Source organism: Shimazuella soli, from assembly GCF_022511585.1.
Taxonomy (GTDB): domain Bacteria; phylum Bacillota; class Bacilli; order Thermoactinomycetales; family Thermoactinomycetaceae; genus Shimazuella; species Shimazuella soli.
Genome location: NZ_JAKWBN010000009.1, coordinates 1 through 57,671 on the forward strand (window position 1 = coordinate 1; position 57,671 = coordinate 57,671).

The following is a 57,671-nucleotide window of genomic DNA, read 5'->3' on the forward strand; positions in this document are numbered from 1 at the left end:
ACCCGTGGCTCCCACACCTGTAGCACCCGTAGATCCAGTGGCACCCGTAGCACCTGTAGCTCCAGCTGGTCCCTGTGGACCCGTGGCTCCCACACCTGTAGCACCCGTAGATCCAGTGGCACCCGTAGCACCTGTAGCTCCAGCTGGTCCCTGTGGACCCGTGGCTCCCACACCTGTAGCACCCGTAGATCCAGTGGCACCTGTAGTTCCAGTGGCGCCCGTAGCACCTGTAGTTCCAGCTGGTCCCTGTGGACCCGTGGCTCCCACACCTGTAGCACCCGTAGATCCAGTGGCGCCCGTAGTTCCAGTTGTCCCTGCTGGCCCCGGAGGTCCACCTGAGGGTCCAGTAGGTCCCGTGGCTCCAGTTGCTCCAGTAGTGCCTGTTGGTCCCGTTGGACATGTACATCCTTGTGGTGGTTGTGGTCGTGGAGGGAATATACCTGGGCATTGAGCCGGAGGGAATATACTGGAATTGCACCATAATTCTAAGGTTTTAAGCCATTCATCACGATAGTTAATATCCTCTCCCTCCTTTCTTTTATAAAAGGGATAAGTGTCGGAATTGCTGAGCTTGCCGTCATACTTTGTGTAATTGTTTCTTTCGGGGAAGTGGGTTCAAAACGGACTCCAACAATTGCTCACTCCTAATTTCAGAGTATGCTGAGGAATACTTTTGTGCTCATTAGTGTTAGTACTTTTGGACTGATTAGGATGGTTATAAATTCACGTTATAGAAGTCAAAAGGTACTTTGTCCTTTTGGGAATTTTTATAATGAGGAATTAAAACTTGATAAGTTACTCGAAGATTACATGAACAGAGATTATTGAAGAAACATCAGAGATTAAAAAGGGAAGTACACTAAGTTAAACTAACTAGATTCTATTTAATATCTAAAGGCACTATTTTGGCAGTTTTCAGTCACCAATTCTCTCAAATAAACAATTATCATAGTAAATATAGAGAACTCATGATGGTACCTAAATTCTAGCGGGCTTAAGCCCGTTTTTATTTTTGTTAGGAGAGAGTATAGGTGAATATCCTGAACATACAATTAGTATCAATAGAACAAATCAATCCAGCACTATACAATCCACGATTAGATCTCAAGTCAAGCAATCCTGAATATGCGAGGCTCAAACGTTCCATTGAGGAGTTTGGCTTTGTTGAGCCCTTGGTCTGGAATGAGCGAACGGGAAATCTCGTAGGTGGTCACCAACGGTTTAAAATCTTACTTGATCAAGGTAGAACAGAAGTAGAATGCTCCGTTGTGGATTTGGATGAGCAGAAAGAAAAAGCTCTCAACATTGCACTCAACAAAATTAGTGGTGATTGGGATCTATTGAGATTAAAAGATTTACTGGAAGAATTAGATGTAGGTGACTTTGATGTAGAGTTGACTGGATTTGACCATGAAGAGATTGAGGATTTGATGACGCAATTCTTTGTAGAAGCTGATCCAGAAGAAGATGACTTCGACGTAAATGTAGAGTTGGAAGGTATAGAAGAAGCAATCACTCAAAAGGGAGATATCTGGCTACTAGGAAAGCATCGTCTAATCTGTGGGGATGCGACTTCTGCTGAAATATTCCAGCGATTAGTGAAGGATAAGTTGGTAGATATGGTTTTTACTGATCCACCCTATAACGTAGATTACACTGGAAAAACCAAGGAAGCTCTCAAAATCCAAAATGATAAAATGAACAACAGTCAATTCTATCAATTCTTATATGATGCTTTTACTAACATGATTGTCGTCACCAAATCGGGTGGCGGCATTTATATTTGTCATGCAGATAGTGAAGGGATCAACTTTCGGACTGCGATGATAGATGCAGGTTGGGAACTAAAGCAGTGCATCATCTGGGCAAAAAATGCGATGGTACTTGGCAGGCAGGATTACCATTGGCAACATGAGCCTATCCTCTATGGATGGAAGCCGGGTGCTAGTCACCAATGGCATGGAGATCGAAAGCAAACCACGCTTTGGAATATCGATAGACCATCTCGGAACAAAGATCATCCGACGATGAAACCTATTGGTATTCCTGCAAAAGCAATACAAAACTCCTCCAAACAAGGAGCCATTATACTTGATCCTTTTCTTGGTTCCGGTTCTACTTTGATGGCAGCAGAACAAACAAACCGAGTCTGTTATGGGATTGAACTAGATCCTATTTACTGTGATGTAATCGTGAAAAGGTGGGAGGAGTATACGAATCAGAAAGCGGTGAAAGAAGGTGGCGAGACCTGAGAAATTAACACCAGAAGTACAACAAAAGATAGTAGATTCCCTTCGGATGGGCAACTACATCGAAACAGCATCAGCTTATGCAGGAATCAATAAAACGACCCTGTATGATTGGCTAAAACGTGGTGCAAGAGAAAATAGGGGGAAGTATAGGGCGTTTTCCAACGCAGTAGAAAAAGCAATGGCAGAAGCAGAAATGCGGGACGTGGCTCTTATTGCACAAGCGGCAAAGGAGAACTGGCAGGCGGCTGCGTGGCGACTAGAGCGTAAGTATCCGGCTCGTTGGGGTAGGAAGACACAGCATGAGGTTACTGGCAAAGAAGGTGGTCCAGTAGAGATTACTGATCCGAAACGACAACTGATAGAGAAGCTGAATGCTCTGGTAAAACGGAAGGAAACGGACCACGAGGAAAACCCGATCTAGTCGGGCTCCCTTGTTAGGTAGAAGGGATGGTATATTTATTCTACTTCTACATAGTTGGCGATGGTTGCTAGTGCTTCGTGGTAGTTTCCGCAAGCCATCACCTCTTTTGCCATTTTATTGGCTTGTTCCGGTTGTCCTCCTCTTCTTAGTGCTTGGCTGGCAAGTCCGATGAGGTTAAAAATATTTCCGTTTGCTCCGATTAATTTTGCTACAGGCTTGGTTGTCATGGTTGTATTCCTCCTAGTTGTCGTGTGCCTTTTGGCATTGTCATCATAGCTCTGTTTTTGGTAGTAATCAACTAATTTATCAAATAATTCCTTAATGAATTTTAAACAAAATGTTGATGGAAATGAGATAGAGGAATACCATGATTGTCCATGTACGCTCACAAGGAAAACCCGATCTAGTCGGGTTCCCTTGGTAGGGAAGGTTTATTGTGCTACATCCTCGTCATCGTAGTATTTCTCTAGTTCAGGAGAGTGGTCTCCTATTTGGAATTTCTTTTTTAGTGCTCGTAAGGCATAAATCGTATCCTCAAATGTTTCATAGTAGGGGTGGCGGAATTGTTCCACTTCGTTGTCGTCTGCATAGGATTCTAGTGCGTCTAGTAAAAGGTCTACCTCTTCTTCTACGATTCGCCAAGGAATGAATGTGGTATAACGGTTGATTTTTGCCATATGAAGTACCTCCATGCTGTTGGGTATTGGGTTGTTTGTCTTTTAGCACTGTCATCATAGCTCTGTATTTGGTAATGATCAACTTATTTATAATATATTTCCTTTTGAATCGAAAAGAATTTTAATGGAGATAAAACAAAGAGATGGACTTGTTTTCCATGTATGCTCACGAGGAAAACCCGATCTATATCGGGCTCCCTTCCCTTACGGATTAAAGGGAAAAGTTAGGCTTGGTTAGGGCTTGTACGAGTAGGTTAAGGTGTAAGGAGTTGTTCGTCCACGTTACGCCCCAGCGGTAGTCGTCGTTCCAACTGAGGGCGGCGGTGATGGTATACCCGATACCAAGCCCCGTTGCTGGTTGTACGGTTACCTTGATATCCGGTCCGGCTATTACCCTTCCTTCGGCTAGGTATCGTTCAATCGTTGGGCTGATTCGCTTTTTCGCTTCTTCTTCTTTATCGATTGCGTATTGGTAAAGGATACCGTCTAGTTCTTCTACTATTGTTTTTAGCTTGGAGCCGATGGCGTGGATATGCTTGGGTTCAGCCCTCTTTTGTTCAGCGTAGCTCCATTCTTGAAAAGTGTTTCGCAAGTTTTTTACTAATTTCATTTTGTGTATTCCTCCTAGATGTAGGCGTTCTTTGCTTGCATGAACACATTAGCTCTGATTTTGGGATTAATCAACTATTTTATCAAATATTTCCTTAATTAATTTTGAGTGAAAGTAGGATGGAGACAGGTGGAGAAATACACAGGTTTATCCATTGACGATCACGAGGAAAACCCGATTCAAATCGGGTCTTCTTTAGGGGGAAGGTTATAGCTGGAAGTTGTTATCGACTAAGGCTTGTATCATTAGGTTTAAGGCTTTCGGACTTTCTTCGTAGGTGAAGAAGAATCCCTTGAATGTTTGGTCGTTCGGTAGCAGATATATATTGTATCCCGTTTCGTATTCCTTTTCATTTTCATACCTTTCTATTCGTATGGTGAAGTTTTTCCCTGCTAGATAAACATTATCTTTTTGTGTATCGGTTACTTGGAAATCTACGATGGGATTGGATCTTGTTTCAAATGCTTCAGGATGCTCGATTCGGTAAGCGAATAGTTGCTGGTTTAATCCTGAACCTATTTCGTGAATTTGTTTCTTGGTCGTGTTGTAATTTTGAAAAGTTGCTTGATTCAAAAGGTCTCTTACTTGGTGCGCGATATTCATAGTGTAATCCCCCTAGGTGTACAAGTTCTTTGCTTGCATGAACACATTAGCTCTGATGACAGGACAAAGCAACCAAATTTATAAAAATATTCCTTAATAAAGTGTGGACGTAGAACGACAAACAGCCCGGTTTTTGACCGGACATTTCCTTTATAAATAGTTCGGTATATCGTAGCCCATTTCAAATAGTTTTTTGCTATCTGCAGGGAGCAGGAGCCAATAGTGGTCATCATCTCCTACGAGAATATGGGTAGGAAGGTGATCAAGGTTTTGAGCGTTTACGGCATGCTTCAAATGGCGGAATCGGTGAAGGGGTCCAAGCAAATTCAAATCTTCTCGAGTGATTTTCTCCCCTTCCGATTCGATATCGATCAGGTAGTCTTCCTCTGCAATCAGCCTTCTCGCGTGTCTTGGCTCGGTTACGCAGTATTGTAGATCCTCATTTACGATTACAACGAACTGCTCCTTGTTGTAGTACATGTAATGGTAGGCTTCTGCTTTACTTGGAAATATTTTTACTTTTGGTTTCATGGTGTTCCTCCTAGGTGTTTGCTTGCTTATCGCTTAGGCACACACAGATTACCTCTGTGTTTCGGCTTAATCAACCAATTATGAGAAAATATTCCTTAATAAAATTTGTCTGCAAAGTGTGATGAATGTGGAGCTATCAAGAACGGAAAACGAATCCATCGCGATGCAAGTGAGCCAGCTTCTGGAGGAAGAACGAAAGCAACTGTTGGATGCATTATCCAACGAAGAAGCAAATGCCCTTTTGTACCAATGGGAGTTTTGGGCTCGACCCAATCAACTCCCACCAAAGGGAAATTGGCGGACATGGCTTCTCCTTGCCGGACGTGGCTTTGGAAAAACCAGAACAGGGGCAGAGTATATTATCGAGCAGGTCAAGACAGGGAAAGCCACACGGGTAGCACTTGTCGCCCCTACACCAGCGGATGCAAGGGATGTCATGATCCAAGGGGAAAGCGGCATCTTAACCATCAGCCCACCTTGGTTTATGCCAAAGTATGAGCCTTCGAAGCGCAGGATTACATGGCCAAATGGGGCGATTGCTACCATTTATTCTGGGGCACATCCGGATCAACTACGTGGACCACAACATGAATTAGCGTGGGCGGATGAACTTGCAGCTTGGAAATATCCGCAAGAGACATGGGATATGCTGATGTTTGGACTTCGGTTAGGTACAAATCCAAGGGTAGTCGTTACCACCACACCTAAACCAATCCCTGTCGTGCAGTCGCTTGTAAAAGCACAGACCACAGCGGTAACCAAGGGTTCTACGTTTGATAATGCAGTAAACCTAGCTCCTGCTTTCTTGGAACAAATCGTTTCCAAATATGAAGGAACACGTTTGGGAAGGCAGGAGTTATATGCAGAGATTTTAGATGATGTACCGGGTGCTTTATGGAAGCGTCAAATGTTGGAAGATACCCGTGTCCCCACACACCCTGATTTGATTCGGGTTGTGATTGGGATCGATCCAGCTGCAACGGAAAACGAGGAATCGGATGAAACAGGCATTGTGGTAGTTGGCAAAGGGGTGGATGGACATGCCTATGTCCTAGATGATCTTTCCCTTCATGCTTCTCCCGATGGTTGGGCTCGAACGGCTGTCTCTGCTTACTATGATTTTGAAGCAGATCGGATAGTAGCAGAGACCAACAACGGTGGAGATATGGTCGAACACACCATCCGAACCGTAGACAAGACGGTTTCTTACAAGAAGGTACACGCCAGCAGAGGGAAACTGACACGAGCAGAACCGATTGCTGCTTTATATGAACAAGGGAAGGTACACCATGTGGGAAGCTTTGGAACGTTAGAAGATCAGATGTGTACATGGGCTCCCAGTCAGATGCAGTCTCCAGATCGGATGGATGCACTGGTGTGGGCATTAACGGAATTGATGTTAAAGAAAGACAAACCAACCGTGAAAGCAAGAGTGGTCTAGGAGGTGAACAAATGGACAAGCCAGCAGTCAAAGCCTATGTCTTAAAGAATGGAGATGTACTATCCACCAACTATCTGCAACAATATGCAGTGAAGCAATCCAAGCAAATACCAGAGGATGTATTTGGCTCAGAGTATGGTGAAGCAGGGATCATTGCTCCTCTCTACCATCCAGAAGCTCTTGCGAAACTGATGGAAATGAACACCTATCATTATCGAGCTGTCAAGACGAAAGCACGAGATACTGTAGGGCTTGGGTGGAATTTGGTTCCCACATCAGAGAAACCAAATGAAACACAAAAAGAAAAAGTGTTATCCTTTCTTCAATCTCCTCATCCAGAAGAAACCTTGGAAGAAATCTTAACCAAGTGGATGGAAGATTACGAAGCGACAGGGAATGGATACTTAGAACTCATTCGAGGAAAAGATACACTCGAAGGGTTGGAACATATTCCTGCTCATACGATGCGAAGGCATCGGGATGATGCTTTATTTGTGCAGATACGAGGAGCAAAAAGACGCTGGTTTAAACGAGCAGGTGCTCCTTGGGATGTGGATTATGAAACGGGCGAGAAAGTTCCATTGGGTAGTCTTTCGTTAGATCGAAGAGCAACGGAGGTTCTTCATATTCTCAATTACTCCGCTCGTTCGGATTATTATGGCTCACCAGATGTCCTTCCTGCTTTGGGTGCGATTTTGGGAGACCAAGAAAGAGCAGAGTTTAATATCGATTTCTTTGAGAACCATGCGATTCCAGCTTATGCGGTAACCGTAAGTGGAGCAGATTTGGATGAACAAACAGAGAATATGATCAAACAGTATTTTCAACGAGACTTAAAAGATAACCGCCACGCCACATTGGTGCTCACTGCATCGGGTGGAGATGGAGAAAAAGTAGAATTTAAATTTGAGGCTCTTTCCGTAGATGTGAAAGAAGCCTCTTTTCGTTTGTATCGAAAAGATAACCGAGATGAAGTTTTATCGGCTCATGGTGTCCCGCCTTATCGGGCAGGCATTGCAGAGGAAGGGTCATTGGGAGGTTCTACTGCAGTAGAATCCACTGAGATTTATAAACAATCCATCCTGTGGCCGAGACAAAACATGGTGGAAGCAAGATTGAATAAACACATCCTGTGTGATGCTTTTGGGGTAACGGATTGGAAATTGGAATTTCATGAAATCGATACTCGTGATGAAGCAAGAGAAGCAGATGTATATACCAAGCTCTTTGCGATGGGAGCGATTACTTCCAATAAAATTCGAGAGAACATGGGCGAGGAACGTATCGATCATCCAATCATGGATACCCCTTTTATCGGTGGAGTGCCTATTAACCAGTTGGGAAGTCCATCTGGATCTACACAGAACCCAGACTTGATCGCAGAAATCAAGAGCCTTCATCGTAAGCTGTTGGAAGTGGTGATCAAATGAAACGAAAAGCAGAACGCATGCTGGAGGAGGTCACCACTTTTTTATGCAATTGCGGAGAGCTTCCAGCATTCAAGGGAGTAGATGAAGCAGCACTGGTTGCAGAACAAAAACTAGAGAAAGAACTATTGCGCTTGTTTGTAGGAGTAGAGAATCGACTTCTTTCTCGTCTGGTTTATCTGGGCTATATCCCACAGGACAAGGAACGAAGAAAAGTGTTTGTGGAAGAATTTTTGAAGCAACTGTATGACGAAGTGCCAGCAGTCATCGTGAACAATGCCATGAGCAGTGCGAAAAGAGGTCGCTTTCTTGCATTTGATGATTTAGAAGAAAATGGAGTGAATCTTTCTTATCAGGAATTTGATAGCTGGACTTATGACCGACTGCGAAAAAAATTTTATACCTTTAGCCAAGACACAACCAAACGAATCATTGGGGATATCGAGGAAAACTTAGCCGATTCTTATCAACAAGGACTAGGGATTGATCAGGCAGCCGAACGACTAAAACAGGAATTTGATGAGATTCGAGATTACCGCCTGCGCTTGATTGCTCGAACAGAGATCAACTCTGCACAAAACGAAGGTATACAAGTGACGCTGGAAGACTTGGGTGTCCGGTACAAGCAATGGCTTACTGCCAAAGATATACGAGTGCGTGGTTACAAACCAGCAGATAAAGCTGATCATGTGAAGATGCATGGGGAGGTGGTAAGGCTAAACGAGCGTTTCTCCAATGGTCTTTTAATACCTGGAGACCGAACAGGTAATATTGCAGAATGGATCAATTGTCGATGTCGAATTCGCCCTTATCTCCCCCAAAAAAGTATGATTATTACTCATACTCCTTTTCACGCTTAGTTAACTATCCCCTCCTTAATACCAGAATAGTTTATAATTTAAGTTTAAATATCTGATAGGAGGTAAATGAAAGATGGACTATTGGAGTGCGGTATCAGCTATAGGACAGTGGGTTGCAATTCCACTTTCAACTTGGATTGGAGTTAGAGCAATAAAAGCACAATTAGATGCTTCAAATCAATCGAACGAGACGGCAATAGAATTATCAAAACAGAAATTAGAAACAAGGTGGACTCTTTCAATAGAGGCAAACGACATAGACTCTAAACGGGAGGTAACGACTTTTTGGAAAGTAGTTGCAACTAATATACGATCAATTCCAATTACTATTCAGTCTATCAGTCCTATTCTTAAGGTATCAGACAAGAGTTACTTGGGATTTGAGTTGTTAGAATCTCCCCAACCGCTACAAGGGGGGGAATCATTCAATCTCAAATATTCAGTTAATGACATAAAAACAATGTTTCCGGTAGATTTTAAAGCAAATCCTAATGGTGAATATTATGTAGAGTTAATTTTTAGAGACTCTCTTCAAAATGAATACTCTTGTTCGTTTCGTTTTTTTCCCTTTGCTAATTATACGGAAGATAAGGGTAATCAAAATGAGGTACTGAGTATAGATATGTAGCTTACTAACAAAGGAGGTGTTGACTTGTCTGAATTAACTGCTCCTGTAGTTAAACGAAATGATGAAAAGAGATTGGTCTATGGTCCTGTATTAATACCGAATGAACCCGATCATGATGGTGATGTGGTAACGAAAGCCAAAATAGAAGATGTAGCTCATACCTTTAACGAAAGATATGGAAACATTGATTTACTACATACCCTAAATAACGTGGGTCGTGTAATCGAATCATATATTGCCCCTGTCGATCTGGAATTTGGTGATGTAACCATTCCAGAAGGTTCATGGATAATGGGTGTACGAGTTACAGATGAAGCATCATGGAATGCAGTAAAATCTGGAAAGCTCACTGGATTTTCTATCATGGGAATCCGATCCACTGCAACCAAAAGCAAAGAAGAAAGCGATATGGTATTCAAGCGAACCACTCTCGCAGATTTAGGCGAGGAGTGGATTGTGAATGCTGTTTCCCTAGTGGATGAACCAGCAGTACCAAAAGCAAAGTTTCTTGTCATTAAATCCAAAGAACCAGAGCTGCCCAAAGATACTGGATTTTTTGCTAGATTAAAGCAAGCCTTGAGCCGTAACGAAGAATCTGCTGAATCGGAAGGAGGAGAAGAAATGACAAGAGAAGAGATTCAAGTGTTTATCCAGTCCTCTATCAAAGCAGCAATGCAAGAGGCACTGGAGGAATGGAATCCACCGCTGGAGTCCGATGATCCAGTAACAGCACAACAACAAGAACACACGTTGGAGGAACAATCCAACCCTGAGGAAACCGAAGTCGAGCAAGAATCAAAGGAACATATAATCCTTAGTAAACAAGAATATGAAACCCTTCTTGATAGAGTTCAAGACATGGAGAAGGTAGTTGAAAAGGCCAGAGGTTTTGGGCTTTTTTTTCGTTCCAATAAATTAAAAGGGCAAGATGTTGATTCATCAGGGCAATCCAAACCAATCGAACAAGACCGAGATATCTTTGGTCGTCGTGTCCAGAAATAGGGAGGATGAGGTTATATGAACACACAAGAATTGTTAACCAAGTTAGATGGTGCAGTGAAAGCTATTACTCGTGGAGATATGGGACAAGGGTTACTTACTCCTGAAAAAGCAAATCAATTTATTCGAGTGGTACAAGACTCTACCCCACTTCTATCGATGGCTCGTCGATTGACCATGAATGCTCCCACCCGTGATATTGACCGTATCCTTTTTAATGGTCGTATCTTAGCTGGAACGGGCGGGGATCAAAATCCAGTTACCAATGAAAAGAAAACAGTCCCTTACTTAAACAAATTGGATGCCCAAGAGCTGGGTGGATTTGTAGGGGTGACCGACACCACTTTGGAGGACAACATCGAACGTGCCAATTTTGAAGACACCATCATTCAATTATTGGGAGATGCAACCGGGCGGGATTTAGAGTACTTGTTTCTAGCAGGAGATAAATCGCTTTCTGCTGATCCCCTGCTCAAAGTAACGGATGGCTGGTTAAAGAAAACGGCCAATAAGGTAACAGGTGGAACAGCAGGATCTTTAACAGCTAGCCAATTTGATAAAACCAAGGTCGATGATTTGCTGAATAAATTGTTGTCGGTTGTTCCCAAGAAGTATATGACAGACTTATCGCAATGGAGATATTTTGTGACATGGGATATCTTAGATGATTATCGGGATGCCCTTCGAGAAAGACAAACAGCTCTTGGGGATTTTGCCCAAACGGGAGCAAATCAACTGGCGTTCAAGGGAATTATTCTGGAGTATGTTCCTCAGATGCCATTGGGAACCGCTCTGCTTGCACCTCCCAACAACTTGGTTTATGGACTGTATCGAGATGTAAAAATTGAACCAGATCGAGTACCAAAAGAGAGAAAAACCGATTTTGTGGTGACGGTACGTGCAGATGCTCACTTTGAAGATGAGAACGCTTCTGCTGTTGCGACCGGATATGTAGGAGTGTGAGGAAATGAAAGTAAAAGTACAGAATACATCGGAGCGAGTGGTAGAACGATTGGGTTACTTCTTCCAACCAAAACAGGAACAGGAGATAGAAATTTCTCATCCCCGTCACCATTCTCTATTGGAGGCGTGTCAGTATCTACAAGTGGAAGAAATCAAGGAGAAGAAAAAAGCAGTAAGACAGGGTGATTAACATGTATGGAACGCCCAAGCAAATTCGAGAACTAACTGGAATCCAAGCATCCAGCTTTTCCAAATTCATGACGGAGGAAGAGTTGGATGCTGTTTTATTGCAGTGGATCAATCACATTAGTATTGAAATCGATACCCGATTAAAAGAAAGCGTCTCAAACAGTGATTCAAGATATGTTGGAGTAGAAGCAGTGGCACTCCGTACTCTATCGAAGCTAGTTGGATATGCGGTTCAGAACAGGATCAACAAAGTTGTGCAGATTGGCGAATTCGCCATTCAAGTCCTCAACGCTTCGGATGTCATAAAAGATTTGAGTTGGGAACTCAAACCTTACGCAAAAAAGAAGATCGCTGTTTTTCTTTCTTCCGAAGAGGTGATGCCAGATGCCAGTACGAGTGGATGAGAGTGAGCTTCGGGAGATTGCTAGAAAATCAGCCGAAGCAGTAAAACAAGCCGTTCGACTCACAGCAGTAGAACTAACAGGGAATATCCGAGAGAACAGCCCAGTGGATCATGGAAGATTAGCTGGATCATGGAATATGAAGCCAACAGGAGCTTTGAGTTACAAAGTTTTTACAGCTGTCCAATATGCTCGTTTTGTGAATGATGGAACAGGGGTATATGGCCCTTCGGGAAAACCGATCCAATCGAAGAAACAAGGAAAAATCATTACTCCGAAAAGCCCCAATGGTGTTCTGGTCTTTGAAATCAATGGAAAAATGGTATTTGCAAAATCGGTGAAGCAGCCAAGATCGCCTTTGGTATTTCAGATGGGTGGTAAAACGGTACATGCCATGAGTGTAAGAGGGATGAGAGGAAGAAAATACGTGGAGAAATCCATTTCCCAAACGGAGAGAAGAAAAGCAGAGTTTGTAGAAATAGCATTAGCGAAAGTGGGGCTGACATGAGTTACGCCATTGATAATCGTAACTTAGCAGAGATACGAAAAGAAATAAAAGAAGCTATTCTGCAAAAATTACAAGATGCGAGATCGGACATCCTATCCCCTGTTACTTCGATTGTCTATGGGGATCAAATGGAAGTAGGATCAATAGAGGAAATGCCCGTCCTATGGATACTGCCTGTTTCCCATCAACCCGAATTAAAAGGAGGACACACCGCACTCCATGATTTCATTTTTGATTTTGTGGTGATGGTGCATGATTTGGATTCCACCACCGGAAAAGAGTTAGCAGAAGAGTTAACTGCAAAGGTATATGATGTGATCGTTTCGGATCGAACGTTAGGGAAGACAGTGTTTGATGTACGACCGTTAAACTTTGATCCAAGCTATGAAGCAGTAGCCAATTCCAATGTCTATTGGGCAAGTTGTGAATTTGCTTTTCGGATTCAAAGGAGGGAATAAGAAAAAGTTTTGGCTGGACTGTCTTTGTCAAATGGTATGTGACAAGGATGTCCAGCCTTTTGCATGACGCCTTTTCGGTTGATAGGCAATCATACAAACCGGTGTCACACGGGAATCAGGAATCCGTTTCCCCGTCAGGGTTCAGAAAGCGACGCGAGTTCTCCCCAGAAGGAAGAGCAAGGAAGCTCCAGCTCAGGCTGTCAAGTGTGCCTGCCAAGCTCTCATCCACTCCGTAGAGAGGATCACCAGCCGGAAGAGGAACCAGATTCTCAGGAAGATTGTTCATCCCTACTCCTCGTAACGATGCCGATTTTCTTCTATTATAAATTACTATTTTTTTAATGTATATAAGGGGGGATATAAATTGGGTATCACTAGGTACTTTAGTTATGGCGAAGAAGCCACTTTTGGAACACCTGCATTAGCAGTAGAAACCATCGATCCAGAATCAGCCGAGCTTGATCCCAGTGGAGATCAGGCTCTTATTTATGAAGGAGTATCGAGGTTAGATCGAACGGTAGCACCAGCCTTTTATCGGAGTGAAGGCTCGTTGTCTACTCCTGTTGATCTCACTGCTTTTGCTTGGTTTTTGAAATGGGCATTGGGAGGGTATACCGTAACCGGAACAGCCCCTTCCTTTACCCATCATTTTTTCCCAGAGCAGTCTGCTCTAATGAAATCCTTTACTGCAAGAGTAGGCAAGGATGTATTCGAGCATATTTTTACCGGATGCGTGGTTGATTCTCTATCTCTAGAGCTGGATGACGGATTTTTTGTAGGCAGTGTAGATATTGCAGGAGGAGCAGATCAAAAAGGAACATTACAGGCAAATCCAACGTTTACGCAAGGAGAAATTTATGCTCCCCATCAGGTAACGGCGGAGATAAACGGGGTAGATGAATCGGCAACCATCGAAAAATTATCGATCAAGATCGAGACAGGAGCAGATAACGAGGCTGGCCGTACCATTGGTTCCCGTTTTCCAAGGAGAGCGTATCGAGGGGCTTTTTCGGTCGAGATTGAATTGGGATTATCTTTTTTCTCTACTATGCAATTGGAGCGGTTTTGGGGAACGGCAACAGGTCCAAGTACCAATAAACTAACCGAGATCGATACCGTCATACATGTTGGAGATAACATGGATATCTTGATTCCACGAGCAGTCTATACCGCTATGTCTCAACCGCTCAGTGGTCGAGATCGAATCGAACAAACTGCAACTATCCGAGCATTGGTAAAAGCCGATGGAACAGGACCGATTGAGTTTTCGATTACCAATAACAAGGCAAGTTATACCCCAGTCTAGGAAAAACTGTGAGCAATCATTGCCGACAATCTTTTCTACACTCTTTCCTACATCAAAAGAGAAAGAAGGAAACCAAATGACAACCAAATTAACTCCTGCCATTCTTGCAGGTACATCGTATGTCGAAAAGGTTCCTCTGAAAATAGAGGACCAAACATTTGAGGTGGAGATTCGACCTCTCACCCATACCGAGAAAAAACAAGTAGAAGCATGTGAGCAAGCATCGGTGAAAGTGAATACCAAAAGTGCAGGAACAACCGGAAAACTGAACACGCAGACGTTTGAAGTAAACGCTGGTGAGTTGGTACGAGATCAAGGGACTGCTCAATTAAAGGCAGTTGCACTGGGAACCGTAGATGCAGAATGGAACGAAGAAACGATCAATCAGTTATGGAAATCCGAATGGGTGGAACAAGTCTACCAGCGAATTGCTGAAATATCTGGGTTGAACCGAACCAAGCAAAACTCCTTTCGTGGCTAGTCCCGAAGCAAAGGAGTTTTATTTTTTTGTTCGACATCTCCATATGTCTCCAGAATCGTACGCTCAGTTAACCGAGTTACAAAAACAAGCCTTGATTTATCACTGGAACGAAGAACAGAAAGCAGAAGAACGAAGGAATAAGAAATTAACAAGACGGAGGGGGTGAGGCAATGGCAAATAATATCGTTGAAATTGTGGTAAAAGGAATCGACCAAGCCTCCAAAGTCTTTGAGCGAGTTTCCCTGCAAGCAGAACACTCCTTTGCTAACGTGGGAGATGCGGTAGATCGAATAGAAGAAAAGCTCCGTACCCTCCCTGAACCTAACTTGGCCATTCGTGTTCAAGAAGAACGAGCAAAAGCAGAACTAAAACAATTGCAGAGAGAAACGGATGTCGCTACCAAGGATCGGCATATGACGATTACGGCGAAGGCAGGACAAGCACTTGCTTTACTTCGCAAAGTTAGCGAACGAATGAATGAAGTGGGACAGCGGGGACGAGAAGTTGGGGAAGGAATGATCGATTTCTCGGAAAACGTAGCCCAAGGGTTAACCGTTCCTATTGCTTTAATTGGGGGATTGGCTTATAAAGCATCCGCAGATGTGGATCATGCGATGGCTATCATCGCTGCTCGTGTTGGTGGAGTGAAACAGAGCATTCAGCAAGTAACCCCTATTGTGAAGAACGTATTTGATCAAGGTTTGGGAGAAAGTTTAGCGAGCGTAGCAAATGCGGCAGGTTATGCACAAACCAAATTGAGTAGTCTGTCTGCAATTCAATTGGAACAACTGATTACACAAGCTACTTCGTTAGAACAAGCCTTTGGAATGGATGCGGTGAGTAGCATTGATGAAGTCATTGCGATCATGGGGAAATACAAAGTTTCTGCTATGCAAGCAATGGATTTAGTAGCAGCCGGATATCAAGAAGCGGATTTGTCGGCAAAGAATCTCAATCAACGATTACTCGAAACCAAAGGACGAGCAGAGCAAGTGGCAAAAGCGATGCAGACTTCCCCCTATGTGAAATTGATTTCTCAATGGCGACAACTGCAAGAGGCCTTAACGCCCATTGGCGAACAGTTACTGGCTTTATCTCAGCAATATCTCCCAATGGTCATCCAGAAGATACAGGAGTTTGGGCAATGGTTTGCATCTCTTTCGAAATCTTCTCAGGTAGCGATCATTGGATTCACGGCACTACTAGCGGTACTTCCCCTTATTACGATGTTTCTTGGAGCTTTGGTCATGACGGCATCGGCTTTGATTCCGCTATTTGCTGAAATTGGAGGAACAGCAGGATTGGTGGTGGCAGGGGTCGTTGCAATAGTAGGAGTGTTTATGCTCCTGATGAACTATGTCAAGGGATTCCGAGAAACCGTAACGGCTTTGTGGGATGGCTTTGTTTCGTCCGTCTCGAATAGTGCCAGCCAGTTTGGAACCTATATTCAGCCGATTCAAGAATCCTTTTCTCGATTGTGGCAAGGACTACAACCATTACTCGGTAGTATAGGAGCATTGGTGGTATCAGCGATTGCCATTATCCTTCCTCTAGTGAATGGATTATTTCGAGTATTAGGTCCACTTGCCACTTTAATCGTCAATGTCATTTCGTTAGCTATTAACACACTGAGTATGCTGGTCGCCTTTTTAGTCGGGGACTGGCAAGCAGTACTACAGTATTTAAACAATGCCTCAACGGAATTTGCAAATATTTTCATGAATTTATGGAATGTACTAGCGGAGTTTGTGATGGGAATCGTCGATACCGTAGTGTCGATGCTCACTGCAATGGGTGTCAATGTAAACGCCATTCTTTCCTCCACCGCTAGTTTTTTTATGAGCATTTTTCAATCGATTTATAGCTTTACCATCGGAATCATGAGTGGGATCGCTAGTAGCATAACTTCTGGGATACGAATGGCAGGTTCCTTTTCCTCTGCTGGTCTACGATCCATGCAAGCAATCGCTTCGAGTATATGGAGTGGAATTCTTTCTTTAGCAAGAGGTTTTCTCTCAGGGGTATCCAGTACTTTTCGCAGTTTGCAAAGTATACTTTCTGGAATTTGGTCTGGCATTCGTTCTACGGCATCTAGTAGCTGGAATGCAGTGAAAAATGCCATTATCAAACCCATTCAGTCTGCGAAATCGATCCTACTCGGTATTATTTCAAGTATCAAGGGTGCTTTTGCGAGTATGAGAATCACCATCCCCAAACCAAGATTGCCGAGGATTCATATTGGAAGTAGCTCTACTTCTATCGGTGGAATTAGTATTCCGTATCCCACTTTTAGCGTCTCTTGGTATGCAAAAGGTGGGATTTTTAATCAGCCGAGCGTAGTTGGATTAGCAGAACGGGGTCCAGAAGCGATTGTTCCTTTGTCTTCTTCTCGGATGCGTCCCTTTGCTCAAGCCATTGCCAAAGAATTACCGAGCGGTGGAAGTACAGAGAATACGATTACCAATCAGTTTTATATTCAAGCAACCATTCGAGAAGAAGCAGACATTCAAAAGTTAGCGCAAAAACTCAATCGATTGCAGAACATCCGAGCTAGAGCAGGAGGTGTACGCTAGATGGCAATTCGATTTAATGGGTTGGATCTTCCTTCCTTTGTATTGGTCAATGATATTCACATATCCTTAGTTCCACCGATCAAACAAACAACGATTACCATATCGGGACGGGCAGGTTCCTATGATTTTGGCAACGAGCTAGGAGAGAGGAAAATAACCATCGACATCACCATTGAAGCGAGTACACCAACTGAGTTGCGTGCGAACCTTCGACAGCTCGCTACATGGCTGTATTATGAAGATGCCAAGCAACTGATTCTCTTAGATGAACCAGATAAGTATTATCTTGCTAAAGTAACAGATGAAATTGAACTCAAACAAAATATTAGTATGGCGCAAGGATCGATTACCTTTTGGTGTAGCGATCCTTTTTCTTATGCTATTCAGGAAAAAGTAATTGCTTTGAACCCAATCGATGAGACACCCATTCCAATTACGAATAATGGAAACCAATCTTCTTCTCCACGTTTTCATGTGGAATTTACCCAGCCGACAACGGAGTTTGCTTTGGTATCAGGGGAAGAATTTCTCTACTTTGGACAACCTTTGCAACAGGATACCCAAACAGCAACCCAGACAAGAGTTACGATGCTCAACGATGATATGTCCTCTTTGACAGGTTGGACAAGCGGTGTTGGAGTAGATGGTGGAGTGATTGCAGGGTCTTTTGCTACTGATGGATTTCGTTTCTCCCAATCAGGAGGAAATTATGGAACCGGTTCTGCTTGGCATGGAGCAGCCGCTGTGAAAACCATCGCAACACTCATCCAAGATTTCACGATGGAGGCTTCTGTCTCCTTAAATCCTACTGCCAATAACCAAATGGGACGTGTAGAGGTCTATTTATTGGATGTGAACAATGCAATCATCGGAAAAATTGCCATCAAAGATATGTCCATCAATCTAGAATCTCCCCAACTCGAAGCACGAGCAGGGAATCTGGCATCGGGAACCTTATTTGTCGCTTATCGAGGGAAGAAGGAAGGATATTGGAAAGATTTTAGTGGAATCTTGCGTTTCTCTCGGATCGGAAATAAGTGGACCTGCCTTGCCGCTATTATCGATAGCAATGGTAGATGGATCAAGCAGTTTACGTATTCGTTTGTGGACACCAAAAATCTCTACACTGCCAAGCTCGCAGGGGTCCAGATTCATGTAGGAGCTTATGCGAATTATGCGGTCATTCCAATCAATCGACTGTATGTTACCAATGTGAAGATTATCCAAGAAAATGTTCCAACGTCTACCCAAGTTCCTTATATTTTTTCGACAGGAGATGTACTCGAAATGGACTGTGCTACGGGTTCCATCTGGAAAAATGGGGAACCATTCTTCGCAGATTTGAATCCATCGAGTACCTTTATCCAACTTCCAACCGGAACGAGTGGGATTTCTGTCCTGCCAGCTAGTATCACCAATAGCACGATCACCTTTCGGGAGAGGTGGTTGTAGTGGCCAATCTATATGTGTTGAATGCAGATGGAGTGGCACAAGGAATACTCAGTAACGATATTCCCAGTGCTTGTCCATTCTGGGATGATACGCACACTGAGCGATTGGAACATGGACTATTGACGTTGGAATTTACGATTCCTGCCAATCATCCATCTGCTTCTCTCTTTACAACAGAGGGCTATATCATGTATCCAACCGAAGATGGAGAATGGCAGTTACTTCAAATCAAGGAAATTACAGATCAGAACCAAGATCGCACCTATACCAAGCAGATCTTTTGTGAAAATGCGGCAGTATCGGATTTACTTGGTCAGATTGTTCGTCCTGCTTCGTTAAACAGCCAAACAATCGAGCAGATATTTACCTATGTCCTGCAAGGAACAGGCTGGTCACTCAGAAGGACGGATTATGCAGGAGTAAACGACTTTGTGTTTGATGACTATATCACCTCCCTCGAAGCTGTTCATAAAATCCTTGATGTGTTTGGAGCAGAGATTGTTTTTCGGGTAGATTTCAATGGGTTACGGATAAGTCAAAAGTGGATCGATGTGGTGCAACGAAGAGGACAGGATACCAAGAAAATGTTTGTGTATGGACTTGATTTGGTAGATGTGGAACGAGTGGAGGATACCAAAGACTTGGTAACCGCTTTGATTGCAGTAGGGCAAGCGGATGCCAATGGAAATCCTTTAACGTTTGCAGGTTACACTCCACCTGTTAATACGAATTATGAGAAGGTAAATGACTGGGTAGGAAGTACGGTTGCCCTTCAACAGTTCGGGAAAAATGGGAAGCATATCTTTGGCGTGTACAAAGATGACCAAGCAACGAATGCGGTTGAGCTTTACAACAACACGATCAAAAAGTTGGATGAGCTATCGAAACCACGCATCACATACACCGTAAATGTCGTGCTGTTGGAACAACTGACTGGATATGAAGCACATCGGGTTCGTTTGGGAGATACGATTCGGGTGCAAGATACCACGTTTCAGCCCGATTTATTACTCGAAGCTCGCATCATCGAGAAGAAACGAAGTTTATCTGATCCCACCCAAAACAGCGTGACGCTTGGAGAGTTTATTCCTATCGCACCTTCTTCGATGGAGGGAATCAAACGAATCCAAAGTATCATCCAACAAAACCAGAGTAAATGGGATACGGTTTCTTCTTGGGCAACGACAGATACCAATGGGCAAGTGGTTTTGGATGGGCAAAAAGTAAAGACCAATAGTTTGCCATTGGATCGAACCGCAGGTGGTACGATGAAACTCACTGCCAATGACAGCATTGTGATGCTCGCAGATGATGAGACCCCTGTTGGACAACTCAGCGGAACATCGGGTGGATTTAGTTTTTTAGCAGCAGGGCAAATTCAATCTGATTCGGTTGTTTCTCGAAATGAAGAGGATTATTCCATTTTCGTTGATCCGGTAAATGGAGATGACAATTATAGTGGCACAGAAGGGGATTGGGCAAAAGCGAAGAAAACGCTCCAGTCTGCCTTTGATTCTTTGCCTCGTTTTAATGAAGGAACCATTACCATTTGGATCAAATCAGGGACAACCGCTTGGACAGAGGCAACCGAACTCTATTTAGTTGGAGTAAGTGGGCCTGGCACGATTATCATTAATTTTCAAGCAAGGACAGCCATATTAAATGGCCGTCTGAACATTATCAACTGTACCAATCATATCAACTTGCAAAACGGATCGATTAAGAATCAGGAAGTGTTCGCCTCCACTTTTTATAGAGGTTGTTTGTATACCGAATGTGCGACAAGAGTGACCTTAAACAACATGTATTTTGATGCCAGAGCAGGAGCGAAGCTAGCATATTGCATTGCTGGCTTCTTTAATTCCTATATCCAAATTTATAGCAGTGAAGCCTACAATGCACTTACAGCACAGGTTGTTTCAGCGTATGGAAGTAGAATCGATTTTCAAGGTACAGGAGTGAAAGGAAGTGGAGGACAATATGGGTTGTATGTGGTAGGTTCGTCCATGTTAGGAGGAGTTGGATCACAACCTACTGGAACAACAGGGAACATTTTAAAAGCCCAAAGTGGCTTTTGTGATACTACTTTCACCACTGATGCCGGTACTCCACCAAATGCAGGGACAACTTCTACCACTACTACGACATGGACTGCTACTTCTACCCAATCTTGGCGAGATGCCTATGGAGGTTGGAGGAGCGACAACAATTATGTATATCAAGGAGAGTACAGTGGTTACGGAAACCACCGAGGCTGTGCCTTTTTTAATTACAGCGATATTCAGTCCAAACTGTCTGGAAAGACAGTCAAGAATGTGCAACTTTATCTGTCTCGACGTGCAGGGGGAACGAATGCGGCTCAATCTGTCAATGTGTATACCCATAATCTGACGAGTGCTTCTGGTACTCCGGTTCTCACGCTCCACAAATCGGCGGCAGGAAGTTACAGTGTGGGACAGGCAAAGTGGATCACGCTTCCCAATTCCATTGGAGATAGCTTAAAGAATGGGACTGCGAAAGGGATAGCTCTCTACTCTTCTACTGGTTCTCCTTATATGACTTTTAATGGAGGTTCTAGTGTACAACTCAAAATTACTTATGAAGGGTGATGGTGTATGGCTTTTCAAGTGGTTTTATATGACGAAGAGGGTGTCATCTTAGATGTTTTCTCTGCACTCGAAAAAATAATAGTAGAAGAAAATAATATCTCATGGGCAGGTGGAGGATTGGTAGATGTGCAGTCCTCTTTTTTGATTTTGGATGAGTCGATTTCCGTTGGGGGAACAGGAAGTGTACTAGAATCTAGCTTGAAGAATTTGGACCAAAAAAAGAATCTCAAAAGCGATATTTCGAGATTGCAAACAGATATTCAAGCGAATCAAGATGCAATTAATTTTCTACTGGGATTGTAAAGGAGGAAGATCATGTCCAGTCGATTATATGCCTATTTTTATACCTGTTGGAAAAACGGAACGATCTCGCAGGAGCAATTACAAACGGCAGTTACTAAAGGATATATTACCCAAGAGGAATACGACAGAATGATAACGAGCTAAGGAAGCTCTTTTTTGTTTGGGGGTGATATCATGAGGAGGAGATGACATGCAAGAGCCACAAGGTGCGTCGATCTCAATTAACCAGATGTACGAATTGATGATTCAATTGGATAAGCGATTGGATCGCATTGAAACTGATCTTGCTCTCATTCGAGAAAAACAAAGTAACGAAGTTCAACATTTAAAAGTAGAGTTGGATAAGTTGGAGAAGGAATTAAACGAAGTAAGGCGGGAAGTAAAGCAAGCACATGAAAAAATCGCAAACCGAGACCGGACATGGGTAGGAATTTTTCTTACTGGGGTTTTTTTATTTGGTTGATTCAACAGAATCTTATCCACTAGGAGGAATTAGGTGTGACATTTACTACATTAGCAACAGTGATCTTTGCGATTTGTCAGGCAGTCAATATTGCGTTACCAGATAGGTTTAAAAAGTTTATTCCATTGGTGGCAGTGGTGTTAGGTTCTGCAACTGCCTTTTTGGGAGATGGAGATTATATCACCTCGATTTCGGCTGCTTTAACAGCAATCGGGTTTCATAGCGGTGTGAAGAACACAACTGAAATTAAGCTGTTTGCTAACAAGGAGGGAGAATAAAATGGAAATTAAACAACGTCTGATCCCTACTAAATACACCAATATTCGACCTCGGATAAAACTGGTCCCCAAATATATAACCGTCCATGAGACGGCGAATGTGAGTCGTGGCGCAGATGCCGCGGCTCATGCTTCTTTATTGGAGAGGGGAAATTCCCGAACGGCAAGCTGGCACTTTACCTGTGATGATCACCAGATCATTCAACATATACCAGAGAATGAGGTAAGCTGGCACGCGGGTGATGGGCGTAACGGAACAGGAAATAGGCAAAGTTTGAGCCTAGAAATTTGTGTGAATCAAGATGGGAATTATGAAAAAGCCAAGGAAAATGCGATTTGGCTTATTCAGTATTTAATGAGGAAACATAACGTTCCGATTGAACGAGTAGTGCCCCATAAGATATGGAGTGGAAAGGATTGTCCCCATAAACTATTGCCGTATTGGAGTGAGTTTGTAAGCAGACTAAAAGGAACCAATAAGCCTAGTATTCCTAGTTACCCCGGTACTCTTTTGAAACGTGGTTCTAAAGGAGAAAATGTAAAGTTGGTCCAGCGGAAACTTGGAGGTTTAATAGTGGATGGAATTTTTGGAATAAAAACTGAAACGGCAGTGAAGAAGTTTCAAAAAGCGAAAAGATTAGTTGTAGATGGGATTGTAGGCCCTACTACATGGAGTAATTTATTCAGATAAGATATTTTTGAGATAAACAAAACTCAGCTATCTAGCATGATAACTGAGTTTTGTAAAAGGTAAGTTGTATTATACATGGCCTGGTGGGTCGGTTTCTAAACGAATCATTGAGATTTCCACCTCCTTATCCAAAACTTAGCCTAGTTTTCTTTCTTGTTTTAGAATAAGTAGGTTTAATAAGAATTCCTCTGCCTTTTTAATAGAAGAAAAATGATGTAAAATGCAGAATCCATCCTCATAAATATGAGTAAGTTGTCGTTCATTTCGAAGTATCAAGCAACTAGGTAGCATCATAATTCGGTAACCCAAAGCTATAGAGTGATCTTTTAGATCAGTTAGATCTACATTTTCGCTTAAGGTTGCCACTAAAGTATAGGTATCATCTTCATGACAATATTTTTCTACCTTTAGTTCCTTAATGAACATGTTTGGAAACCTCTTTTTGGAATCGGATAGCTGCTGCTCTAGGATGTTTGTCTTCATAAATGGCTCGTCCGATGATTCCAAATGTAGCTCCAGCATCTATTGCATCTGCTAATTGACCACCTTGTGCACCTATCCCGCAAGAAACTATTACTTTTTCAGATCCAACTATTCCTCTTAAGGCTTTTATTTGATCAGGACGTGTACCTGGTGCTTGAATACCATAGCAATCGAGAAAATTACATAATTCTGCAAACTGAGTTGCATGTTGTCTGGTAAATTCTAATCCCCCAGGAGAAGTTAATTCAGTTACAATGATGATTCCCATCTCATTACCAGCAACTTCTTTTAGTTCTAAAATACTATCAGAACCAATAAACCCATGTACCATAATTGCATCAGCACCAGCATCTTTCACTAGGTTTGCAATTCGGTTGTTGGTAACTGGAACATCTGCTACTTTGAAATCCGCAATAATAGGAAGGTTATACTTTCGTTTTACTTCCGTTAGTAGAGATAAACCTTCTTTTAAAATAAGAGGATAATTAAACTTAATGGCATCTACAACATCGTAACACTGGTCCAAAACATGAAGTGTTGATGTTCTATCAGGAGTATCGATAGCCAGAATGATATGGCTATTGGGTGTATTCAGAAACATATCATTAAACCTCCAGCCTATTTAAGTAGTTCTTCACATAGGACAAGATGTTTGCTGTGATCATTTCTAATTGTTGAGTACCATCAATGATATAATAATTTTCTTTACTCCAAGGTTGTGCTAGAAATATTTCTCTAATTTGGTTCATTCGATCTTTGTTTAATTCTTCTTTATTTGCGGATTCCACATCGCGAGAGATAATCCGATCAATGGCTATCTCTACAGGGATATCAAGAAATATTGTCATATCAGGCAACGGAACATATTTATTGATATCAATTAACCATTCCATGTCAGAGATTCCTCTTGCATGAAAGTAAGCATAAGCCGAAAATACATATCGATCTGTCAGAACAATTGAACCTCTTTTTAATATCGGTTGGATTTCTGTTTGATAATGTCGTAGCCGATCAGCTGCAGAAAAAAGAGCTAACTCTCGTAATAGAAGTTCATCAAGATCATTCTCACTGTTCATCAGTTGTTTTACTCTTGAATCACTGCGATACCAATTGGAGGGTTGTTTTGTTGTGTAAACATCAAATTGCATCGACTCTAGCTCTGACTGAACCCGTTTTAATTGAGTAGTTTTACCGGAACCGTCGATGCCACAAAAAGCAATCAACATTAAGAGATTTCCTCCATCATAATGATTGTTTGAATAGACTCTAGCAGATAATTAATATCACTTTTGGTGTGAAAAGCACCAAAACTGACTCGTACAGTTCCAGAAGGATAAGTTCCAATGTATCGATGTGCCCAAGGGGAACAATGAAGACCTGCTCTTGTTACAATATGAAATGAATTATCTAGTAGAGTAGCAACTTCTGTTACTGGTGACATATTTTTGATGTTGAAAGAGACTATTGGCAGTCTCTTTGTCGTTTCATTACCATAAACCGTAATACTGGTGTTATTTTGAATTTGAGCAAGGAAATAATCGGCTAAGTCGAGTTTATGTTGAATGATAGATTGCAATCCTTTTTCTTGAATGAATTCTAGAGAAGCAAGCAATCCAACAATACCGACAACATTCTGTGTACCCGTTTCATAATCATTAGCGGTTTCAGGAAAACTCCAGTCAGAGGATGAATGATAGCCTGTCCCGCCATAACGAAACACAGGCAGTAAAGTCCCCTCTTTCATATACAGACAACCTACTCCTGTAGGTCCTAGCAAACTTTTGTGACCTGAAAAAGCCATAAATTGCGGTTGTAGTTTAGCAACATCAATATGACAAGAACCTATGCTCTGAGAGGCATCTAGAAAATAAGCAATACCACATGTTTTAGCAAATGCTCCTATATCGTCAGCTACAATAATATTCCCTGTGACATTCGAAGCGTGGCAAAAAGCTATCAACTTAGTATTGGGTTGTATATATCTTTCGACTTCTGTGGTAGTAATAACTCCAAATTCATTAGGTTGAACGACGGTATATTCAATTTTCCGAGTCTTTGAGAGAGCGACCAGTGTTCGACTTACAGCAGAGTGTTCATAGGGGCTTGTAATAACATGATCCCCTTCTTGGAGATAACCTTGCAATGCCATATTGATTGCCTCAGTTGCATTGAGTGTAAAGATAAGACGATCTTGTGAGGAACCATTGATGAAAGAAAGAAGTAATGATCTTGCTTTTTCTACAATATTGTCTGCTGTTTTCCTAGATGTATAGCCACGTCTCCTAATTGTTCCTATTTGAGATGATAGAAAATGGTTAACCTCTTCTATACAAGTGTCAGGCTTTGGAAAACTAGTAGCAGCTTGATCAAAATAAAATATCCTTTTTTCAACCACACAGTTTCCCCCCACATATGTTAACGGACTTGATTAATCTCGTCTTTCGACTTTTTAGCGGCTAATTCAATAATTTCTTTCATAGCGTCTTTATCTATTTGTTTCCAGTCATTTGGTCTTTCTTTGGTGTAAGGGTACGTGATACCTCTAGAGGAAGAAATGAGAGATCCAAAACCATTCTTATCAAAATAAGATGCTAATTCTTCAGCTGATCCACCTTGAGCTCCAAAACCAGGAACAAGAAATAGAGATTGTGGTAGTAGCTCTCTAATTACCTTTGCATCATTTGGATAAGTTGCTCCCACAACAACTCCAATATGGGAATATCCTTTTTGTCCAATTGTATTTTCGCTTAATTCTTGTACCAGTTTAGAGGTATGCATGTATATTCGCTCACCAGTTTTGGTCTCTAAATCTTGTAACTCGTTAGAAGAAGGATTTGATGTTTTGACAAGTACAAATAGTCCTCTTCCATTTGCTAAGCCTTTATCAATAAAGGGGACTAAACCATCACGACCAAGATATGGATTTACCGTAACTGCATCAGCAGTAAAAGGGCCTTTGCCTAGGAATGCTTCCGCATAAGCAGTTGCTGTGGAGCCAATGTCATTGCGTTTTGCGTCATTAACTACAATTAATCCTTTTGACTTGGCATATTCGATTGTTTTTTCGAGAGCAGTTAGTCCATAGGTTCCATATACCTCGTAATAGGCTAACTGGGGTTTTACAACAGCAACATGAGAGTGAACAGCATCAATCACTTGTTTATTAAATTGATAAATGGCTTCTCCGATTTGCTCCAAAGTAGCATCTTCTTTTGAAGGCAGGATAAAGTCAGGAAATAAATTGATATTTGGATCTAAACCTACTACAAGAACACTATTCTTTTCTTCGGATTTTGTAATGATTTGGTCTGCAAAATGAGTCATCTTATCACCATCGCAATCTACTTATTATAAAAGTCCATAATGAGTGTGATTTGATTACATTAACTTGGAAGTATTATGGATAGCAATATTGTAACGGTTTGGTTAATTTAATTCAAAATCGTTAAATATTTCCGCTTTCATAGGGGGGATTATTTAAATTTTTCTCGTTTGAGCAAGGTTGGGATAGGATATTCCAATAATTAAATGGATTAGGTTAATTTTTCGGTGATTGTAGTTGTTTAATGGGGAATTGTAAAAAAATTTTTTAAAGAAAAATAACCTCAGCTTTTGCCAAGGTTGAGTGGGAAATTAAAAATCAGGTGGATCTGCCACTTGTTTGATGGGATCTACTATTACTTCTCTTTGATATTTCATGCTGTCACCTCCGATCAATTCATCCAATTGATACAGTCTTTGTAAATTTTCCTTATGTTTGATCATATTGATACTCTCATAATGTTGTGTGAGTTTCAATGTAATTTTATATTCCTGTATTCGAAGAACATGTTTTGTCGCTAATTCACGAGCATTTTCCCAACATTCGATAGCTTTTCTGACATCCTCTTTTTGTAAAAAACAGTGACCTAACGTTTGTAGTGTGTCGCATAGGCTTACCACATCTGTTGTTTTTGTTGCTAAAGCCTTTTCTAACACTTCTTGTGCTAAATCTGTCTTGTCTTCTAATAAATACAATGATCCTAGTTCCGTGTAGTTGTGAGCAACTAAATACGATTTTTGAACTTTATCTTTAAAATTCAATGCTGTTTGTAAGCAGATTTTCGCTAGTTCAAATCCCTTTAGTTCTTTGTATATTGACCCTAAAGTTGTCCAGAGTTCAAAACATCTATCATATCTTGCTTCCTTTTTAGCTAATTCTGTTCCTAGTGAGGCTATTTCAATGGCTTTTTCATATGACTTTTGCTTTTTATAGATCTCTGCCTGGAGTTGACACATGTTTAAAAAAACTTCTGTTCTAATTCTTTCAAGTCCATGTTCCCACATGATTTTTAATACTTCGTTTGCTTCAGTATCTCGGTCTAATTTTTCTAGGTAAATTGCTTTACAAATTAAAAGATGGTAGATAATTTTATTCCCGTTTTCCTTCGTACATTCTTTCAGGGCTTCCAATCCTTCATTAATGAGCCAAAGTGCTTCTTCTAAATTGTTTTCGACATGAGAAATTCTACTGAGATGATAGTAACTGGCTGCTTTGAAGTATGTATGTTGAATTGATTTATGTTGATTAAAAATTCGTATTGCTTGTTGGAAATGTTTTTTTGCTTTTGGCAAGGTAGTTTCCTTGCGGTTGTAACATCGTCCACGTAAATATTCTATATGTGCTAAATGACCTGGATGTTGTTCCTTTACTTCTTTTTCCATATTCTTTAATCGTTTTAATGCTTGCTTTGTGGAAACGCAAACGATGTCATTGTCAATTGAGCGAAGTTCCAATTCAATTTTAACAAGGTTCGTTTTTTGTTGGTGTGCAATATCAGTTAATTTTTTAGGTATTTGTTCAGGGTTGATTTTCAGTTTCTTGCAATAATAGTCTATTTTTTCTTTGCTTACATACTTTGCTCCAGTTTCGATATTACTGATGGAAGCTATGGAAAGAAAGTTATCAACCAACTCTTTTTGTCCTAGTCCGAGATCTTTTCTTCTTTTCTTAAGAAATGCTCCTAAATGTATATAATCTTCACTCATAGGAACTTCATCTCCTAAGTCAAAAATTTTTTTTAATGGTTTCCTCCAAAAAATGAGTCAGAGGGACGTTTGTTTATTTAACTATAACACAATTTACTTAATTCGGAATAATTAATTCATTATAACTGCTGTTTTTGATTAAATTTAACTGCCGTGATTAATTGGATTATGAAATTTTTCGTATTTGTCAAATAAAAACAATTAATAATATAATTTCCGCGAAGTTAGCAATACGAGGTGATTTGTTGAGATTCTTGCCAGAAGAAGAACTAAAACGATTATACTTAGAAGAATTTTACACAATAGCCGATCTCATTTTTTATTATGGTTGTTCACAGAAAACAATTAAACAAAATTTCCAATTATATCAGATTCCTGTAAATAAACGCGGTAATTTTCTTTATCGAAAACTCCAAATGAGTGAAAAAAAGTTCGCAAGCCTATTAAAAGAATTGTATTGGATAAGGAGAATGTCTACCTATGAAATTGCCGAGTATTTGGAAGTGTCTCAACAAGCTATTTGGATGAATATGGTTCGTTTTAATTTGATTCGTAGAAAGTGCTAAAGCGCTATGAGCTTTTTACCTTTTAAGAAAACGATAAGCTTAGATTGGGTGATTGAGAACAAGACAGTCCCTTATGAGGTTACAAATGCACTAAAGGAAATATCGGATAAGTACCAGTATTCAGTCGATAAAATGGATCAACAGAAGAAAAAAGTGATACATGAACTTCAACGTATAAATAAGGGATATATTGTGAAGTTTTTATTCCCTAATGGGAGATTAGATGACAACGAGAGATGGATTCATGCACTAATAAGAATGGAGATCAGAAAATTACAAGATTAGGAAGGGTTGAGTGTAAATGGATGTCAAATTAACCGTTGAAGGTGATAGAGAGAAGGTTTGTGAGTTTGTGGATTCTATTTTGCATATTCCTCAATGGCGGTACAAGCAAGCATCTAAAATTGCCATCGGAGGGGATCTAATTAGAGTAGACTATTTTTTTAACGAAAAGCCAGTAAAACCATCCATAAGAGCAAGAAAAATAAGTAAGCTCTCAATTAAAAGTGCAAAGGGGAATTTTGATATCGATTTACTAGATGCTGAAGTAGTACAGCTGGGGAATGGAAATACCTTTATACACGGAAAAAGTTACGACATTTTTTCACCTGGAACAGTGTATGAACAAAACTTAACAGAGAAGGAGAATGTAAAATGAAAAAAACGTATTCTATTCAAAGTTATTATGTAGATTTAGCCAAGGAATATTATACTGACCGACCTTTCTGGGGAAAACTGACCAAACCAACAATGGTAACCCTAAAGCCTACATTAAAATGCGTTGCCCAGTGTCCTCACTGTGAAGCAAGGCTAAAAGATTTCGATTTCCCCCCTGATACAAAGAGGGTTTTCACCATTGAGGAATACAGAGATCTATTTAAAACATTGAAATCGATAGGTACAGAAAAAATAACAATCAGCGGTGGTGAACCCTTATCCTATCGATACTTAACTGAAATGATTTATTATGCTTCAATGGAAGGTCTAAATGTAATTTTGAATACGAATGGTTGGCTTCTTCGAAAAAGAAAGTTTAAAGAGTTTGTGGAAGCCGGATTAGATCAAGTAGCGATGTCCATTGATTCCCCTATACCAGAAATGCATGATCGTCTCCGTGTATTACCAGGATTATTTGAACGGGCAACTTCTCGAATGAAAGAAATTCGTGAAGAATGGGGAGATCGCTTTGTACTCAATATCCGAATGATTTTACACAAATATACCTACCAAGATATCCCTAAAATGATCGATTTGTGTCAGTCATTAGATGCAGATGCACTAAGCATTGATATGATTGAAAACGATTTCGAGAAAAAGTTGTTCCTCTTAAATGAAGAGGAAATACAGAATTTTAACCAAGTACAAAAACAACAAATCATTGATAAATTAAACCAAGTATTTTTTGAATCAGAAGAACTTCGTAGCAATGCCATTGCCCAAATCCAAGGAATGTTTGATCTGGATTTCAATCCAGCTAGTAATTTTGCACAAGGTATCTTTTGGCCAGATGATCGAATCAAACAAAAGTGCACCATTCCATCAAGTTTTATGATTTTAGAGGGAAATGGACCTGTCTTGGCATGCAATCCAATCGAATATACCCGAAACCCAATTGTGGGAAATATCCTAGAAGATTCTATAAAAGACATTTGGAATAACAAAGCATGGACCGAGTTTAGAGAAAATAAAATGGACTTCTGTCGATTTTGTCCCATGAATATGAGTCATATGGTGATCTTTAAACAACAAACTATCGAGCATACAGTGGACGAGAACTTGTTGAACTTGTTGCAGAAAAAATAGAGATCCACAGTCTCAAGGGGGAACTTTGTTGAAGATATTAATTGGAGTTTGTGGGATCGGTCTTGGTCATAGCACCAGACAATGGGAGATCGCACAGAAACTAATACAAAGAGGGCATCAAGTGAGAATTTGTACGTTTGGAAAAGGGATAGAGTTTTTCCAAAGAACTACTTTAGCATGGGAAGAAGTTTGGGTTCCTTTTATTGTTTACAAAAAGGGAAAGCTTCATTTGCCTTCACTTTTCTCGAAAAATTACCGTACATTCATTAAAGGACTTTTTCAAAATTTAAAGATATATCAAAAACTGAAACAAGATGATTTTTATCCAGACATTTGTATTAGTGATTATGAACCAATAACCGCTAGGTTCGCCTACAAACTGAACAAGCCTTTAGTTTTAGTTGATCAACAAAGTAAATTTTGGCGTTTCTCATTTCAGAACATTGGGAATTTTACTTGCGTTGAGGAAAAGAAGAGACTGCGGCTCTTCTTTCCAAAATACGATTACCGATTTATTACATCGTTCTATAAGTTGCCTAATATTGAAGATAACGACACCGAAATTATACCAACTATTATTCGTTCCGATATTAAGAAAACACCCAAATATACAAAACACCCTCAAATCCATCTTGTTGTCTATCTCTCCGAATATGGAGGAACAAGCATTAAACAAACGTCCGATGAATGGAAAGAGGAATTAGCCTCCATTCCTAACGTTTTCTTTACTATATTCGATGCTGCTGTAAAAGCACCCCGTAAAAACGGCAATTTAGAAATAAGACCTTTTGATCGGACTGATTTTGCTGAATCCTTAAAAGTGGCCGATGGAGTAATCACAACTGCTGGACACACTCTATTATCAGAATGCCTATACTTGGGATTACCTATTTATGTCATACCTCTTGGAACATTTGATCAGCATTACTGTGCAAACTTTATCCAGGATAATCAATTAGGGATCTCCTCCTACACCATTACAAAAAAGGAATGTTTGGATTTTATTGCTAGACTAGACCATTGGAAAAGCAACATTAAAAACTGTGATAACATCCTCACTTCTTCTGATTCTGTACAAATGATTGTTGATTTTTTGGAGGATCATTATGAAAAAACTGGTGATAAATGCGGATGATTTGGGTCTAGATTGGGACCGAGATCTAGGTATTTTATTAGGGATTTGGTTGGGAGTAATCAGTAGTGTTAGTGCCATTGTTACGAATAAACAAAGTCATGACCGATTACATCTTTTTGTTAAATGGATTCGTAAATTTCGCCCTCAAGTAAGTGTAGGGCTACACCTTAATCTTACAGATGAACCACTAAACTGTTGTGAATTAGGAAATATTATTGGTCAGTCTTTAAATTCTCAGGTTCATCCTAAAGTGGCCTATTGGAAATCTGCATTAAAAGCTCTCATTAATATGGAAGCGATTTCGGAAGAGATTGCTTCCCAAATAGATGTATTTCGACGTGTCTTTGATAGCAAACCAGAGCATTTGGATGGGCACAACCATTGTCATATTGCCCACCCCTTAATCTTCGAAGAAGTAAGGAATCAAGCTCATTTACATGGTATCCATCATATTCGCATTCCTAATGAATCGTTAACAAAAGATCACAAAGACCTCTATCGGTGGATAGAAAAAATTCGAAACAACACAGAACCTGAACCTCTTGCTGAATCGATGAGAGAGAACCTTTTTAGCGATCTATTTTTATATGATTACAGCTGCTCTCAACTTTCTCCTATTTCTTCAAAGACTTTTATCGGATCTATATATGGCCACATTCGAAGTTTTTCATTTCTCAAACAGAATATTGACCAGGCTTTTCAAACATCGAGTTTATTGGAATTAATGGTTCATCCAGGGCTTCAATTTCCAATTTCACATGCAACGTGGTTTTCTAATTTCGATAGAGTTCACGAGTTATGGAATTTATTACGACTTCGATTCTATTTGAGAAAACAAAACATTCAGATTGTAAATCATGATGAGAAAAGAATATGAAAAGGAAGGGAATTAAATTGGCTACCAAAATAATAATCACGGGTGTTGGTGGTTTCATTGGTTATCATGTGGCTTCTTGTCTTCTTCAGAAAGGCTACACCGTTATTGGTGTAGATAACCTGAATAACTACTATGATGTAAAACTCAAACAAGATCGGCTTCAACAGTTGAAGCATGTAAATTTCACATTCTATAAGATTTCACTGGAAGATAATGAGACACTTGTGAAATACTTAAAGAATGATGAATTCTCTGGTTCTGTCGTTATTCATTTAGCAGCCCAAGCAGGAGTCAAATATTCTTTAATCAATCCTGGAGCATATGTGCAATCAAACCTTGTAGGATTTGCGAATATATTAGAGCTCAGTAGACTGATAAGCATAAAACATTTACTCTATGCTTCATCAAGTTCAGTCTATGGAGCAAATCAAAAAGTTCCTTTTTATGAAAAAGATCAAGTCAACCACCCCTTAACTTTGTATGCAGCAACAAAAAGATCCAATGAATTGATGGCTCACGCCTATAGTATCAATGGTTTACCCACTACTGGAATGCGATTTTTTAACGTATACGGCCCGTGGGGACGACCAGATATGGCACTTTTTCTTTTCACTAAAGCCATATTGGAACGAAAGCCTATCTATATCAATAACAATGGGAATATGTTTCGTGATTTCACTTACATCGAGGATGTAGTAGAGAGTATTGTAAGATTGATCGATCAAGTACCAATTCGAAAGCCGATTGCAGGGAGTCTCATTAATCCAAACCAAAGCTATGCACCTTTCCAACTTTTTAACATCGGTAATCAAAAACCTATAAACTTGATGAAATTTATTTCGTTAATCGAGGAAAAGTTAGGAATGAAGGCGATAAAGCGTTACCTTCCTAACCAAGAAACGGAAGTTTTTCAAACCTTTGCAGATGTTCAAGAGCTACAGGATACGATTCAATTTAGTCCCAATACCTCTATTGAGAAGGGTATTGAAAAGTTTTTAGATTGGTATTTTGTTTATTATCAACCATCTGAACATCGGATGATTCAGTGATCAGTCAAAAGGATTCAGAGAATCAGTTTATATTTGTTTGGAGGAAAGCAGTAATGAGTGATCAGTATGCAGCAAATGAAATATTTAAAATGGTAGAATCTTTACATTCTAAAACGATACAGGAAGTAAAAGCCATTCATTTAGGAAGATTAAATCCAAAATGGATTTTAACATTTATGGATGGTTCCAAGTTATTTGTAAAACAATATCATCCAGATCGGTATATAGGAAAAATACCAGCTGTAAAACAAGCTCTCTCTATTCAAGATCAGCTTTTTCACACAGGTATAAAGTGTCCAGAAGTACATTCTGTTGATGGGGAATACATCTTACATACGGAATCCGGCCATCAATTTTCAATGTTCGAAGTATGTCCAGGAATTGTTGTTTTACCTGGGAAACCTAATCAGAATCAAATGCATTCGTGGGGTAAAGAGCTTGGTAAGATGCATCATCTTTTAGATGAATTACCTGCAGGACCCATAGATTGGGTCCCATCCAAAGGAGAAATTCAATCTTTTTGTGAATCACAGATGAAAATTGCTGAGGATTATCCAGTTTCTAAACGTGTACAACAGATGTTAGAAAAAGAACAGGAATTACTAGAATCATATGACCAAACTATTTTTGAACAGTGCAAGCATGGATGGGCGCATTGGGACAATCAGGTTTATAACGTGTTATTTCAAGATGACGCTCTCACATCTATCTTAGATTTTGATCGGATGAGATATGTATATCCTGAATTAGATCTCGCTCGGGCAATATTGTCTGGCTGTATAAATGAGGAAACAAAACTGGATCAAGAGAAAGCCAGAGCATTTATTACTGGTTATCAAGAAACAAGGAAAGATTTTCAATTAAATGATGTCATTCGTTCTCTCAAGCTCTTATGGTGCAGAGAATCCGTTTGGTGGATAAAAGCTGATATAGAACAAGATGAAGAGATCCCTCAGAGGTTTTCAAAGGAAATCGAATGGCTTCAAAACAATTGGGGACATTTGCAAGAAATCATCTAATGACACTGTAGAGACTCTATAAATAGAACCAAAGATTTTATCTCTCCCTTGCTAAAAAGGATCATTAACATGAATGATCCTTTTTATTAGCAAAGAAAGTAGTTTACTAGGGGGTTATTATTAAAAATGAAAAAAGAACGGTTAGACGTGGTTTATGTCCTTGTATTTGATCAGCATACAGAGAAGATTTTAGTGGTGGAAAATTTAAATTCATGGAGTTTACCAGGAGGAAAAAGAGAAGAAGGGGAATCTTTAATTGATGCTACCATCCGAGAAGCCAAAGAAGAGACAGGACTTGAGGTAGAAGTAGCGGAATTGATCAATGTTAACGAGCAGATAGCAGAAAAACATATCCTGTTCTTTACTTTTCGTGGCTATATTATCGGAGGAAAACAAGAGAATAACGATTTAAAAATAAAGCAAATAAAGTGGTTAACTATTGCAGAGACAGAACAGTTAATGCCCTGGTATCCAAATATTAAGTCATTATTAGAAAAATCAGCGGGTTATTTGTTAGAAAGAGAGTAGTGTAGATCATATAGGAGGTTCTGTTTTGGAAAATCATTTACAGTACGATCCAACGTTGTTTCAAGGTACTGCATCTTACTATTCTAGCTACCGCTTCCCTTATCCAGAGGAGTTATTTCAGCACATCGTACAAAGTTTCCATTTAGATAAAAATAGTCAGGTTCTTGATTTGGGATGTGGAACTGGGAACTTATCTATTCCTTTAGCATCCTATTGTCAAAATGTGATCGGTATGGACCCTGATCCAGAAATGTTAAGGGAAGCAAAACGTCTTGCAACATTAAATCAAGTGGAGAATTTGGAATTAGTATTAGGATCGTCTTGGGACATTTCCAATGATATGGGGCCGTTTCAAGCCACGATCATGGGAGAATCGTTTCATTGGATGGATCGGGATGGTGTCTTAAATGCACTATATGATGTCATTGCCTCTTATGGAGGAATCGCAATCGTTTCTAAGAAACAAATAGGACCTTCTGGTTATCAAGAAGTAGTGGATCAGGTAATCAAGGAATTTCTTGGTGAGAAACGAAAAGCAGGAAAGGGTTTTTATTCTCATCCAACCGAACGACATGAGGTAGTGCTTTCAAGATCCAGATTTTCCATATTGGAGCCGTATCGTTTTGAATATCAAGTAGAAAAAACAATTGAAGATTTGATTGGTTTTTTATACTCCACTTCGTATGCAAACAAGCGTCTGCTTGGAGATGAAGTAGAGAATTTTGAAAAAGAGTTGCGACAAGGTCTTATTTCGGTTGGATCTTCAGGAAAGCTTTCATTTCAGGTAACAGTAACTGCTTTAATGGGGAGAAAAGACGGGAAGGGTTGTTAACATGTTTTCCATTATAGTAAATGAAGAAATCGAATTACGTTTACTACAACCAAAGAATGCGAAAGAGATCTTTCAATTGGTGAATCAATCAAGGCTATATTTAGGAAGATTTCTTCCTTGGGTAAATAGCGTCACTTCTCCAGAAGATTACAAAGAGATCATCCCTAGTTGGCTTCAACAATTTGCTGAAAACAAAGGATTTCAAAGTGGTATTTACTATCAAGGAGCTTTTGCTGGAATGATTGGATTTCATCCTATTGATTGGAATACAAGAATGACTGCGATTGGATATTGGTTAGCAGAAGAACATCAAGGAAAAGGTATTATGACTCGTTGTTGTAAAAAGATGATCGAAATGGGGTTTCAGGATTATGAATTAAATCGCTTGGAAATTCGTTGTGATCCAGCAAATGAAAAAAGTCGTGCTATACCAGAGAGATTAGGATTTATTCAAGAAGGAGTGTTAAGAGAGGTTGCGATTCAAAATGAAGAACATCATGATTTGGTGGTATATGGTTTATTAAAATCGGAATATAAGACTTAGAAGTAAGAAGAAATCCAATGAATGATACAGCAGAGATACTAGAATTAATTAATAGTTGATGATGACAAAGTGTTTAAAGGTACAGGTGTGGAAATATGGATAATGAAATTATTGATATTTTTAATGATCAACATGAATATATTGGTCAAGCAACAAAGAAAGAAGCTCATGAAAATGGATGGTGGCATCGTGTTTTTACTTGCATTGTGATCAACAGTGAGAAAAAAACGATGGTTCTACAGAAAAAAGCACCAGAGCGTTATTCATTTCAGAGACCAGACTATTTGGATATAGCAGTAGGTGGACATTATCAAATGGGTGAGAAGATAGAAGATGGAATCAGAGAAATCAAAGAAGAATTAGGAATAGACGTCTCTTTTGAACGATTGATTCCCTTGGGAGTCCGACAAACCGTTGCGTCTATAACACCAAACTATATCAATAAAGAATTCCAACATATTTTCCTATTGGTGGAGAATCGCTTACTTTTTGAATATCCACTTCGTTCATTTGAAGTTAATGGACTGGTAGAATTACCTATTGAGAAGGGAATTCAGTTACTACTAGGAAAGTCAAATCAATTAAAAGGAAGTGGAATTTTTCAAAAACAAAGGAAGATTGTAGAAGTAGAATTGACCCGGTCCGATTTTGTTCCGTCCTATCTTAAAACGGATCAGTTTATGTTACGGATATTCATTGTAGCGCATCGCTATTTAAAAGGAGAAGATCTTAGCTTGCTATTTTGGTAAGGAAGAGTAATAGTAAAATTTGTAATGGAAAAATCACATATATTTAGAGGTTATTTACATTGTGTGGCTAATTTAATGAAGGAGGATTACGAATTAATACATGATAGAGAGTTGAGTGGATTGAGTCACTATAGAAATGCTTTTTTTAATTTTTTGTTTTTATTGATAGTTAGTTTTTTCTTTATTAGTCCCAATAATGTCAGTGAGATTGAATATCCGAAAGTAACTATCCCACACGCTCCCGAGTATCCAAAGGTAACTATACCCCATGCACCAGAATATCCCAAAGTATATATTCCATCAGCCCCGGAATATCCCAAAGTAACTATTCCACAAGCCCCTTCTCCCAATCAAAATTTGGAGTATCCGAAAGTAAAGATGAACCCCCCAGTCAAAATAAGCAATTCAAGTTTACTAGAGAAAATTCTTCAATCCATAATAAACAATATTTATCATATTTTATTTCTTAATTCTTTGGTAATAGGACTTGCTTTGTTCTATTTATCACCGATTACAGGGGTATCTCTATTAATAGGAATGGGGATTAGTGGATTACTGTCATGGTTTTTGGAAGGAAATCTCCATGCAGCCGAAAGGGATGCGGTTTTTGGTGGGTTATCTGCTCTTGTTGGATTAGGAGTTGGTTCCCTTTCTCTTAAATTATTGGGATCAAGATTGGTAAATGTCTCCAATCCGTTTATTCAAAAATGGTTGCCAATTGGATTGTCAAGTGGAGCTGCCGGATCATCAGATAGTCTTACTTTTGATTATTTGCGAGAAAGAAAAGTGGATTGGAAAAAGACTGGATTGGTTGGGTTATTAAGCATATTTTTAGGTTTTGGCGGACTTGCAGTTTCAGAGTACGGGGGAAAAATAATAAAAAATATCCCTGTACCCGTCGTAGTACAAACCAATAATGGTGAGATATATTTTAGTTCTAAATCATTAAGTAATACAGCTTTAGGGCAGTGGATACAGAAGTTTGCAAGTGAAGAAGTAGAGGGAGTTACACGGATAGTAGGACGAGGAAAGAAATATGAAACTGATGATGGAGCATTAATTGCAGGGAAAAAAGTAGCTGAAATAAATAAACTTCCAAAATACCACCCTGTTAAAAACCAACTTGATCTGAAGTATGTTGCTAAGTTGCGAAAGGAATTAGGGATACCCTCTATTGGAGATGACCTTCGTTTAAAGAAAGAAGGTGTTTTAAAAGCTGAACAAACAGTAGCTGTTTTACAAAGTAATGGAGTGGAGATTTGGGGAAGAAATGGTTGGGGAGTTGATGTTGAAAATGGTTATAAAGAAATGTTAACGGAATGGTTTAAAAAGAGATCTAAGGGTAGTTTTGGTACAAATGCAAATACAAGATTTCATGCAGAAGGAGATGTATTTTGGCATCTATACAAGTTTAGAAAAGCAAACAAATTACTAGGTGGTAAAGCAGTTTTAGCTGTTGACAGATCTTTATGTAGGTATTGTGACCAAAGTAAAGGTGTTCAGCAAATGGTTGAAGAAGTTGGATTGGATGAATTAAAAGTAATTACCCCAGATGGTATTAGAATCATAAAACCAGAACCTTCAAGGCGAAGAACCTCATGGGAGGTTGTTAGATAGAAAGGGAGAGGCTAATGAATCAATGGGAACTGATTATATTGATGCCCAATTGTGAGGAGAAGTATTTAAATCCTACATGGGAACAAATCAAAAAACATTTAGAATATGTTGATGGAGATCATTTGGATAATTTAGTACTAACCAATCCAAGCATTGGTGAAATGATAGTATGTGGTGGAAATAAGATTAGAGGTAAGAGTTTATATGGTGTGTCATGCTTTCCTACAAGTGGCAATGGTTATATTGAATATAATTTATTGAATCCTGAAGTAAAAACTAGAGATGAAGAATTTGAAGAAATTACGACACAGGGTGTTGGTGTGCATCATAACAAAGAATTTTTAGTTGAATTTGATGATATGCTTAAAGCCTTTGAAGTTTTCTATAGAACTGGTAAGTTGTCAGAACAAGATTGGTTCTAATTGTTTCATAGTAATAATTCATATAATTGGTGATATTTAAGAAAGGAGACTACGTATTGATGTTAAATCTACATGATCCTGACTTTAGAGCTGCAATTTGGGAAGCCCACAATGATAGGTGTGCTTACTCTCAAGAAAATTTAAGATATATAGACATGGACATAGAACACATTGTTCCTAAGAGTTTAAAATTGCAACCAGAGAAATTAGTTACTTATCTTAAAGAAATTGGTGAAAATGAAGATTTTGATCTGGACTCAGTATATAACTTAATACCTATAAATTCAAAAGTTAATCAGAGGAAAAACAACTCTCTTCTTCCCAAAAAAAGAGCAATATACTTTTTGACATTAGCAGAAAGTAAAGCTGAAAAAGTGATGGGAATTTACGATAAAAATAAGAAAAGGAAAAAATTTGATAAAGTAGTTAGAGATGTTTGGTTCTATGTCAATCAAGGAGTAGAATCGCCAGAAAAAATTTACAATAGAATTACAAATGATCATGAGATATTTGAGACCAAAAGAATCTGCAATCAGACCTTTTATCTCAATAATAAAGATTATGTTTCATTCAAAGCTAGAATCCCTGACTCTTTTGAGAAAGATAGGATGGGTTTTTGTGAGATTAGCTTTCGTAGTTTAAAAATTAGGGATGCTACTTTTTACGTTGAACATTCAGAAATATTAAAGGTTCTTTTTACTGGTCTTGATACAGATCCTTTACTAGGATTACGAAGATTTATTTTGCCGTTAGAAAACGACGAATATTTGTTAACACTTAATCAGGTAAGCTTTACTTTGACTAAATTAGAAGTGGAACAATTATGTAGTATATTGGATGATTTTTCAGAAGTTTATATTAAGGCATTAGAAAAGATAGAAGATACTATGCAGGTCAAATATTTTAGAAAATCAAGAAGCGATACTACTGAAATAGGATACAGACTAATTAAAGTGAATCATGCTTTTTGGAGAGAATTAGTTAAATTTGCCTGTAACCATGACTCTGGTGATGGCTCTTCGGACTGGCACATTTTTGATCAAAATGAAAACTACATAAAAGTTTTTACTTCAAATCAAGATAAATTTTGTGATGGATACCATGTTTTTCTTGAACCTGAACACGAGATAAATCATTTCAATCCTAATGACGAATTGTGGATTGTATGGATTCCCCCATCCTCGAATTGGGGATCAATTAATAATAGAGAACGATGGGATGCTTTATATACATATAACTGGCTTGTCTATGATTTGATTCCTGAAGTTGTACGAAATATAGAGAATGTAGGTATAAGCGACTTTTACATTAACAATTATGACTTATACAAATCTGGTTATAAAGCGGTAAGGGATGTGCTCCTCTCTGACTATACACAAAAAGAATTATGCAAATTTATAGAAGACATACGATCTTATTATATTGGTTCAGATACAAAACATTATCTTACTAAAGAAGAAATAGTAGATTTGTATTCAGCAGTTGAACTTTGTTTGTTACGTACTCCATACCATTCCGCATTTATAGAGTCACGACTTATGCTTGGGAAAACTTTTTATCACCAAGAACATAATCTCATAGATGTAATTTGTAAACACAAAGCAACCTTAGAGAATGGAGTATATTCATCATGGACAATTGAGAATATCATGAGATGTCTAGTTGTACCATTGAATTCAGAGAAAAGTGACTTGAGTTATTCAGAAATCAAAACAATTGTTAGTTACTTATATCCTTTTTTTGAAAGGATGAAATTAGAAAAGCTAAAAAATAGACTTAAGGAGGGATTTTAAATTTAGTTTTAAAGAATTATTAGATGCGTTAATGGTTGATAAGATTTTGACCTAAATCCAATTTCTTGGCTGTCTTTTTTACCAAGAATGGTTTACATCTTGTGAGTTTAAGGACTAGAACAAGCACTTCAATCGCTGAATGGGAGTAAAGGCTTGATGAAAACAATATAGAAGAAGGTAATAGTTGACAACACTTTTTCTGGAGATCGAGTGATTACAAAAGAACTGAGTTGTTTTAATTGGTTGAGAGATTAATAGTGTATCTGATATGAAAAAAGATGAAGTAATAATAATAGGGGGCGGGTTTAATACACTTAACATTTTAAATTCATTTTAATTTTGTACCTAATGGATATTAGGTACAGATTATTGAAAGGAGAAATAAATATAGATGAAGAAATAAATTTAAGAACAGAAAAGTGAAAGAATTCTATGCATTGATGAGCTTGAAAGAACAGATATGATAATACATTATTGTGTTTCTCTATTGAGTACTTTAATAATCTTAATATATTTACATCGTAGGTGAAAATAGAATGTCTAATATAAGGATAGAAATGTTTCCAGCCTCTTATGGTGATTCCTTTCTTGTTAGTTTAGGTAATAAAATTAAGACTCATATACTAATAGATGGTGGGTTAAAAGCTACATACAATTGTTTTTTAAAAACAAAATTGGAGGAAATCAGCAGATTAGGTGAAAAAATATCATTATTAATAGTAACACATATAGACCGGGATCATATTGAAGGTATCTTAGAATTAGTTCACGATAATAATAAGAGCGAAGATCCGAAGATCATACCGATCGATGAAATTTGGTTTAACAGTTATAGACATTTGCAGTTCTCCAAAGAAAAAGCTAAAGAAATCAATTTTGAGGAAAAAGAAATATTAAAAGATATTATAACAAGAGGTAGAGGATATTTAAGAAAGAATGAAACCAATCCCAATAGACCTATAAGTGCTAAACAAGGATCAACATTGGCTAGTTTAATTTATAAAGGAGGATATAATTGGAATAACTCCTTCCATGGGCAAGCGGTTAGTGTTAACAATAATAAAAATGTAAATATTACACCAGAAATCAAAATTCATATCCTTTCTCCTAATACGGAAAAACTCAATAAGTTAGCAAGATTATGGGTAAGAGAACTTAATCGAAAAAAATACAACTTCACACTTAGCGACAATGAAATTTTTGATGACGCTTTTGAGTTCTTTATGTTAGAGCAAGCTGTTACGAATATTGAGGCAAATAAAGAGGTTTCTTCTCGCAACAGAAAAGAAATATTAGATATCAAAAATTTAGCTAATGAGTCAATGCAAGGTGATTTATCAATTACTAATGGTTCCTCTATTTCAATAATTATTGAATACAAAGATAAACAACTATTATTTTTAGGAGATGCCCATCCTGATATTATAACTACTAATATACAAGAAAAAATACGAGAAGGTTTATCTCCTTTTTTTGAACTAATCAAAATAAGTCATCATGGTAGTAAAAAAAATACAAGTAAGGATTTACTTGAGTTAATTGATGCACCGATTTACTTGATTTCTACAGACGGTAAAAAACATAATCATCCTGATTTAACAGCTTTGGCTAGAATAGTTAATAGAGAAAATGGTCCTATAAGGAATCTATATTTTAATTATCCAACCGAAGGATCAACTTACATGAACAATGAGATAATTAAGAGTGATTTAAATTTTAATGTATTTATTTCATCTGGAGTTCAATCTACGATTATTGAGGTATAAGGGGAAGAAAAAATGCAGGAAAACATCTTTAGTGCAGTTTCAAGATTAATTTGTGGGGATGACGAAGAAAAAGCGACTGCTTTTCTAATTTCACCTAATAGGGCAGTTACAGCTACTCATGCTATTACAAATGCACTAGAGGGTGAAGATATAATATTGGAGTTTTTAAACATTTCTAATACATTAATTACTAAAAAAGCAAAACCAATTGCTATAAGTGAGGATCTTAATAATTCTCCAATTACTGTATTGGAACTTGAAGAGAGCATTGATTTAGATTATTACCTAGAGTTCTCTGATTATGAGTTAAATGGAAGCGATATTTGTAATACCTATGGGTATCCTGTTACAACATGGGCAGTTGGTTCTGCTTTTGAAATATCGGTGACAAGGCGAATAAAAGATAACATGACTAAAGCATATGATTGGGACTTAGATTTAGATCATCATTCCAAAATCGAAGAATTCGAGGGATTGTCAGGATCACCATTGATTTTTAATAATAAGGTTGTTGGAGTAATACTTGCTGAATCGAAAGAAAATGGTAAGGCTATATCACTTGGTGCTATTAGTACACCGAATATTAAAGGTGTTTTGGATGAGTTGGAAATCTCTATAGCGTCGGATGATGATGATGATTTATTTGATAACATGGATCTGTTAAGTGACCTTAATTATGATAACTCTATTTTTATTGCTAAACTTGAATCGGCAGGAATCATGGAACATGAAATATGCCAAAGAGATTTTTACTCTGCTGAAATAGTAAAAAAGAAAATTGAAAGTAAGAATATGAAAGTTCAACTGAATAGATTTAAAATGTTGAGGAGGGATTTACACTCTGTTTGGTGGACACAATATCTGGAGCACCAAGAAGAGGTAAATGGTTATAGACTCTTAACAAAGGTTTATACAAGAGTAGAAGATCTAAGTGAAAGTACTCTTAAAAGTGATGATTTAATTTCATTGATAGCTAAAAAGGGAATGTTGCATCAATTGGCAGATGAATGTCGAATTGGGTGGATTAAAGATTATAAAATCAAACTTCGAGAATATTTAGATATAAAGGAGAATAAAAGGTGAATCTTCATAGTTTGGATCAGTCCGCTCAAATAAGATTAGATGCAATGCGGATTTTAATTTTGGTATCTGCATTCTTAAATAAAAAATCATTCATATTAGATCTAGATAAAATAATGTTATATGATTTTTATCTGAAATTTCCAAACGTAATGATTCCAGAGAGTGAATATATAAAAGTATCTAATCTAGATTTTGACGGATATTACTCCTATTACCATTGGAAACCAGATAGAGGACATTATCAAATATGTTTGGGGTTTTTGGTTGGGAAAAAACTCATAATTAAGACTATAAAGAGAAATGTTTTTTCCTATTCAGTTAGTCACAGAGGTGAAAGTATAGTTAATGAACTTAATTCAAAATATGCTATGAAATTGGTTAGATTAGCGGATTATATTAGTAAAAAGATTTCTTTATTAAGCGAAGCAAAAGTAGAAGCCAATATTAATTTATGTATAGAACAATTGAAGATGACTAGATAAAAGGATGAGGTATTACATGAGTAAAAGATTAAAATTAGAAAAGTTAGTGTTAAAAGGATATAGGAAGGATTATAAAGTTGAATTTAAATCTGGCCTTAATTTTATATCTGGACCGACATCAACTGGTAAATCTTCAATTGCAGAGATGATTGATTATGCTCTAGGCGATAAAGACCACAAAAAATATATAGAGATAAGGGAAAGCTGTAAAGATGTGCAATTAGACTTTTCAATCAGTAAGAGTAAATATAGGATTGTAAGACCATTATTTGATTTTCAAAAACCAGTAAAGTTATTTAGATGGAATGATAAGGCTCAAAATTATAATGATGACTACGAATTATTAGACATAAAAAATTCTGTAAACCAGTCTCTGTCATCATTCTTGTTAGAAGAACTTGGCCTTCCTAAAAATTTGAAAATATTCAATCAAAAGTTTAGTTTTAGGGATCTATTTAAATACAGTTATATCAGTCAAACTGTAATTGATAGTGAGGATTTGTTAAAAGAAAAACAGTACGGCCCTAGCCTTAAGAGGAGACCTACAATAGAAATTATTTTTAATATTTATGATCAATTACTTGATGAACTTAAAACTAATGCAAAAGCAAAGAGCGAAGAGATTAATGTACTTGAAAATAGACGGGATGGTGTAGATGATTTTCTTAAGGGATTGGATATGGTAGAAAGGAGTTTTTTTGAAGAAAGAAAATTGGAAATGGAGATAGAGCTGAAAGAAAAAACAAAAAAATTAACAGAATTAAAGGGGAAAGGGAAGTTAAATAACAGTCAATCCCTGGAATTAGAGCATAAAATTATTGAGAGTAAAGAATTTATTGTCTTAAAGGAAACAAAAATCAGAGAACAACTCGACTATTTAGATAAATTATTTCTATTAAGAAATCAATACGATAGCGAGATAGATCAAATAGAATTTATTATAGATAGTGACAAAAATCTTAAAAAATTTGAATTTGAAGTGTGTCCCTCATGTCTACACGAATTAAATAAAATCAATAATAAAGAAAATGAATGTACTCTATGTGGCACTACTTTAGATAATTTAAATGAATTAGAAATTAAAGCTTACAAAAGTGAGTTAAAAAAGATAAAGAGGAAAAACAATAGTTTATCTCAGTTTATTACTGACCAAGAGACTAATTTGTCTAATTTAAAAAGAGAGAAACAAATTAAGATTGGAGAATTACAAAAACTAGAATTTGAATTGGATCATTTAAGAAAAGAATATGTTAGTCCTTTTATTGAGCAAATTGAAAGGTTTAATTTTGAGATAGGAAGTTTGAAAAATAAAATCAATGAAATAGAAAATAGTTTACTAGTGATTAACAACTTCTATAAGCTAAATGAGAAGATTAGATATGAAAAAGGGATATTTCAGACCATTAAAGATGAAATTAAGTCGTTGGAAGCTAATGCGAATAGTAAAGAAGATGTAATTAAAGATTTATCAGAAAAATATTCTTATATTTTGTCTGAATTTTCATTCCCTAAGCTTGCTGATGCTTTTTTGGATGACAAGTATTTACCATTTGCAAGAGGGGTTAAATACGATCAACTAGGAAGCCTAGGTGCAGTTACAATGGTAACAATGGCCTACTTTTTATCCATCTTAATTAAAGGAATCGAGGAAAATAATCATCATCCAGGATTACTAATTATTGATTCACCTAGGAAAAATTTAGGTTCTGATTCTAAAGGAGACGATGAGTTTAAAGATGAAGCTATATTCAATTCAATCATCACTTATTTTATACATATTCACAAAATTTACGGTGACGAACTACAGTTGATTGTTATTAATAATGGACATCCTGAATTTCTTGATGATACTTTCATTGCCAAAAAATTTGATGGGGATGGCACCAAAGACCTACCATATGGGTTGATTGATGACATGGAACAATGAGTGATAACTAATCTGAAAAAATTTACAATACCCATTTTATTGAGTGTGATAAATAGGGTGTTTAACAGAATTATAAATTCGATTTGATCAAGGTGAGACTATGATTACTAAAAGACAAGCCGAATTAATACCTAGTGTTAGTTCTCAAAAAGCTAGAGACAAACACAAAACCAATATAGAACGTTGGAAGATGTATGCGCGTAGAATGCAAAAGAATCCATTTATGAAAAAATATATCGTCAGAGAAGGCAACAATAAGTGTTCTTGGTGTGAAGGATATTTAAATAAATACGTCTTACACCACACTGATTATGACCATCTTTGTTTTTATGAAGTGTGCATTGAATTTCCGAATCCAACCGAAAAAAGACCTAATCGAAGAGTTAAGGTGCCAGATTGTGAAACCTGTTTTTACACTAATCGAACAGCTTTTCAAGAATGTGCTAAGAGAGTAAAACCAGTTCATGTTTTTTGTAACAAAGAAATCTATGATCATTCACCTTTATAATATTTAAAAAATATGTTTGTTTATATGTAGTGCTTTATTTTCAATTGAATAGATAAGACAGCGATTTTAATCATTAACCAAAATGTTTAAAAGTAATTATGATTGCATTTTGTTAAAACATTGCCTGATCATAAGTTGGTAACATTCTTGGTAACGCACTTATGTAAAGAAGAATAAACGAAAGAAGATTAGAGGATCGACAACCCCCTAATCTATGCGGATAAATGAACCAAATGACATACGGATAAACCATAAGAAACAACTGTAATCAATATGGAAGTATAATCGACACTCACTAAACGAGAGCCAATTTTCCTTGATATATAAGGGGTTTTGGCTTTTCGTTTTTGTTTAAAACCTCGGTTGGTAACATTTTGGTAACCTTTATTGTACTAAAGTATTTTACCTTTCTTATCGATGGAAGAATTCTCGATTTGAATAGAGTTTTCAAAATTATCTGCCAATCTTTTTTGCATGTTTGGCAATACATGGCTGTAAGTATTCAAGGTGATACCTACTTCTGCATGACCAAATCTTTCAGACACAACTTTGGATTTTCTCCAAGTTGAAGCAACAGAGTTGCATGGGTGTGTCTTAACCCATGGAATTTTATTTTGGGTAAGTTATATTTGGAGATAACATACTTTAGATACCGGTTTATGCTGCGGCTCATGCTTCTTTATTGGAGAGGGGAAATTCCCGAACGGCAAGCTGGCACTTTACCTGTGATGATCACCAGATCATTCAACATATACCAGAGAATGAGGTAAGCTGGCGCGCGGGTGATGGGCGTAACGGAACAGGAAATAGGCAAAGTTTGAGCCTAGAGATTTGTGTGAATCAAGATGGGAATTATGAAAAAGCCAAGGAAAATGCCATCTGGCTGATTCAATATTTGATGAGGAAACATAACATTTCAATTGAACGAGTAGTGCCCCACAAAATATGGAGTGGAAAGGATTGCCCCCATAAACTATTGCCGCATTGGAATGAATTTATCAATAAGATAAAAGGAAGTCCCACACCGGCAAAAATTGTAGATGATATGTATGACCTTTCATATCTCAAAGATTATAAATTTATAGGACTTCGTAGCACAAAACAACCTCAAGAAATAAATGATAAAATCATCTGGGCTATGGAAGCAAGCGCTTGTGTATTACTTACTAAGCGTGGCTATGATCTCAGACTATTACAAAAGGTTTTAAATAGGATATACTCGAGTGAATAAAAGAATAGAAGGGGAATCTTATATGGATTTCCCCTTTCCTGCTATAATAGTTATTTGTACCTATCAATTTTAATTTCGCTAATAAAAAATGGATTGTCCATTCACGAAAGGTTTGATCTTGTTGGATACCACCATTTATATAGTAAGGCATGGACAAACAGAATGGAATTTAGAAGGACGTTTACAAGGAAGACTAGACTCTCCGTTGACAGATGCTGGTGTAGAGCAGGCTAAACAATTAGCACAACGCTTGCAGAATATCTCCTTTCATTCCATTTATTCTAGTTCAAGTAACCGTGCATTTTCTACTGCACTTCACTTGAAAAAAGATCGAGAAATAGAAGTGAACAAATCAGATCACCTTATGGAGATGGATTTTGCAACTTGGGAAGGGAGAAAGTGGAGTGAAATTCAAGACTTATTCCCTGAAGAATTACTTCTCATGAATGAACACCCAGAACGTTTTGAAGCAAAGGAAACAAAAGGAGAAACTTTTTATGATATCCAGAGAAGATTAGCATCATTTATTGATAAAATTTTAAAGCAACATGCTGGACAGAATATTTTACTTGTATCTCATTCCATCACGATTAAGGTGCTGATTAACTATCTTCGAGGAGGAAATTTAAAGTATTTATGGGATGGACCAGATATTCATTGGGCAAGTTTGTATGAAGTTTGTTTTACAGAAGATAAAACGAAAATATTTTTTGAAGAAGAGGAAATCCTCCCTTTGTCACATTAAATTATTGCATGACCTGATCATAAATAAGTGGTTAAGGTCATTTTTTATGAGTATGTTTGTAGAATGGTTTTAATAGGCAGTGAAAGATGGACCTGCTACTTCGTAGATCTTTAATTCGTTACTTTCTTCTATTTTTTTGTGAACTTCAAAAAATTCAAGATTCATTTGGTTGAATTTCTTTTGATCCCCAATTTGGGTATAGCATAATAGTAGTTGGTATAATGCATCGTGCTGCAACACAGGAAGGTTTCTATTTTTAGCTAATTCATTTGCCTTTTCAAGGTGTTCAATAGCCTCATGAAATTTATTTTGTTTCTTCATAATTACTCCATATACCACCATTAGTTTTATCAATCGTCTTATATCCACCTTGTGCTTCTCTGCAATATTTTTTGCTATAGATAAATGATATTCTGCTTTTTCCATTCTTCTTGCTTCGCTTTCAATGCTCCTAAGTAGACATGTGCATCTACAAATCGACGTGGGTATTTTAAATCTTCGAATAAAGCAACTGTATTGAAGCAGGTTTCTGCTTTGTTATCATTCCCTAATTCAAAATAAATAGTACCTAATACAATGAGTAATCCGAAAATTCTATTTCTATCTTTATCTTTTCTGGCTACAGAAATTCCTTCTTTTGCACATTCAATTGCTTCCTTGTATTTTTTAGCAGTTTTTAATAGTTGAGATTTGAATTTATAAAGATTAAGTCTTACTTTAATTGGTTCAATCTCATGAATATGATTCCAAACATTATTGATTAACTCAAGGGCAAGTTCACGTTGACCAAGAGCAATCAGATAGAGAATTTTGTTTACGATTAATAAGTATTTCAATTCTTTTTTTGAAGTGCTTTCATTAAAAGATTCCAAACCCTTATTAGCATATTTCAATGCATTTTCAATGTCTTCTTCATAGTAATAACAAGTACTTAAGGTATTAAAACATGCAGGTAAAATATCTGGTTGAATATAGTTATTTTTCTCATACAGATCGATCACATTAAAAAAACCTCCTTTGCTGCTTTAAAATTATCTTTTTCATAGAAGTATTTCCCCAATATATATTTTGTAAGACATGCAAGTGGATGGAAATCAACAATTTGGATTTCATAAAGAATTGATTTTGCTTCTTCTGAATTCTTTTCCTCAAGGAGTATCTGAGCTAACTCTAACTGAAATTGCAAATCACTAATTTCATTTTCTATTTCTTTAGTCTTTGTTAGTACATCTTCCTTCGATAATCCCAAAGAAGTTAAGTATTGTGTGAGTGTTTTTAAATTGATATTACCATTACGATTTTCAAGGTTTGATACTGTACCTCGTGAGAGTTTATGACGAACATCATCGATAATTTTTCGAGAATCTATCCTTGTTTTTTTTGCAAGGTAAGTAATTAATTCAAAATCCAAAATTTCAAGGATATCTTCCAAAGTGATTCACCTCATACAGGATGTGATGTTTTATCTGCATGAAATTATTTTTCTCTTTTAATGTGAAAAGTCCTTTGTGAAATATCCATTTTCAATTTAGAAAATGAAATTAAGTATAATATGATCAAAAATTTTTGGAAGAATATGATATCAATCCAGATATGAGATTTTATTTCAATCTCATAATTAAATTTCACAAATTATGGAAATGATAGTTTTCTTATTTTAAAATAAGAGTATCCATTGAACAGTCTTGCATAGACTTCTACATGTTCACTTTATCGAAACTATTAAATTAGAAGAAGGCTTATTTTTTAGAAGAGAGGTGAAACATTGTTAATTGAAACACCATGTTTCATTGTAAAAGAAGATATTCTAAATGAGAATTTGGAAAACCTCAAACAAGGGGCTTCTTTGTTTAAGAAATCTATCCTTTCTTATTCAGTTAAAACAAACCCATTACCTTGGTTGATAGATTACTTTAAAGAACATGACTTATATGCTGAAGTGGTTTCGGATGAAGAATACAAATATGTTTTATCTAAGGGATATGAAAGAGAAAAGATCATTTTTAATGGACCCATTAAATCAAGGGAAAATTTTCTGGAAGCTGTTAGTACTGATAGCATAGTTAATATCGATTCTATGAGAGAAATCAAATGGATAACAGAAATGTCTACAAGAAGCAAAGTTGGGTTACGGGTTAATGTATATAATGAAGATTTAACAGGTTTGATTTACCCAGAAAGTAGATTTGGATTTTCTTATGAGAATGGTGATATAAAACGAATAATCGATATTTTTAATAGGACTAACACATCAATCAAAGGGCTTCATTTCCATCTTAATAAGAAAGACAGATCAGTACAGACATATGAATATATCTCTAACTTAGCTATCCGTATCATAAATGAATTCGGTTTAGATCTAGATTACATTGATTTTGGTGGAGGATTTTTAGGTGGCAGGGGATATGATTTCTCAGATTATACAAAAGTAATCAAGGAACAATTTGAGAAAAGCCAAATAAATGTGGATGAAATTTGCATGATATTTGAACCAGGTGCGGCTTTGGTCGCTACATCAATCGATTTTATGATGAAAATTGTTGATAAAAAGATCATAAATCATAACATCTATCTCACTGCAGATGGCAGCAGAATTTACACTGATCCTACGATAACAAGTAAAAGGTATAAATATGAAATTAACACTGCCAGTGATGATTTTATATCTCAAAAACAGATTATCTGTGGGTTCACATGTATGGAAAACGACAGAATAATGGAATTTAATGGAGGAAAAAGATTAGAAGAAAATGACACCATATTAATTAAGGATATTGGTGCTTATACTATGTCTCTATCTCCAATATTCATACTCGGTCCCCCTAGAGTTTACTTACTTAACAAAAACAGTGAATACAAACTGGTTCGCAAAAATAAGGAGTTAACTGGATTTTTCTAAAAAGGGGAGAAGTTATGTTTGAATATGAAAAAAAAGATATTGTAGATAGATACGTGCAGGATGTTAATAAAATCGGACTATGGAGTTCAGAGAAAGAAATCTTCACCAAATTTATTCATAAAGATGATTCTATTCTTGATTTAGGATGTGGAGCAGGAAGAACTACATTTAACCTGTACAATATGGGATATACAAATATTGAAGGTATAGATTTATCTGTCGATCTTATTAATGAAGCAAAGAAACTAGCTGATGCGATGGATTGCAATATTTCGTTTAGCCATATGGATGCAAGAGAATTAAAATACGATGAACAAAAATTCGATTGTGTGTTTTTTTCTTACAATGGTCTATTTACCATTCCTAAATACGAGGAACGATCAAAAGTACTAAAAGAGGTATGGAGAGTCTTAAAAGATGATAGATTGTTCATATTTACAAGCTATGATAGAAACGGTAATTCTAAGTATTCGGATTTTTGGTTAAAGGAAAAAGAATTATGGGAAAATAATCAACACCAGAAATTTCTGTATGAGTATGGAGATAGATATGTAAAGTTTAATGAAAATGAACTTGTATTTATTCATGTTGCTGATGATTTGGAAGTTGAAAAAATGATAAAAGAACAGAATTTCAAATTGGAATATAAACAAAAGAAAAGTGAAATTTGTGCTCCAAGTCCACAGGAAACTGGTGTTTATGGCGACTGTATTTTCTATATAGTTAGAAAAATGGGGTGAATATGTGAGTTTCATAGATGAGTTTTCTAGTTACGTCAACAATAACGAAGACATGGAAATATGTTTATTGTTAGGCTCACTTGCAGATAATTCACGAAGAAGAAGTGATGATCTATCTGACTATGATTTTTTTATTGTTACACCAAAAAGTGATTATTATCTTTATCAGATTGATTGGCTGCATTTTTATGGAGAACCAGCACTTTACTTTAACGATCCTATCTCGTTAGGAACTGGAACGGAACTTAGGGTTATTTTTACAAATGAAATTGTTACAGATATTGCGATTGTGAATTTATCTCAGTTTGAGAGACTAAAAGAGAATAAAATATTTTGCGAAAAGATTTTAGGGCGAGGTTCAGTTGTAATTAAAAATAAATTAGAACCTGATATTCTTAAATATAAACTTAAAGAAGATGTTGAACTAAGCAATCTTGAGTACAAACTCAATAGAACAATTGACGAGTTTTGGATAGATATTTATAACATTTACAAACATATTCAAAGGAAAGATTATTTCTCAGCAAAATATGCTTTCGACAGAAGGATTACTAAATTATTGATATTTGTTTTGGAGGAATCAACTAAACTAAAGACTAATAAAGATGTGTTGTTTAATGGTAGAAGTATGAATAAATGGCTGGATGAAGAAGATTTTTTCTTAATGAATGAAATATATTCGTCGACTTCTCATGGACAATTAGTGCAAGTCATTAATAAAGCAATTTTGCTTTTTGATAACAAAATGGACGATATCTTTAGAGAGTACAATTACTCAAAAAAGTCCAATAGAAATAAAATTGTAAACAGAATCAAGGGTAAGTTAAATGATATTGAAATCTAAACTAAAAAAATTGATTGTCTCCTACTGCCATGGTGAAAATAGGACATTAGTAGGAAAGATCATTGATGATAAATTGGAATATTTCATAAACAACGATAAGCCAATAAATTTTATTATGCCTGCTTTTCCTGGAAAGTCACCAAATTCAAATTCTACTTTTACCTCAGATATCGGACTTGAAGAAATTATTGCGTTAAAAACAATAGAGAATTTTATTTCTAGCATAAATTGTTTATATCAATATGGCTGTAAGTTTACTATCATTCATGATGGTCATCTTTTTTATGATCTAGGTATAACTAGAACCGATGAACAATTAACCAGTTATGTAAAATCATTTATTAAACTTAAAAGCGACTCCATTATTAGTTTCACACTAAATGACTTGATGGGTAGTAATTCATTTAGTGTATCAAGAAACAAGTTTAAAAAAGAATATGTTGAATCGAATATTAACTGTCCATGTTCTAGAGATATTCAAAATGAAACCTTGTTTACCAAAAATGAATTCGCAGACAAAATTGGATATTTAAATATGAGCAAAAATCAATTACAAAAGAAATCAAAGGAAATAGCAAAAAAAGCTCTTATTCTTAAAGCAGGGCTGTCTGATCTTATTTCAAAAAATTTTGATAGGTATATTCGGCTATCTATTCATTATCAGAAAAAAGAAAGTCCCAAAATGGGAATTCAATTGATTCCTAATGCAATTAATCATGGTACTCCTTGGTTCAATGTTTTATACAAAGCACCTAGTGGTAAGGTCATTTTAGGGAAAAAAGATTGGGATATTCCAAGTAAACAGCTAATAAATGAAAATGAACAAGGGTATCTTTACGAAATTTCTGAATCCGACTTAAAATCCTTTGAAGAAGGGCGATTTACCAGCAGAATATACTATTCTAATAAACTAAACCGGTAGGTGACGGTATGATTCTTCAGTTTAATAACGAGTTGCCTTTTACCAAAGAAGAGAAGCTAAAAATAGAAAAGAGTATATATTCAGAAATGTCGATTTCAGAGAATATAGAAGAAGAGGTTTTCGCGATTGAGAAGGTTATGGAAAGGGATACAAAAATATTTGTAGAAAAAGATTATAATTCACCTCAAAATATATTCTTTATTGAGCTAGAAAATGGATATAAACTATTTGGTAGAAAAATTTTATCGATAATGAACAGGACTGGCAGATTAACATCATTGAATTGTAGTAGGATATCAAAGGAAATGATTATTGGAATATTAAAAGAAGCAATTTATGATGAACCTAAAATAGAAATAAAATACTTTCCTATATTCAAAGGAGAAAAAATAAATATCTTCAAAAAAATAAAGCGAGACAGAATGACGAATATTCATTTTCCTTATAGATTCTATGATTTTTATACAAGAAAGGAAAGAGAATCTCCAAAAAACGGTTGGAAAGTATATGAAAATCTACCTGTGTACTTAGCGAGAGGTGAAGAACACTTTAGAAAGTATACTATCAATTTTTTATCAAAAGTTAGTGTCTTACCAAACATGGTATTTTATGATCCGGCATGCTCTTCTGGAGATTTTTTAGAGGGAATAAAAAAGCATTATAAAACAGTTACAACAATTGGATGCGACCTGAGCATGGAAATGATAGATATAGCAAGAAATAAATTGGATGAAGTACATTGTGAAAATGCATTTTATAGTAGTTTGAAGAATGAATCTGTAGATTATCTATTTCTTAGATTCTTAAATTTTAGAGTAGTTACTTATGAAACTGCACATAAACTGTATGATATCTTAATAGAAAAAGTCAAACCAAATGGATTTGTAATATGTTTTGGTCATACTCCAGTATTACTAGAGAAGGAATACATGCGTAGAAAAAATCTTAAACTTCTATCATGTTCAGGGTATGAAAAGGAAAATGATAGTTTATTTCAGTACTATGTACTTAAGAAGATAAGTAATGACTGATTTATAGAATTGGTTCAAAAAAGTAAAATTAGAGATCTTATATCTATTTTCTTTAGTGAAGTTGATAAACAAGACATTTGATGATAGATGTGGTAACTTTTATCATAGCTACTTTTGTTATAATAACAATGGTTTATCAACGCTGGATTGTATCTTATACATTATTTTTAGTTAATAATACTCATACAGAGCATTTTTTGTTTTTGTTCTTATGATTAGGATGCTTATTTTTAAAAAGAGGTGTTTTAGAAAGTGAGACAGTACACATCAGAAGAAATAAGAAGCAAGTACCTTGACTTTTTTAAAAGCAAAAATCATCAGGTGATTCCCAATGCTTCCGTAATTCCGGAAAATGATCCAACTTCTTTATTCACAACTGCTGGTATGCAGCCTTTGGTTCCCTATTTGTTAGGTGAGCCACATCCACAAGGTAAACGAGTTGTTAATGTACAGAGATGTATACGAACAGGTGATATCGAAGAAATTGGTGATGATACACACTGTACCTTTTTTGAGATGTTAGGAAATTGGTCTTTAGGTGATTATTTTAAGAAAGAATCCATCAGATGGAGCTGGGAGTTTTTGACTTCAGAAGAATGGCTACATATACCTAAAGAAAGACTGTTTTTTACTGTGTTTGCTGGTGATCAAGATGTACAGAGAGACGAAGAATCATACTCTTTGTGGCTGGATTTAGGTGTAGATGCGGAGCATATTTCCTTTCAATCTAAAGAGCATAATTGGTGGGGACCAGTAGGTTCAACAGGTCCTTGCGGTCCAGATACAGAAATTTTTATTGATACAGGAAAAGAAAAATGCTCAGAATCATGTGATCCATCTTGTGACTGTGGGAAGTATCTAGAAATTTGGAACAATGTCTTTATGGAATATTATAAAAATGATAAAGGGGAATTTACTCCACTATCACAAAAGAATGTTGATACTGGAATGGGATTGGAAAGAGTATTAGTTGCTTTAAATGGGGGTACAGTGTATAACACGGATCTATTTGAAGAGATTCTCAAGAAAATACACGAACTTTCTGATCAAAAAGATGTAAAACCTACTGAATCTAAAGATTTTAGAATTATTGCTGATCATATTAGAACAGCTACTTTCATATTAGGAGATCCGAAGGGAATAACTCCTTCAAACGTTGATCAAGGGTATGTTCTAAGAAGGTTGATTAGAAGAGCCATTCGATACTCGAAGTTGCTGAATATCGAAGAAGGTGGCATAGCTCAAATCAGTCAAGCTGTTATAGAGAAATACAGTAGCGTATATCCTGAACTGAATGAAAATAGGGATAAAATCATTCAAGAATTGAATTTAGAAGAACAAAAATTTGGGAAAACCATTCGTCAAGGACTAAAGGAATTTGAGAAAGTAATTAAAAGATTAGATGAAAAAACGACTGTGATTGATGGTGCCAGTGCTTTTAAATTGTATGATACTTATGGTTTTCCAATTGAGTTAACTCAGGAATTAGCTACAGAGAAAGGTTTTACAGTTGATATTAATGAATATCAAGAACGATTTGAAGAACATCGTAAAAAATCACAAAAAGGTGCAGAACAAAAGTTTAAAGGTGGACTAGCAGATCACACAGAAGAAACAACTCGACTTCATACAGCTACTCACCTGCTGCATGAGGCATTAAGAAGAGTTTTGGGTGATTCTGTTGAGCAAAGAGGAAGTAATATTACATCTAAAAGATTAAGATTTGATTTTTCTTTTGGTCGTAAACTTCTTCCTGAAGAGATTTCAGAGGTGGAAACGATTGTTAATCAAGCTATTAAAGATGATCTAACTGTTGTCAATCAAGAGATGACTTTAGAGGAAGCAAAGCAACAAGGAGCAATTGGATTATTTGAATCAAAGTATGGTGAAATTGTAAAAGTATATTCTATTGGAGAATTCTCCA

At 37.1% G+C, this 57,671-nt stretch carries 67 protein-coding genes and 1 pseudogene (1 of these 68 running past the window's edge); 52 read left to right on the top strand and 16 right to left on the bottom strand.

Annotated elements, in window-relative coordinates; translation table 11 throughout:
* The coding region (locus MK805_RS18180) for a hypothetical protein (RefSeq protein WP_255724701.1) at positions 1-267 on the bottom strand (267 nt) is incomplete at its 3' end.
* Between MK805_RS18180 and MK805_RS18185 the strand changes: the two genes are divergently transcribed.
* The 3 genes from MK805_RS18185 to MK805_RS15385 all read left to right on the top strand — a co-directional run bounded on the left by MK805_RS18185 (position 257) and on the right by MK805_RS15385 (position 2,673).
* Complete coding sequence (locus MK805_RS18185; protein ID WP_255724703.1) at positions 257-451, top strand: hypothetical protein; 195 nt, start codon at positions 257-259, stop codon at positions 449-451. The two genes, MK805_RS18180 and MK805_RS18185, sit on opposite strands and share 11 nt — an antisense overlap.
* A gap of 580 nt (positions 452-1,031) precedes the next feature.
* The gene (locus tag MK805_RS15380; RefSeq protein WP_240876805.1) at positions 1,032-2,252 is read left to right on the top strand and encodes a site-specific DNA-methyltransferase; all 1,221 of its coding nucleotides are present in this window, start codon (positions 1,032-1,034) and stop codon (positions 2,250-2,252) included.
* Complete coding sequence (locus MK805_RS15385; protein ID WP_240876806.1) at positions 2,239-2,673, top strand: hypothetical protein; 435 nt, start codon at positions 2,239-2,241, stop codon at positions 2,671-2,673. Before MK805_RS15380 ends, MK805_RS15385 begins: the two co-directional genes overlap by 14 nt.
* 35 nt (positions 2,674-2,708) lie before the next feature.
* On the opposite strand, the gene MK805_RS15390 is transcribed toward MK805_RS15385, so the two are convergent.
* The 5 genes from MK805_RS15390 to MK805_RS15410 form a co-directional block, all read right to left on the bottom strand.
* Complete coding sequence (locus tag MK805_RS15390; protein WP_240876807.1) at positions 2,709-2,900, bottom strand: hypothetical protein; 192 nt, start codon at positions 2,898-2,900, stop codon at positions 2,709-2,711.
* A gap of 204 nt (positions 2,901-3,104) precedes the next feature.
* Entirely contained in the window at positions 3,105-3,350 is a 246-nt protein-coding gene (locus MK805_RS15395; protein WP_240876808.1) for a hypothetical protein, read from the bottom strand.
* 211 nt (positions 3,351-3,561) lie between these two features.
* Complete coding sequence (locus MK805_RS15400) at positions 3,562-3,942, bottom strand: hypothetical protein (protein ID WP_240876809.1); 381 nt, start codon at positions 3,940-3,942, stop codon at positions 3,562-3,564.
* 225 nt (positions 3,943-4,167) lie between these two features.
* Positions 4,168-4,563, bottom strand: a complete 396-nt coding sequence (locus MK805_RS15405; protein ID WP_240876810.1) for a hypothetical protein — start codon at positions 4,561-4,563, stop codon at positions 4,168-4,170.
* Between the two features lie 150 nt (positions 4,564-4,713).
* On the bottom strand, positions 4,714-5,094 hold the full coding sequence (locus tag MK805_RS15410) for a hypothetical protein (protein WP_240876811.1): 381 nt from the start codon (positions 5,092-5,094) through the stop codon (positions 4,714-4,716).
* A gap of 121 nt (positions 5,095-5,215) precedes the next feature.
* On the opposite strand from MK805_RS15410, the gene MK805_RS15415 reads away from it, so the two are divergent.
* The 21 genes from MK805_RS15415 to MK805_RS15510 all read left to right on the top strand — a co-directional run bounded on the left by MK805_RS15415 (position 5,216) and on the right by MK805_RS15510 (position 23,124).
* Positions 5,216-6,535 carry a DNA-packaging protein gene (locus MK805_RS15415; RefSeq protein ID WP_240876892.1) on the top strand — a complete coding sequence of 440 codons (1,320 nt, stop codon included), beginning with the start codon at positions 5,216-5,218 and terminating at the stop codon, positions 6,533-6,535.
* An 11-nt stretch (positions 6,536-6,546) separates the two neighbouring features.
* Entirely contained in the window at positions 6,547-7,965 is a 1,419-nt protein-coding gene (locus MK805_RS15420; RefSeq protein WP_240876812.1) for a phage portal protein, read from the top strand.
* Positions 7,962-8,822 carry a phage head morphogenesis protein gene (locus tag MK805_RS15425; RefSeq protein WP_240876813.1) on the top strand — a complete coding sequence of 287 codons (861 nt, stop codon included), beginning with the start codon at positions 7,962-7,964 and terminating at the stop codon, positions 8,820-8,822. The genes MK805_RS15420 and MK805_RS15425 overlap by 4 nt, the downstream gene beginning before the upstream one ends.
* 73 nt (positions 8,823-8,895) lie before the next feature.
* Positions 8,896-9,450: a hypothetical protein gene (locus MK805_RS15430; RefSeq protein ID WP_240876814.1), complete on the top strand. Its 555-nt coding sequence runs from the start codon at positions 8,896-8,898 to the stop codon at positions 9,448-9,450.
* A 24-nt stretch (positions 9,451-9,474) separates the two neighbouring features.
* Positions 9,475-10,452 (top strand): XkdF-like putative serine protease domain-containing protein, encoded by a 978-nt coding sequence (locus tag MK805_RS15435; RefSeq protein ID WP_240876815.1) that lies wholly within the window; start codon positions 9,475-9,477, stop codon positions 10,450-10,452.
* Positions 10,453-10,467: 15 nt separating this feature from the next.
* Positions 10,468-11,412, top strand: coding sequence for a phage major capsid protein (locus MK805_RS15440; protein ID WP_240876816.1), 945 nt, complete (start codon positions 10,468-10,470; stop codon positions 11,410-11,412).
* Positions 11,413-11,416: 4 nt separating this feature from the next.
* Positions 11,417-11,602, top strand: coding sequence for a hypothetical protein (locus MK805_RS15445; protein WP_240876817.1), 186 nt, complete (start codon positions 11,417-11,419; stop codon positions 11,600-11,602).
* A complete protein-coding gene (locus MK805_RS15450; protein ID WP_240876818.1) occupies positions 11,595-12,005 on the top strand; it encodes a hypothetical protein in 411 nt (136 codons plus the stop codon). Before MK805_RS15445 ends, MK805_RS15450 begins: the two co-directional genes overlap by 8 nt.
* Positions 11,986-12,510, top strand: a complete 525-nt coding sequence (locus MK805_RS15455; RefSeq protein WP_240876819.1) for an HK97 gp10 family phage protein — start codon at positions 11,986-11,988, stop codon at positions 12,508-12,510. The genes MK805_RS15450 and MK805_RS15455 overlap by 20 nt, the downstream gene beginning before the upstream one ends.
* A complete protein-coding gene (locus tag MK805_RS15460) occupies positions 12,507-12,968 on the top strand; it encodes a hypothetical protein (RefSeq protein WP_240876820.1) in 462 nt (153 codons plus the stop codon). Before MK805_RS15455 ends, MK805_RS15460 begins: the two co-directional genes overlap by 4 nt.
* A 364-nt stretch (positions 12,969-13,332) precedes the next feature.
* Positions 13,333-14,274 carry a phage tail tube protein gene (locus MK805_RS15465; RefSeq protein WP_240876821.1) on the top strand — a complete coding sequence of 314 codons (942 nt, stop codon included), beginning with the start codon at positions 13,333-13,335 and terminating at the stop codon, positions 14,272-14,274.
* A gap of 76 nt (positions 14,275-14,350) precedes the next feature.
* Entirely contained in the window at positions 14,351-14,755 is a 405-nt protein-coding gene (locus MK805_RS15470) for a hypothetical protein (RefSeq protein WP_240876822.1), read from the top strand.
* A 43-nt stretch (positions 14,756-14,798) separates the two neighbouring features.
* Entirely contained in the window at positions 14,799-14,921 is a 123-nt protein-coding gene (locus MK805_RS17905) for a hypothetical protein (RefSeq protein ID WP_255724704.1), read from the top strand.
* A 4-nt stretch (positions 14,922-14,925) separates the two neighbouring features.
* Complete coding sequence (locus tag MK805_RS15475) at positions 14,926-17,328, top strand: phage tail protein (RefSeq protein ID WP_240876823.1); 2,403 nt, start codon at positions 14,926-14,928, stop codon at positions 17,326-17,328.
* Positions 17,329-18,780, top strand: coding sequence for a distal tail protein Dit (locus MK805_RS15480; protein ID WP_240876824.1), 1,452 nt, complete (start codon positions 17,329-17,331; stop codon positions 18,778-18,780). It abuts the gene before it with no gap.
* On the top strand, positions 18,780-21,389 hold the full coding sequence (locus tag MK805_RS15485) for a phage tail spike protein (protein WP_240876825.1): 2,610 nt from the start codon (positions 18,780-18,782) through the stop codon (positions 21,387-21,389). Before MK805_RS15480 ends, MK805_RS15485 begins: the two co-directional genes overlap by 1 nt.
* A 6-nt stretch (positions 21,390-21,395) precedes the next feature.
* Positions 21,396-21,692, top strand: coding sequence for a hypothetical protein (locus MK805_RS15490; protein ID WP_240876826.1), 297 nt, complete (start codon positions 21,396-21,398; stop codon positions 21,690-21,692).
* A 12-nt stretch (positions 21,693-21,704) separates the two neighbouring features.
* Positions 21,705-21,836, top strand: a complete 132-nt coding sequence (locus MK805_RS15495) for an XkdX family protein (protein WP_240876827.1) — start codon at positions 21,705-21,707, stop codon at positions 21,834-21,836.
* 46 nt (positions 21,837-21,882) lie between these two features.
* Complete coding sequence (locus MK805_RS15500) at positions 21,883-22,155, top strand: hypothetical protein (protein WP_240876828.1); 273 nt, start codon at positions 21,883-21,885, stop codon at positions 22,153-22,155.
* A 35-nt stretch (positions 22,156-22,190) separates the two neighbouring features.
* A complete protein-coding gene (locus tag MK805_RS15505) occupies positions 22,191-22,433 on the top strand; it encodes a hypothetical protein (protein ID WP_240876829.1) in 243 nt (80 codons plus the stop codon).
* 1 nt (position 22,434) lies between these two features.
* Positions 22,435-23,124, top strand: coding sequence for a peptidoglycan recognition protein family protein (locus tag MK805_RS15510; RefSeq protein WP_240876830.1), 690 nt, complete (start codon positions 22,435-22,437; stop codon positions 23,122-23,124).
* 135 nt (positions 23,125-23,259) lie between these two features.
* On the opposite strand, the gene MK805_RS15515 is transcribed toward MK805_RS15510, so the two are convergent.
* The 6 genes from MK805_RS15515 to MK805_RS15540 all read right to left on the bottom strand — a co-directional run bounded on the left by MK805_RS15515 (position 23,260) and on the right by MK805_RS15540 (position 28,635).
* On the bottom strand, positions 23,260-23,550 hold the full coding sequence (locus MK805_RS15515) for a hypothetical protein (protein WP_240876831.1): 291 nt from the start codon (positions 23,548-23,550) through the stop codon (positions 23,260-23,262).
* Positions 23,540-24,208: an orotidine-5'-phosphate decarboxylase gene (pyrF, locus tag MK805_RS15520; protein WP_240876832.1), complete on the bottom strand. Its 669-nt coding sequence runs from the start codon at positions 24,206-24,208 to the stop codon at positions 23,540-23,542. The genes MK805_RS15515 and pyrF (MK805_RS15520) overlap by 11 nt, the downstream gene beginning before the upstream one ends.
* 4 nt (positions 24,209-24,212) lie before the next feature.
* A complete protein-coding gene (gene tmk, locus MK805_RS15525) occupies positions 24,213-24,833 on the bottom strand; it encodes a dTMP kinase (protein ID WP_240876833.1) in 621 nt (206 codons plus the stop codon).
* Positions 24,833-26,002: an aminotransferase class V-fold PLP-dependent enzyme gene (locus MK805_RS15530; protein WP_240876834.1), complete on the bottom strand. Its 1,170-nt coding sequence runs from the start codon at positions 26,000-26,002 to the stop codon at positions 24,833-24,835. Before MK805_RS15530 ends, tmk begins: the two co-directional genes overlap by 1 nt.
* A gap of 20 nt (positions 26,003-26,022) precedes the next feature.
* Positions 26,023-26,931 (bottom strand): orotidine-5'-phosphate decarboxylase, encoded by a 909-nt coding sequence (gene pyrF / locus MK805_RS15535; RefSeq protein WP_240876835.1) that lies wholly within the window; start codon positions 26,929-26,931, stop codon positions 26,023-26,025.
* A gap of 309 nt (positions 26,932-27,240) precedes the next feature.
* Positions 27,241-28,635, bottom strand: coding sequence for a helix-turn-helix domain-containing protein (locus tag MK805_RS15540; RefSeq protein WP_240876836.1), 1,395 nt, complete (start codon positions 28,633-28,635; stop codon positions 27,241-27,243).
* A 245-nt stretch (positions 28,636-28,880) separates the two neighbouring features.
* Between MK805_RS15540 and MK805_RS15545 the strand changes: the two genes are divergently transcribed.
* The 20 genes from MK805_RS15545 to MK805_RS15640 all read left to right on the top strand — a co-directional run bounded on the left by MK805_RS15545 (position 28,881) and on the right by MK805_RS15640 (position 47,335).
* Positions 28,881-29,201 (top strand): hypothetical protein, encoded by a 321-nt coding sequence (locus MK805_RS15545; RefSeq protein ID WP_240876837.1) that lies wholly within the window; start codon positions 28,881-28,883, stop codon positions 29,199-29,201.
* Between the two features lie 6 nt (positions 29,202-29,207).
* Positions 29,208-29,486: a hypothetical protein gene (locus MK805_RS15550; RefSeq protein ID WP_240876838.1), complete on the top strand. Its 279-nt coding sequence runs from the start codon at positions 29,208-29,210 to the stop codon at positions 29,484-29,486.
* Between the two features lie 16 nt (positions 29,487-29,502).
* Positions 29,503-29,859 (top strand): hypothetical protein, encoded by a 357-nt coding sequence (locus MK805_RS15555; RefSeq protein ID WP_240876839.1) that lies wholly within the window; start codon positions 29,503-29,505, stop codon positions 29,857-29,859.
* Positions 29,856-31,004: a radical SAM protein gene (locus MK805_RS15560; RefSeq protein ID WP_240876840.1), complete on the top strand. Its 1,149-nt coding sequence runs from the start codon at positions 29,856-29,858 to the stop codon at positions 31,002-31,004. The genes MK805_RS15555 and MK805_RS15560 overlap by 4 nt, the downstream gene beginning before the upstream one ends.
* A gap of 28 nt (positions 31,005-31,032) precedes the next feature.
* The gene (locus MK805_RS15565) at positions 31,033-32,139 is read left to right on the top strand and encodes a glycosyltransferase family protein (RefSeq protein ID WP_240876841.1); all 1,107 of its coding nucleotides are present in this window, start codon (positions 31,033-31,035) and stop codon (positions 32,137-32,139) included.
* Positions 32,111-33,016, top strand: a complete 906-nt coding sequence (locus tag MK805_RS15570; protein ID WP_240876842.1) for a ChbG/HpnK family deacetylase — start codon at positions 32,111-32,113, stop codon at positions 33,014-33,016. Before MK805_RS15565 ends, MK805_RS15570 begins: the two co-directional genes overlap by 29 nt.
* A 17-nt stretch (positions 33,017-33,033) precedes the next feature.
* Complete coding sequence (locus MK805_RS15575; protein WP_240876843.1) at positions 33,034-34,065, top strand: NAD-dependent epimerase/dehydratase family protein; 1,032 nt, start codon at positions 33,034-33,036, stop codon at positions 34,063-34,065.
* Between the two features lie 53 nt (positions 34,066-34,118).
* Entirely contained in the window at positions 34,119-35,084 is a 966-nt protein-coding gene (locus MK805_RS15580) for a phosphotransferase enzyme family protein (protein WP_240876844.1), read from the top strand.
* Positions 35,085-35,210: 126 nt separating this feature from the next.
* Positions 35,211-35,612, top strand: coding sequence for an NUDIX hydrolase (locus tag MK805_RS15585; protein ID WP_240876845.1), 402 nt, complete (start codon positions 35,211-35,213; stop codon positions 35,610-35,612).
* Positions 35,613-35,637: 25 nt separating this feature from the next.
* Positions 35,638-36,444 carry a class I SAM-dependent methyltransferase gene (locus tag MK805_RS15590; protein ID WP_240876846.1) on the top strand — a complete coding sequence of 269 codons (807 nt, stop codon included), beginning with the start codon at positions 35,638-35,640 and terminating at the stop codon, positions 36,442-36,444.
* A 1-nt stretch (position 36,445) separates the two neighbouring features.
* Positions 36,446-36,988, top strand: a complete 543-nt coding sequence (locus MK805_RS15595; protein ID WP_240876847.1) for a GNAT family N-acetyltransferase — start codon at positions 36,446-36,448, stop codon at positions 36,986-36,988.
* Between the two features lie 95 nt (positions 36,989-37,083).
* Entirely contained in the window at positions 37,084-37,737 is a 654-nt protein-coding gene (locus tag MK805_RS15600; RefSeq protein ID WP_240876848.1) for an NUDIX hydrolase, read from the top strand.
* 63 nt (positions 37,738-37,800) lie between these two features.
* Positions 37,801-39,354, top strand: coding sequence for a hypothetical protein (locus MK805_RS15605; protein ID WP_240876849.1), 1,554 nt, complete (start codon positions 37,801-37,803; stop codon positions 39,352-39,354).
* A 14-nt stretch (positions 39,355-39,368) separates the two neighbouring features.
* Entirely contained in the window at positions 39,369-39,776 is a 408-nt protein-coding gene (locus MK805_RS15610; protein WP_240876850.1) for a hypothetical protein, read from the top strand.
* A gap of 59 nt (positions 39,777-39,835) precedes the next feature.
* The gene (locus tag MK805_RS15615; protein WP_240876851.1) at positions 39,836-41,569 is read left to right on the top strand and encodes an HNH endonuclease; all 1,734 of its coding nucleotides are present in this window, start codon (positions 39,836-39,838) and stop codon (positions 41,567-41,569) included.
* 536 nt (positions 41,570-42,105) lie between these two features.
* Complete coding sequence (avs1a, locus tag MK805_RS15620) at positions 42,106-43,335, top strand: AVAST type 1 anti-phage system MBL fold metallo-hydrolase Avs1a (RefSeq protein WP_240876852.1); 1,230 nt, start codon at positions 42,106-42,108, stop codon at positions 43,333-43,335.
* 12 nt (positions 43,336-43,347) lie between these two features.
* Positions 43,348-44,418 (top strand): ABC-three component system protein, encoded by a 1,071-nt coding sequence (locus MK805_RS15625; protein ID WP_240876853.1) that lies wholly within the window; start codon positions 43,348-43,350, stop codon positions 44,416-44,418.
* The gene (locus MK805_RS15630; RefSeq protein WP_240876854.1) at positions 44,415-44,900 is read left to right on the top strand and encodes an ABC-three component system middle component 2; all 486 of its coding nucleotides are present in this window, start codon (positions 44,415-44,417) and stop codon (positions 44,898-44,900) included. Before MK805_RS15625 ends, MK805_RS15630 begins: the two co-directional genes overlap by 4 nt.
* Positions 44,901-44,916: 16 nt before the next feature.
* Positions 44,917-46,827: an AAA family ATPase gene (locus MK805_RS15635; RefSeq protein WP_240876855.1), complete on the top strand. Its 1,911-nt coding sequence runs from the start codon at positions 44,917-44,919 to the stop codon at positions 46,825-46,827.
* Positions 46,828-46,927: 100 nt separating this feature from the next.
* Entirely contained in the window at positions 46,928-47,335 is a 408-nt protein-coding gene (locus tag MK805_RS15640; protein ID WP_240876856.1) for a hypothetical protein, read from the top strand.
* A 392-nt stretch (positions 47,336-47,727) separates the two neighbouring features.
* On the opposite strand, the pseudogene MK805_RS18215 reads toward MK805_RS15640, so the two are convergent.
* Positions 47,728-47,966: pseudogene (locus MK805_RS18215) on the bottom strand (tyrosine-type recombinase/integrase); the annotation flags it as partial.
* Between the two features lie 51 nt (positions 47,967-48,017).
* Here MK805_RS18215 and MK805_RS17960 point away from each other — a divergent pair.
* Both MK805_RS17960 and MK805_RS15655 read left to right on the top strand, forming a co-directional pair.
* Positions 48,018-48,566: a peptidoglycan recognition protein family protein gene (locus tag MK805_RS17960; RefSeq protein WP_275092339.1), complete on the top strand. Its 549-nt coding sequence runs from the start codon at positions 48,018-48,020 to the stop codon at positions 48,564-48,566.
* 121 nt (positions 48,567-48,687) lie between these two features.
* Positions 48,688-49,311, top strand: coding sequence for a histidine phosphatase family protein (locus tag MK805_RS15655; RefSeq protein ID WP_240876857.1), 624 nt, complete (start codon positions 48,688-48,690; stop codon positions 49,309-49,311).
* A 69-nt stretch (positions 49,312-49,380) separates the two neighbouring features.
* Here MK805_RS15655 and MK805_RS15660 read toward each other — a convergent pair whose 3' ends face one another.
* From MK805_RS15660 to MK805_RS15670, 3 genes are read right to left on the bottom strand one after another with little or no spacing between them, the layout of a single operon-like run.
* Complete coding sequence (locus MK805_RS15660) at positions 49,381-49,737, bottom strand: hypothetical protein (RefSeq protein ID WP_240876858.1); 357 nt, start codon at positions 49,735-49,737, stop codon at positions 49,381-49,383.
* Complete coding sequence (locus MK805_RS15665) at positions 49,707-50,312, bottom strand: tetratricopeptide repeat protein (protein WP_240876859.1); 606 nt, start codon at positions 50,310-50,312, stop codon at positions 49,707-49,709. The genes MK805_RS15660 and MK805_RS15665 overlap by 31 nt, the downstream gene beginning before the upstream one ends.
* A complete protein-coding gene (locus MK805_RS15670) occupies positions 50,309-50,743 on the bottom strand; it encodes a hypothetical protein (protein WP_240876860.1) in 435 nt (144 codons plus the stop codon). The genes MK805_RS15665 and MK805_RS15670 overlap by 4 nt, the downstream gene beginning before the upstream one ends.
* Before the next feature lie 333 nt (positions 50,744-51,076).
* Here MK805_RS15670 and MK805_RS15675 point away from each other — a divergent pair, with 333 nt between their 5' ends.
* From MK805_RS15675 to MK805_RS15700, 6 genes are all read left to right on the top strand, one after another.
* Positions 51,077-52,210: a type III PLP-dependent enzyme domain-containing protein gene (locus tag MK805_RS15675; RefSeq protein ID WP_240876861.1), complete on the top strand. Its 1,134-nt coding sequence runs from the start codon at positions 51,077-51,079 to the stop codon at positions 52,208-52,210.
* 14 nt (positions 52,211-52,224) lie between these two features.
* A complete protein-coding gene (locus tag MK805_RS15680) occupies positions 52,225-52,950 on the top strand; it encodes a class I SAM-dependent methyltransferase (RefSeq protein WP_240876862.1) in 726 nt (241 codons plus the stop codon).
* Between the two features lie 4 nt (positions 52,951-52,954).
* Positions 52,955-53,794 (top strand): aminoglycoside 6-adenylyltransferase, encoded by an 840-nt coding sequence (locus tag MK805_RS15685; RefSeq protein WP_240876863.1) that lies wholly within the window; start codon positions 52,955-52,957, stop codon positions 53,792-53,794.
* A complete protein-coding gene (locus MK805_RS15690) occupies positions 53,778-54,716 on the top strand; it encodes an L-tyrosine/L-tryptophan isonitrile synthase family protein (RefSeq protein ID WP_240876864.1) in 939 nt (312 codons plus the stop codon). Before MK805_RS15685 ends, MK805_RS15690 begins: the two co-directional genes overlap by 17 nt.
* A gap of 86 nt (positions 54,717-54,802) precedes the next feature.
* Entirely contained in the window at positions 54,803-55,747 is a 945-nt protein-coding gene (locus MK805_RS15695; RefSeq protein WP_240876865.1) for a class I SAM-dependent methyltransferase, read from the top strand.
* Positions 55,748-55,999: 252 nt separating this feature from the next.
* A protein-coding gene (locus MK805_RS15700) for an alanine--tRNA ligase (protein WP_240876866.1) crosses the window boundary here: on the top strand, positions 56,000-57,671 show its 5' portion. Its footprint extends 116 nt past the window's final position; the window shows 1,672 of its 1,788 coding nt (coding positions 1-1,672); its start codon is at positions 56,000-56,002; its stop codon lies off the right edge, out of view.

Coding starts and splice junctions, on each gene's coding strand:
- MK805_RS15600 (WP_240876848.1), top strand. CDS start 37,084: ATGGATAATGAAATTATTGATATTTTTAATGATCAACATGAATATATT.
- MK805_RS15510 (WP_240876830.1), top strand. CDS start 22,435: ATGGAAATTAAACAACGTCTGATCCCTACTAAATACACCAATATTCGA.
- MK805_RS15475 (WP_240876823.1), top strand. CDS start 14,926: ATGGCAAATAATATCGTTGAAATTGTGGTAAAAGGAATCGACCAAGCC.
- MK805_RS15625 (WP_240876853.1), top strand. CDS start 43,348: ATGCAGGAAAACATCTTTAGTGCAGTTTCAAGATTAATTTGTGGGGAT.
- MK805_RS15455 (WP_240876819.1), top strand. CDS start 11,986: ATGCCAGTACGAGTGGATGAGAGTGAGCTTCGGGAGATTGCTAGAAAA.
- pyrF (WP_240876835.1), bottom strand. CDS start 26,931: ATGACTCATTTTGCAGACCAAATCATTACAAAATCCGAAGAAAAGAAT.
- MK805_RS15405 (WP_240876810.1), bottom strand. CDS start 4,563: ATGAATATCGCGCACCAAGTAAGAGACCTTTTGAATCAAGCAACTTTT.
- MK805_RS15480 (WP_240876824.1), top strand. CDS start 17,329: ATGGCAATTCGATTTAATGGGTTGGATCTTCCTTCCTTTGTATTGGTC.
- MK805_RS15430 (WP_240876814.1), top strand. CDS start 8,896: ATGGACTATTGGAGTGCGGTATCAGCTATAGGACAGTGGGTTGCAATT.
- MK805_RS15445 (WP_240876817.1), top strand. CDS start 11,417: ATGAAAGTAAAAGTACAGAATACATCGGAGCGAGTGGTAGAACGATTG.
- MK805_RS15425 (WP_240876813.1), top strand. CDS start 7,962: ATGAAACGAAAAGCAGAACGCATGCTGGAGGAGGTCACCACTTTTTTA.
- MK805_RS15420 (WP_240876812.1), top strand. CDS start 6,547: ATGGACAAGCCAGCAGTCAAAGCCTATGTCTTAAAGAATGGAGATGTA.
- MK805_RS15595 (WP_240876847.1), top strand. CDS start 36,446: ATGTTTTCCATTATAGTAAATGAAGAAATCGAATTACGTTTACTACAA.
- avs1a (WP_240876852.1), top strand. CDS start 42,106: ATGTCTAATATAAGGATAGAAATGTTTCCAGCCTCTTATGGTGATTCC.
- MK805_RS15680 (WP_240876862.1), top strand. CDS start 52,225: ATGTTTGAATATGAAAAAAAAGATATTGTAGATAGATACGTGCAGGAT.
- MK805_RS15550 (WP_240876838.1), top strand. CDS start 29,208: ATGAGCTTTTTACCTTTTAAGAAAACGATAAGCTTAGATTGGGTGATT.
- MK805_RS15635 (WP_240876855.1), top strand. CDS start 44,917: ATGAGTAAAAGATTAAAATTAGAAAAGTTAGTGTTAAAAGGATATAGG.
- tmk (WP_240876833.1), bottom strand. CDS start 24,833: ATGTTGATTGCTTTTTGTGGCATCGACGGTTCCGGTAAAACTACTCAA.
- MK805_RS15610 (WP_240876850.1), top strand. CDS start 39,369: ATGAATCAATGGGAACTGATTATATTGATGCCCAATTGTGAGGAGAAG.
- MK805_RS15540 (WP_240876836.1), bottom strand. CDS start 28,635: ATGAGTGAAGATTATATACATTTAGGAGCATTTCTTAAGAAAAGAAGA.
- MK805_RS15415 (WP_240876892.1), top strand. CDS start 5,216: ATGAATGTGGAGCTATCAAGAACGGAAAACGAATCCATCGCGATGCAA.
- MK805_RS15395 (WP_240876808.1), bottom strand. CDS start 3,350: ATGGCAAAAATCAACCGTTATACCACATTCATTCCTTGGCGAATCGTA.
- MK805_RS15490 (WP_240876826.1), top strand. CDS start 21,396: ATGGCTTTTCAAGTGGTTTTATATGACGAAGAGGGTGTCATCTTAGAT.
- MK805_RS15640 (WP_240876856.1), top strand. CDS start 46,928: ATGATTACTAAAAGACAAGCCGAATTAATACCTAGTGTTAGTTCTCAA.
- MK805_RS15470 (WP_240876822.1), top strand. CDS start 14,351: ATGACAACCAAATTAACTCCTGCCATTCTTGCAGGTACATCGTATGTC.
- MK805_RS15500 (WP_240876828.1), top strand. CDS start 21,883: ATGCAAGAGCCACAAGGTGCGTCGATCTCAATTAACCAGATGTACGAA.
- MK805_RS15570 (WP_240876842.1), top strand. CDS start 32,111: ATGAAAAAACTGGTGATAAATGCGGATGATTTGGGTCTAGATTGGGAC.
- MK805_RS15390 (WP_240876807.1), bottom strand. CDS start 2,900: ATGACAACCAAGCCTGTAGCAAAATTAATCGGAGCAAACGGAAATATT.
- MK805_RS15660 (WP_240876858.1), bottom strand. CDS start 49,737: ATGGAAAAAGCAGAATATCATTTATCTATAGCAAAAAATATTGCAGAG.
- MK805_RS15615 (WP_240876851.1), top strand. CDS start 39,836: ATGTTAAATCTACATGATCCTGACTTTAGAGCTGCAATTTGGGAAGCC.
- pyrF (WP_240876832.1), bottom strand. CDS start 24,208: ATGTTTCTGAATACACCCAATAGCCATATCATTCTGGCTATCGATACT.
- MK805_RS15560 (WP_240876840.1), top strand. CDS start 29,856: ATGAAAAAAACGTATTCTATTCAAAGTTATTATGTAGATTTAGCCAAG.
- MK805_RS15515 (WP_240876831.1), bottom strand. CDS start 23,550: ATGTTCATTAAGGAACTAAAGGTAGAAAAATATTGTCATGAAGATGAT.
- MK805_RS15440 (WP_240876816.1), top strand. CDS start 10,468: ATGAACACACAAGAATTGTTAACCAAGTTAGATGGTGCAGTGAAAGCT.
- MK805_RS15495 (WP_240876827.1), top strand. CDS start 21,705: ATGTCCAGTCGATTATATGCCTATTTTTATACCTGTTGGAAAAACGGA.
- MK805_RS15695 (WP_240876865.1), top strand. CDS start 54,803: ATGTCGATTTCAGAGAATATAGAAGAAGAGGTTTTCGCGATTGAGAAG.
- MK805_RS15580 (WP_240876844.1), top strand. CDS start 34,119: ATGAGTGATCAGTATGCAGCAAATGAAATATTTAAAATGGTAGAATCT.
- MK805_RS15555 (WP_240876839.1), top strand. CDS start 29,503: ATGGATGTCAAATTAACCGTTGAAGGTGATAGAGAGAAGGTTTGTGAG.
- MK805_RS15410 (WP_240876811.1), bottom strand. CDS start 5,094: ATGAAACCAAAAGTAAAAATATTTCCAAGTAAAGCAGAAGCCTACCAT.
- MK805_RS15460 (WP_240876820.1), top strand. CDS start 12,507: ATGAGTTACGCCATTGATAATCGTAACTTAGCAGAGATACGAAAAGAA.
- MK805_RS17905 (WP_255724704.1), top strand. CDS start 14,799: ATGTCTCCAGAATCGTACGCTCAGTTAACCGAGTTACAAAAACAAGCC.
- MK805_RS15690 (WP_240876864.1), top strand. CDS start 53,778: ATGATATTGAAATCTAAACTAAAAAAATTGATTGTCTCCTACTGCCAT.
- MK805_RS15585 (WP_240876845.1), top strand. CDS start 35,211: ATGAAAAAAGAACGGTTAGACGTGGTTTATGTCCTTGTATTTGATCAG.